Source organism: Dolichospermum sp. FACHB-1091, from assembly GCF_014697585.1.
Taxonomy (GTDB): Bacteria; Cyanobacteriota; Cyanobacteriia; order Cyanobacteriales; family Nostocaceae; genus Dolichospermum.
Map to the genome: position 1 here is coordinate 1 of NZ_JACJSB010000010.1, position 57,671 is coordinate 57,671.

At 38.1% G+C, this 57,671-nt stretch carries 42 protein-coding genes, 1 tRNA gene and 1 pseudogene (1 of these 44 running past the window's edge); 21 read left to right on the forward strand and 23 right to left on the reverse strand.

Features of this window, described 5'->3' with window-relative positions; translation table 11 throughout:
* Window positions 1-3,855: Calx-beta domain-containing protein (locus H6G25_RS08115; protein WP_190392045.1), on the forward strand; the 3,855-nt coding region annotated here is incomplete at its 5' end.
* A 465-nt stretch (window positions 3,856-4,320) separates the two neighbouring features.
* Here the strand turns inward: H6G25_RS08115 and H6G25_RS08120 are convergent.
* Complete coding sequence (locus tag H6G25_RS08120) at window positions 4,321-6,411, reverse strand: flotillin family protein (protein ID WP_190392046.1); 2,091 nt, start codon at window positions 6,409-6,411, stop codon at window positions 4,321-4,323.
* Between the two features lie 411 nt (window positions 6,412-6,822).
* Between H6G25_RS08120 and H6G25_RS08125 the strand changes: the two genes are divergently transcribed.
* Complete coding sequence (locus H6G25_RS08125; protein WP_190392047.1) at window positions 6,823-10,605, forward strand: TaqI-like C-terminal specificity domain-containing protein; 3,783 nt, start codon at window positions 6,823-6,825, stop codon at window positions 10,603-10,605.
* Window positions 10,606-10,917: 312 nt separating this feature from the next.
* Here the strand turns inward: H6G25_RS08125 and atpC are convergent, their stop codons facing one another.
* The 4 genes from atpC to H6G25_RS08145 all read right to left on the reverse strand — a co-directional run bounded on the left by atpC (window position 10,918) and on the right by H6G25_RS08145 (window position 15,468).
* Window positions 10,918-11,331: an ATP synthase F1 subunit epsilon gene (atpC, locus tag H6G25_RS08130; RefSeq protein ID WP_190392048.1), complete on the reverse strand. Its 414-nt coding sequence runs from the start codon at window positions 11,329-11,331 to the stop codon at window positions 10,918-10,920.
* 99 nt (window positions 11,332-11,430) lie between these two features.
* Window positions 11,431-12,879, reverse strand: coding sequence for a F0F1 ATP synthase subunit beta (gene atpD / locus H6G25_RS08135; protein ID WP_190392049.1), 1,449 nt, complete (start codon window positions 12,877-12,879; stop codon window positions 11,431-11,433).
* Window positions 12,880-13,270: 391 nt separating this feature from the next.
* Window positions 13,271-13,933, reverse strand: a complete 663-nt coding sequence (locus H6G25_RS08140; RefSeq protein WP_190392050.1) for a methyltransferase type 11 — start codon at window positions 13,931-13,933, stop codon at window positions 13,271-13,273.
* 95 nt (window positions 13,934-14,028) lie between these two features.
* Window positions 14,029-15,468 (reverse strand): GTP-binding protein, encoded by a 1,440-nt coding sequence (locus H6G25_RS08145; RefSeq protein WP_190392051.1) that lies wholly within the window; start codon window positions 15,466-15,468, stop codon window positions 14,029-14,031.
* A 92-nt stretch (window positions 15,469-15,560) separates the two neighbouring features.
* On the opposite strand from H6G25_RS08145, the pseudogene H6G25_RS08150 reads away from it, so the two are divergent.
* Window positions 15,561-15,671, forward strand: a pseudogene (locus tag H6G25_RS08150) (ATP-binding cassette domain-containing protein); the annotation flags it as partial.
* A 135-nt stretch (window positions 15,672-15,806) separates the two neighbouring features.
* Here the strand turns inward: H6G25_RS08150 and H6G25_RS08155 are convergent.
* Both H6G25_RS08155 and ccsB read right to left on the reverse strand, forming a co-directional pair.
* Window positions 15,807-16,571, reverse strand: coding sequence for an ABC transporter ATP-binding protein (locus tag H6G25_RS08155; protein WP_199319694.1), 765 nt, complete (start codon window positions 16,569-16,571; stop codon window positions 15,807-15,809).
* Window positions 16,572-16,842: 271 nt separating this feature from the next.
* Window positions 16,843-17,886 (reverse strand): c-type cytochrome biogenesis protein CcsB, encoded by a 1,044-nt coding sequence (gene ccsB / locus H6G25_RS08160; RefSeq protein WP_190392052.1) that lies wholly within the window; start codon window positions 17,884-17,886, stop codon window positions 16,843-16,845.
* Window positions 17,887-18,544: 658 nt separating this feature from the next.
* Here ccsB and H6G25_RS08165 point away from each other — a divergent pair.
* The 4 genes from H6G25_RS08165 (at window position 18,545) to H6G25_RS08180 (ending at window position 23,411) form a co-directional block, all read left to right on the forward strand.
* Window positions 18,545-19,093 carry a COP23 domain-containing protein gene (locus tag H6G25_RS08165; RefSeq protein WP_190392053.1) on the forward strand — a complete coding sequence of 183 codons (549 nt, stop codon included), beginning with the start codon at window positions 18,545-18,547 and terminating at the stop codon, window positions 19,091-19,093.
* Between the two features lie 6 nt (window positions 19,094-19,099).
* Window positions 19,100-19,966, forward strand: coding sequence for a serine protease (locus H6G25_RS08170; protein ID WP_190392054.1), 867 nt, complete (start codon window positions 19,100-19,102; stop codon window positions 19,964-19,966).
* A gap of 49 nt (window positions 19,967-20,015) precedes the next feature.
* Complete coding sequence (locus tag H6G25_RS08175) at window positions 20,016-22,265, forward strand: serine protease (RefSeq protein ID WP_190392055.1); 2,250 nt, start codon at window positions 20,016-20,018, stop codon at window positions 22,263-22,265.
* 813 nt (window positions 22,266-23,078) lie between these two features.
* The gene (locus tag H6G25_RS08180; RefSeq protein WP_190392056.1) at window positions 23,079-23,411 is read left to right on the forward strand and encodes a UPF0175 family protein; all 333 of its coding nucleotides are present in this window, start codon (window positions 23,079-23,081) and stop codon (window positions 23,409-23,411) included.
* Between the two features lie 69 nt (window positions 23,412-23,480).
* Here H6G25_RS08180 and H6G25_RS08185 read toward each other — a convergent pair whose 3' ends face one another.
* From H6G25_RS08185 to H6G25_RS08195, 3 genes are all read right to left on the reverse strand, one after another.
* Complete coding sequence (locus H6G25_RS08185; protein WP_190392057.1) at window positions 23,481-24,842, reverse strand: serine/threonine-protein kinase; 1,362 nt, start codon at window positions 24,840-24,842, stop codon at window positions 23,481-23,483.
* Window positions 24,843-24,990: 148 nt separating this feature from the next.
* The gene (locus H6G25_RS08190) at window positions 24,991-25,605 is read right to left on the reverse strand and encodes a chorismate lyase (protein WP_190392058.1); all 615 of its coding nucleotides are present in this window, start codon (window positions 25,603-25,605) and stop codon (window positions 24,991-24,993) included.
* 201 nt (window positions 25,606-25,806) lie between these two features.
* A tRNA-Leu gene (locus H6G25_RS08195) sits at window positions 25,807-25,889 on the reverse strand.
* A gap of 283 nt (window positions 25,890-26,172) precedes the next feature.
* On the opposite strand from H6G25_RS08195, the gene accC reads away from it, so the two are divergent.
* Window positions 26,173-27,519 (forward strand): acetyl-CoA carboxylase biotin carboxylase subunit, encoded by a 1,347-nt coding sequence (gene accC, locus H6G25_RS08200; protein WP_190392059.1) that lies wholly within the window; start codon window positions 26,173-26,175, stop codon window positions 27,517-27,519.
* 407 nt (window positions 27,520-27,926) lie between these two features.
* Here the strand turns inward: accC and H6G25_RS08205 are convergent, their stop codons facing one another.
* On the reverse strand, window positions 27,927-28,214 hold the full coding sequence (locus H6G25_RS08205; protein ID WP_028091365.1) for a YggT family protein: 288 nt from the start codon (window positions 28,212-28,214) through the stop codon (window positions 27,927-27,929).
* 252 nt (window positions 28,215-28,466) lie between these two features.
* On the opposite strand from H6G25_RS08205, the gene H6G25_RS08210 reads away from it, so the two are divergent.
* The 4 genes from H6G25_RS08210 (at window position 28,467) to H6G25_RS08225 (ending at window position 31,182) form a co-directional block, all read left to right on the forward strand.
* Entirely contained in the window at window positions 28,467-28,586 is a 120-nt protein-coding gene (locus H6G25_RS08210) for a photosystem II reaction center X protein (RefSeq protein WP_028083398.1), read from the forward strand.
* A 254-nt stretch (window positions 28,587-28,840) separates the two neighbouring features.
* On the forward strand, window positions 28,841-29,767 hold the full coding sequence (locus H6G25_RS08215) for a Ycf66 family protein (protein WP_190392060.1): 927 nt from the start codon (window positions 28,841-28,843) through the stop codon (window positions 29,765-29,767).
* A gap of 62 nt (window positions 29,768-29,829) precedes the next feature.
* Window positions 29,830-30,390, forward strand: a complete 561-nt coding sequence (locus tag H6G25_RS08220; RefSeq protein WP_190392061.1) for a PD40 domain-containing protein — start codon at window positions 29,830-29,832, stop codon at window positions 30,388-30,390.
* A 267-nt stretch (window positions 30,391-30,657) separates the two neighbouring features.
* Window positions 30,658-31,182 (forward strand): PD40 domain-containing protein, encoded by a 525-nt coding sequence (locus H6G25_RS08225; protein ID WP_190392062.1) that lies wholly within the window; start codon window positions 30,658-30,660, stop codon window positions 31,180-31,182.
* 68 nt (window positions 31,183-31,250) lie between these two features.
* Here the strand turns inward: H6G25_RS08225 and H6G25_RS08230 are convergent, their stop codons facing one another.
* Window positions 31,251-32,258 carry a succinate dehydrogenase/fumarate reductase iron-sulfur subunit gene (locus tag H6G25_RS08230; RefSeq protein ID WP_190392063.1) on the reverse strand — a complete coding sequence of 336 codons (1,008 nt, stop codon included), beginning with the start codon at window positions 32,256-32,258 and terminating at the stop codon, window positions 31,251-31,253.
* A 1,245-nt stretch (window positions 32,259-33,503) separates the two neighbouring features.
* Between H6G25_RS08230 and H6G25_RS08235 the strand changes: the two genes are divergently transcribed.
* Both H6G25_RS08235 and H6G25_RS08240 read left to right on the forward strand, forming a co-directional pair.
* The gene (locus tag H6G25_RS08235) at window positions 33,504-33,932 is read left to right on the forward strand and encodes an AbrB family transcriptional regulator (protein WP_190392064.1); all 429 of its coding nucleotides are present in this window, start codon (window positions 33,504-33,506) and stop codon (window positions 33,930-33,932) included.
* Window positions 33,933-34,798: 866 nt separating this feature from the next.
* A complete protein-coding gene (locus tag H6G25_RS08240) occupies window positions 34,799-35,956 on the forward strand; it encodes a HAMP domain-containing protein (protein WP_190392065.1) in 1,158 nt (385 codons plus the stop codon).
* A 133-nt stretch (window positions 35,957-36,089) separates the two neighbouring features.
* On the opposite strand, the gene pheA is transcribed toward H6G25_RS08240, so the two are convergent.
* The gene (gene pheA, locus H6G25_RS08245; RefSeq protein WP_190392066.1) at window positions 36,090-36,962 is read right to left on the reverse strand and encodes a prephenate dehydratase; all 873 of its coding nucleotides are present in this window, start codon (window positions 36,960-36,962) and stop codon (window positions 36,090-36,092) included.
* A gap of 115 nt (window positions 36,963-37,077) precedes the next feature.
* On the opposite strand from pheA, the gene H6G25_RS08250 reads away from it, so the two are divergent.
* On the forward strand, window positions 37,078-37,668 hold the full coding sequence (locus H6G25_RS08250; protein WP_190392067.1) for a DUF1997 domain-containing protein: 591 nt from the start codon (window positions 37,078-37,080) through the stop codon (window positions 37,666-37,668).
* 24 nt (window positions 37,669-37,692) lie between these two features.
* Here H6G25_RS08250 and H6G25_RS08255 read toward each other — a convergent pair whose 3' ends face one another.
* From H6G25_RS08255 to H6G25_RS08270, 4 genes are all read right to left on the reverse strand, one after another.
* Complete coding sequence (locus tag H6G25_RS08255; RefSeq protein WP_190392068.1) at window positions 37,693-38,337, reverse strand: ribonuclease HII; 645 nt, start codon at window positions 38,335-38,337, stop codon at window positions 37,693-37,695.
* A gap of 174 nt (window positions 38,338-38,511) precedes the next feature.
* A complete protein-coding gene (locus tag H6G25_RS08260; RefSeq protein ID WP_190392069.1) occupies window positions 38,512-40,638 on the reverse strand; it encodes an Rne/Rng family ribonuclease in 2,127 nt (708 codons plus the stop codon).
* Window positions 40,639-41,914: 1,276 nt separating this feature from the next.
* Complete coding sequence (locus H6G25_RS08265; protein ID WP_190392070.1) at window positions 41,915-43,639, reverse strand: ABC transporter ATP-binding protein; 1,725 nt, start codon at window positions 43,637-43,639, stop codon at window positions 41,915-41,917.
* Between the two features lie 80 nt (window positions 43,640-43,719).
* Window positions 43,720-44,325: a VTT domain-containing protein gene (locus tag H6G25_RS08270; RefSeq protein ID WP_190392071.1), complete on the reverse strand. Its 606-nt coding sequence runs from the start codon at window positions 44,323-44,325 to the stop codon at window positions 43,720-43,722.
* 138 nt (window positions 44,326-44,463) lie between these two features.
* Between H6G25_RS08270 and H6G25_RS08275 the strand changes: the two genes are divergently transcribed.
* Entirely contained in the window at window positions 44,464-45,246 is a 783-nt protein-coding gene (locus H6G25_RS08275) for an ABC transporter permease (RefSeq protein WP_190392072.1), read from the forward strand.
* A 322-nt stretch (window positions 45,247-45,568) separates the two neighbouring features.
* Here the strand turns inward: H6G25_RS08275 and H6G25_RS08280 are convergent, their stop codons facing one another.
* The 3 genes from H6G25_RS08280 to H6G25_RS08290 all read right to left on the reverse strand — a co-directional run bounded on the left by H6G25_RS08280 (window position 45,569) and on the right by H6G25_RS08290 (window position 48,952).
* Entirely contained in the window at window positions 45,569-46,372 is an 804-nt protein-coding gene (locus H6G25_RS08280) for a Uma2 family endonuclease (protein ID WP_190392073.1), read from the reverse strand.
* A 141-nt stretch (window positions 46,373-46,513) separates the two neighbouring features.
* A complete protein-coding gene (locus H6G25_RS08285) occupies window positions 46,514-47,269 on the reverse strand; it encodes a Uma2 family endonuclease (RefSeq protein ID WP_190392074.1) in 756 nt (251 codons plus the stop codon).
* A 375-nt stretch (window positions 47,270-47,644) separates the two neighbouring features.
* Window positions 47,645-48,952 carry an aminopeptidase P N-terminal domain-containing protein gene (locus tag H6G25_RS08290; RefSeq protein WP_190392075.1) on the reverse strand — a complete coding sequence of 436 codons (1,308 nt, stop codon included), beginning with the start codon at window positions 48,950-48,952 and terminating at the stop codon, window positions 47,645-47,647.
* Window positions 48,953-49,108: 156 nt separating this feature from the next.
* Here H6G25_RS08290 and H6G25_RS21105 point away from each other — a divergent pair, with 156 nt between their 5' ends.
* Both H6G25_RS21105 and H6G25_RS21630 read left to right on the forward strand, forming a co-directional pair.
* Window positions 49,109-49,252, forward strand: a complete 144-nt coding sequence (locus tag H6G25_RS21105; RefSeq protein WP_242034908.1) for a hypothetical protein — start codon at window positions 49,109-49,111, stop codon at window positions 49,250-49,252.
* A gap of 146 nt (window positions 49,253-49,398) precedes the next feature.
* Window positions 49,399-49,995: a DUF5331 domain-containing protein gene (locus tag H6G25_RS21630; RefSeq protein WP_190392076.1), complete on the forward strand. Its 597-nt coding sequence runs from the start codon at window positions 49,399-49,401 to the stop codon at window positions 49,993-49,995.
* An 86-nt stretch (window positions 49,996-50,081) separates the two neighbouring features.
* Here H6G25_RS21630 and H6G25_RS08305 read toward each other — a convergent pair whose 3' ends face one another.
* Both H6G25_RS08305 and H6G25_RS08310 read right to left on the reverse strand, forming a co-directional pair.
* On the reverse strand, window positions 50,082-51,074 hold the full coding sequence (locus H6G25_RS08305; protein WP_190392077.1) for a folate-binding protein YgfZ: 993 nt from the start codon (window positions 51,072-51,074) through the stop codon (window positions 50,082-50,084).
* A gap of 248 nt (window positions 51,075-51,322) precedes the next feature.
* Entirely contained in the window at window positions 51,323-54,490 is a 3,168-nt protein-coding gene (locus tag H6G25_RS08310) for an alpha-mannosidase (RefSeq protein WP_190392078.1), read from the reverse strand.
* Window positions 54,491-54,604: 114 nt separating this feature from the next.
* On the opposite strand from H6G25_RS08310, the gene H6G25_RS08315 reads away from it, so the two are divergent.
* Window positions 54,605-55,840, forward strand: a complete 1,236-nt coding sequence (locus H6G25_RS08315) for a hypothetical protein (RefSeq protein ID WP_190392079.1) — start codon at window positions 54,605-54,607, stop codon at window positions 55,838-55,840.
* A 260-nt stretch (window positions 55,841-56,100) separates the two neighbouring features.
* Here H6G25_RS08315 and xth read toward each other — a convergent pair whose 3' ends face one another.
* The gene (xth, locus tag H6G25_RS08320) at window positions 56,101-56,883 is read right to left on the reverse strand and encodes an exodeoxyribonuclease III (protein WP_028088806.1); all 783 of its coding nucleotides are present in this window, start codon (window positions 56,881-56,883) and stop codon (window positions 56,101-56,103) included.
* A gap of 365 nt (window positions 56,884-57,248) precedes the next feature.
* Between xth and H6G25_RS08325 the strand changes: the two genes are divergently transcribed.
* Together H6G25_RS08325 and H6G25_RS08330 are read left to right on the forward strand one after the other, a co-directional pair.
* Window positions 57,249-57,446 carry a hypothetical protein gene (locus H6G25_RS08325; protein WP_190392080.1) on the forward strand — a complete coding sequence of 66 codons (198 nt, stop codon included), beginning with the start codon at window positions 57,249-57,251 and terminating at the stop codon, window positions 57,444-57,446.
* A 56-nt stretch (window positions 57,447-57,502) separates the two neighbouring features.
* Window positions 57,503-57,671 carry the beginning of an alcohol dehydrogenase catalytic domain-containing protein gene (locus H6G25_RS08330; protein ID WP_190392081.1) on the forward strand. 854 nt of this gene lie beyond the right edge of the window, so only the first 169 of its 1,023 coding nucleotides appear in the window; it begins with the start codon at window positions 57,503-57,505; its stop codon lies off the right edge, out of view.

Genomic DNA, 57,671 nt, shown 5'->3' on the forward strand with positions numbered 1-57,671 from the left:
AATGACACAATTGATGGCGGTGCAGGTGATGACACAATTAATGGTGGTACTGGCAATGACACAATTGATGGTGGCGCTGGTGTTGATACCTTAACCTTGGACTTATCCACTCAAACTGGCAATCTTCTTATTAACAATGCCACTACTGGAATTAATTTAACTGGCATTGTCACAGCCACTAACTTTGAGAATTTTACTATCACGACAGGTAGTGGCAACGATACGATTACTCAATCAGGATTAGTTAATAATATTGTTGTTCGTGGCAATGACACTATTAACGGTGGGGCTGGTAACGACACGATAAACACTGGATTAGGTATTGACAGTGCCGATGGAGGAGCAGGAGATGATTTACTAATTGTTGATTACTCCATAGGTGATACTGGAAGTGGGATGGACTTATCTACCTACGCAGGTGCAGAAGGATTTTATGGTACAGCTTATCGAACTAATCTCTCCACTGGTCAATACTTAGACAGAGTTGATTTCTCTGGGATAAATCGGTTTCAGATTACTGGTACAAGTCAGAATGACACTATCACTACTGGCAGTGGTAATGACACCATTAATGGTGGGGCTGGTAATGACACTATCAATGGTGGTACTGGCAATGACACAATTGATGGTGTTAACGGAACACTCCTGACACCAGGATTAGGAGAAATAGATGTTCTCACAGGTGGTACTGGGAGCGATCGCTTTATCTTAGGAAATGCTACCAAGGTTTATTATGATGATGGCAATACTCTAACTAATGGTAGTAACGACTATGCCGACATTACCGACTTCAACATCGGAGATATTATTCAACTGCAAGGAACAAGCAGTAATTACCTCCTGGCTGTTGTCGGTGTGGACACTCAAATATTAATCAATAAACCCGGAACAGAACTAGATGAACTCATTGGTATAGTCCGAAATCAAACAGGCTTGAGTCTAACTAGCAGTAACTTTGCTTATGCAGCCTTACCCACCATTACCCTAGCAGTATCTCCTAGCAGTGTGACAGAAGACGGTACAACCAATTTGGTTTACACTTTTACTCGTACAGGAGCAACAACGAGTGCCTTAACAGTTAACTATGGCATCACTGGCACAGGTGACAGTATAGACTATACAGGTGCAACACCAGGAACAGGAAAAACCATCACCTTTGCAGCAGGTTCAGCCACAGCCACCCTCACAATAGACCCCACAGCAGATACCACCGTTGAAGCTAACGAAACTGTAGCCTTAACCCTAGCTGCTGGTACAGGTTACACCATTGGGACAACCACAGCAGTCACAGGAACTATTACCAATGATGATTTACCCACCATTACCCTAGCAGTATCACCCAGTAGCGTTCTAGAAGACGGTACAGCCAACCTAATTTACACTTTCACTCGTACAGGAAGCACTACCAGTGCCTTAACAGTCAACTATGGTATCACTGGCACAGCCGACAGTAGCGACTATACAGGAGCAACACCAGGAACAGGAAAAACCATCACCTTTGCTGCGGGTGCAAGTACAGCCACTTTAACCATAGACCCCACAGCCGATACCATTGTTGAAAGTAATGAAACTGTAGCCTTAACATTAGCAACAGGAACAGGTTACACCATTGGTACAACCACTGCTGTCACGGGAACTATTACTAATGATGATTTCCCCAGCGTCACCCTAGCAGTATCTCCTAGTAGCGTTCTAGAAGACGGTACAGCCAACCTAATTTACACTTTCACTCGTACAGGAAGCACCACCAGTGCCTTAACAGTCAACTATGGTATCACTGGCACAGCCGACAGTAGCGACTATACAGGAGCAACACCCGGAACAGGAAAAACCATCACCTTTGCAGCCGGTGCAAGTACAGCCACTTTAACCATTGACCCCACAGCCGATACAATTGTTGAAGCTGATGAAACTGTAGCCTTAACATTAGCTGCTGGTACAGGTTACACCATTGGGACAACCACAGCAGTCACGGGAACTATTACCAATGATGATTTCCCCACCATTACCCTAGCAGTATCTCCTAGCAGTGTGACAGAAGACGGTACAACCAATCTGGTTTACACTTTTACTCGTACAGGAGCAACAACGAGTGCCTTAACAGTCAACTATGGCATCACTGGCACAGGTGACAGTACAGACTATACAGGTGCAATACCAGGAACAGGAAAAACCATCACCTTTGCAGCCGGTGCAAGTACAGCCACTTTAACCATTGACCCCACAGCCGATACAATTGTTGAAGCTGATGAAACTGTAGCCTTAACATTAGCTGCTGGTACAGGTTACACCATTGGGACAACCACAGCAGTCACGGGAACTATTACCAATGATGATTTCCCCACCATTACCCTAGCAGCATCTCCTAGCAGTGTGACAGAAGACGGTACAACCAATCTGGTTTACACTTTTACTCGTACAGGAGCAACAACGAATGCCTTAACAGTCAACTATGGCATCACTGGCACAGGTGACAGTACAGACTATACAGGTGCAATACCAGGAACAGGAAAAACCATCACCTTTGCAGCAGGTTCAGCCACAGCCACCCTCACAATAGACCCCACAGCAGATACCACCTTTGAAGCTGATGAAACTGTAGCCTTAACATTAGCTGCTGGTACAGGTTACACAGTGGGAACAACCACAGCAGTCACGGGAACTATTACCAATGATGATTTAGTACCTAATATTAACCTCAGTGCTAACCAGACCATAGTTGAAGGTAATACCAACCCTCAAAACGTTACTTATAGCGTTACTCTTTCCAACACTAGCGCCCAAACTATTACCGTCCAATATGCGACTGCTAACGGGACAGCCATAGCAGGATCAGACTATACCAGCACCAGCGGAACTCTTACCTTTAACCCTGGTGTTACCAGTCAAGTGATCAATATTCCTATTCTCAATGATTCCATAAATGAAGCTAATGAAACCTTTAGCCTCACCCTTAATTCTCCCACTAATGCCAGCTTGGGTATAAGCCAAACTGTAACTACAACCATAACCGATACCCTCACTGCTTCTGTTACCACCACCTTACCAGCCAACGTAGAAAATCTGACTTTAACAGGAACAGCCGCAATCAACGGTACAGGTAACGCAGGTAATAACATCCTCACAGGTAACAGTGCCAATAACACCCTCTCAGGTCTTGATGGCAATGAAACTTATTCTTTTGTAGCTAATAGTGCTTTGGGAACTGACACAATTACAGAAACGGCAACAGGGGGAACTGATATTATTGATTTTACGGGAACAATTGCTGCTGTGAATGTAAATTTAGGTATCACTACATCACAAACCGTTAATAGCAATCTCAAACTCATCCTTTCTGCCAATAATGTCATTGAAAATGCTACAGGTGGCACGGCTAATGACCGTCTCACGGGTAATGCTCTAAATAATACCTTAAATGGCGGTAGTGGTAATGACCAACTGCAAGGGTTAGGAGGAGATGACATTTTGTGGGGAGGATTCGGTGATGATATTCTCAACGGTGGCACTGGTAATGATCAATATCGCTTCCAAGGTAATGGGGTATTTAGCAGCAGTTTAGGTGTTGATTATATTACTCAGTTTGATGCCGGACAGGACAAAATTGCTCTCAGTCTGGGAACTTTCAATGCCATTACTAACACTTTAGGACAGTCTTTAACTGATTTCGCAGTTGTTGATGATGATGAATTGGTCAACGCTAGTAATGCCCGGATTGTTTATAGTCAAAGCACCGGTAGTTTATTTTATAATCAGGATGGTAATATTTTGGGTACAGGAACGGTGTTTGAGTTTGCTCGTTTAGGGAATCTTGATATTACCCTTGCTAGTAGCGATTTTATTTTGATTGCTTAGTTTCCTGATTTGGGATACAGCAATGCTGTATCTCCCAACATATAGGGGTTTCCGCTCTTATGAGGTACTTCATTTGCCCCCTCCTCGCACCCCCCTCAACCCCCCCGCTGCGGGGGGAAGAAAAGGATAAACTTTTGATATTGGAGGGGGTTGGAGGTGGGGTTCTTGTACCTCATAACATCGGGAAGTGCTGTATAGCAAAATTCAAGCTATATTACAAGATGAAGTTCAGATGCCGTTAAGAAATCGCGTTTATGTCTGTCCTAACTGCGGTTTTGAGTATGATAGAGATTTATAGAGATTTACAGCGGGTTGCAATTTGAGTCAGGAAGCGGTCAGGTTGACCGTGGTGGAGACGTTCCATGAAACGTCTCTAAATAGTGCGGACAATTTCAGGAAGAAGCAAGAAGAAAAGCTGGTACTTGTTAGCATTTGTTAGCTTTTTTGTATCAGCTTAAATTAAACCTATATCTGACTGTTATGACTCGCTGGTTCAGGTTTAATAATAATGGGATTGGGAAGAGATGGTGGTTTAGATACCTTTGTTTCCGCTTGTGTTTGTCCTGTTTGATTCCAGAGAATCATTGAGAGTAAACCATCTACTAAACTGTTACTATTACCATTACCATTGCTGCTACTTACCGTAATGTCAGGGATAATACGGACATTGCGATCGCCTATAATTTGCATTAACTGCATCGCTGTATAACCTTGTTTTCCTAAAGCTTCCACACCGGCGAGGTAGGTTTCCGCTTTAGCGTTACCTGTGGCGCGAATACCTTCAGCCTCCGCGACAGCTTTCAGTTTAATGGCTTCCGCTTCACCGGTTGCTTGCTGAATTTGGGCGTTAGCTTGCAATTGGGCTATTGTCACACCTTGTTCTGATTGTACCAAATCTTGCTGAATATCAGCTAATGCTGTTTCCCTGACCAACATTTGTCGTTGGGTTTCGGCCATTTGCTGCACTTCGTAAGTTTTACGTTGTTCCTCCGCGATTTTCCGTTCTGTCAAAGTGTGCATTAGTTCGTCCGGGGGCGTAATTAAACCAATTAAAGAATCCACAGCTTGCACATCATAGGCACGCAAAGCAGATTTAACGTATTCAGAAGCTTCTATTTGGCGCTCGCTACGGGCAATTAAGAAATCCAAAATGGTATATTCTTGAGCGGAATTACGGAAATAATTGCCCACAATGGGACGTAAAACTTGGTCAATGACATTTTGCATCGAACCTAAGCGAGAAATCACTTTTGGCGCGTCTGAAGCCCCAATGTGGATAATTTGAAATATCTCTAAATCAAAGCTAAAACCATCAAACGACAGCAGTTTTAACGCCTTCAAATTAGTATCATATCCGTGCTGTCCCACAATTCTGTCAGTAAAGTTTAAAACGATATTTGTCGTCGGTACTAACTCAACTTTCATCACCTTAGTATTGAGCGGGTGTTTTCCTGGATACAATGGTTCAACCCAAACCCCCTTGTGTCCTTGATTGACTAAGTTTCCGTGAGTAAAAGCCGCACCACTGACATCTTCCTGATCTTCACCGACAAAAGAAATCACCACACCGACATAACCAATGGGAATTTCCGTCATCGGTACTTGTTCGATATTTACCAACCAAGGGTTGAGATTCCACGAACCCGATAATAATACCTGTTCTTGTAAACCCCGTTGTCCCCCAGCATCAATAAATTTTTGACCATTTTGGAAGTTATCATGGCCACCAATCAAACGTCCAGCAATTTCACCTGCTGCAATTGGTGAACCATCTAACGTGGTGACAATACCAACTTTGTCTGCTGCTACTTCATAAATACGCAATTGTTCTGGACGCATACCATGGGTAGTGGCATTTGCTGTGGTAATAACTTTAAACAGAGCAGTGTTAATCCGGTAAGTACCAGCGGTAATAAAAGCAATTTGTCGTCCTTTTTCGCCACCTTTGGTCAAAAATTTGCGAGCATCTTGAAAATTATCACATTCGACAATTTTGCCCAAAATTCGCTCTGGAGGGTTAGAAGCCCCATCAGCGGCGACAACCAGAGCGATTTCTCCTTGGGGGACAATGATTACCGGCTCTTTTTTGACAGCATACTGCCAAGGCCAATAACCCCAGTGCCAACCAGGGGCCAGGGTATCTGCTTGTAAACCAGCTTCACCATTTAAAGCGATTAATCTATTAGGGGGTAATACTTTACCAGAGAAGGTAAATTTTCTGACAACAATGCCCACCTCGCGCTCACCGATAACTACCAGTCCACCGAAGAAAATACAACCACCAATAATAATCACAGGAACAATGATCAAAGGTTCAATTCCCATCGTTTGATAAGGAATTTGGCGGGTTACAGACTGAGTAATTATTGGCTGAGTTTGACTAGTTGGGATTGATATTGATACAGAGTTTATTTCTTTTCTTGTTAGTGTTTCTCTGGAAGTGGCATGGGCAGCATTAATACCACCTATTAAAGATAGGGCAGCGATCGCAGATGTAGCCAATCTCACAAGTTTATTGTACTTACTCTTACCCAGGGAAAATGGAAAGCTTTTCATATATGTGTACCTCATTGGGGAAATAATTATCTAATTTGTGACTTCACTATGAATCAGCCTGTTTCCTTAAATCCTATCTAAATTTTTTACCAGATTGATTCATCCTTTTAAGAAGCGGTTATAAGCTGCTTTTTACAAAACTTATTTTATTTATGTAAGTATTTTGGGAAGTTAGTGGTAGAATAAAAACGGGATTAACGCCATACTCAATCGTAACATTACTTTAACTCTTTTCAAAATCACAAATTCCAAAAGGGGTATCTATTATGGCTAATAACTTCGTCTGGGTTAACGCAACTACCTTAAATGGCACTCTTTGGGATAATGGAACTCTATCATCGCTACAATAGGAAAAGAAATATTTATTAATAAAAAAATTATTATTTATTTTATAATTTTTGGTAATTCAATATGATTAACAATAAAATTCAACCTAGACAAGCATTAAACAAAGGATTTCTGAGAATTAAACCAATTAGAAATGAGTTTGAGATATTTAAAAGGAATCTGATTACACTAATTAATCAAATTGATGAAAATGAAAGAGAGGAATTTCATAAAAATATTCTTACTGATTTTTTGAAAAATACCTATTATGGTGCTGATTACTTAATCAATATTAAAGCAAGTAATGACCTAGTAATTTATAATGGCAAAGATACTAAAAGCAGTGTTGGTGTGATTTTAGAAGCTAAAAAGGTAAATAACAATGAAATGCTCAAGGTTGATAATTTAAATACTAAAGCATTACAACAATTAGTTTTATACTTTTTACGAGAACGGATTACAAATAAAAATCCAGAAATTAGATATTTAATTGCTACTAATATTTATGAATGGTTTGTTTTTGATGCGACAATTTTTGAAAATTTGTTTGCTCAGAATACACAATTAGTCAAGCAATTTAATGATTTTGAAGAAAAACGTCTATCTAATTCTCGTACTGATTTTTTTTATAAAGAAATTGCTCAACCCGCAATAGATGAAATTCAAAATCAATTAGTTTTTACACATTTTGATATTAGGGATTATCAACAGTATTTAATTAATCAAAATCCTGAAAATGATCAAAAACTGATTCCTTTATTTAAGCTGTTTTCACCACAGCATTTATTGAAACTACCTACTACTAATGATAGTAATAGTTTAAATAAAAACTTTTATAGTGAATTACTACACATTCTTGGTTTAACGGAAATTAAAGAAGGTAGTAAAAAATTAATTCAGCGTAAATCAATTCATGAAAGGGAACAGGGTTCATTAATTGAAAATACTATCACTCGGTTGCAAGAATTACGCAAGATTGATAGATTAGAAAATTCAGAACAATTTGGAGAAAATACTGAAGACAGACTTTTTAATGTTAGTTTAGAATTAGTTATTACTTGGATTAATCGCATTCTCTTTTTAAAATTATTAGAATCTCAATTAATCAACTATCATCAAGGTAATAAGTCTTTTGCATTTCTCAATTTAGCAAAAATTCAAGATTTTGGTAATCTCAACCGTTTATTTTTTGGTGTTTTATCTCATAAACCAGAGGAAAGAGAAAAACATATAAAAAATCTTGTTGCTAATATTCCTTATTTGAATAGTTCTTTATTTGAAGTATCAGAAATTGAACATCAAACAATAGTTATTAGTAATTTAGTCAATGATGAAAAACTTTCTATTTTTAATCAGACAGTTCTTAAAGATAATCATGATCATAAACGTACAGGAAAATTAAAAGCACTAGAATATATTTTTGAATTTCTTGATGCTTACGATTTTAGTAGTGAGGGTACAGAAGAAATCCAAGAAGAAAGTAAAACCTTGATTAATGCGTCTGTTTTAGGATTGATTTTTGAGAAAATTAACGGTTATAAAGATGGTTCTTTCTTCACTCCTGGCTTTATTACTATGTATATGTGTCGGGAAACTATCCGCAGAGCAGTTTTACAGAAGTTCAGGGAAATTAAAGGTTGGAACTGTAAAAATATTGATGAATTATATGATAGAATTACAGATAAAAAAGAAGCTAATCAGATTATTAATAGTTTAAAAATTTGTGATCCAGCAGTCGGTTCTGGACATTTTTTAGTTTCAGCTTTAAATGAAATTATTACTATTAAAAGTGAGTTGAAAATTTTACTTGATAAACAAGGTAGAACTTTAAGAGATTATCATCTAGAAATCGAAAATGATGAGTTAATTATTACAGATGATGACGGAAAATTTTTCACATATAATCCTAAAAATCCAGAAAGTAGACGCATACAAGAAACACTTTTTTATGAAAAACAGACAATTATTGAAAATTGTTTATTTGGTGTAGATATAAATCCTAACTCAGTAAAAATTTGTCGGTTACGTTTGTGGATTGAACTTTTAAAGAATGCTTATTATAAGACCTCACCCCTAACCCCTCTCCTACAAGGAGAGGGGAATTTAGGAGAACTACAAACTTTACCAAATATTGATATTAATATTAAAACTGGTAATTCTTTAATTAGTCGTTTTCCTTTAAATTGGGATTTACGGACGATTTTGAAAAAAAGCGATTGGAATATTGAAAGTTATAGAAATGCTATAAAAACCTATCTCCACCCTGATAATAAAGATCAAAAACAGGAAATGGAACGATTAATTAATGATATTAAGGGTAATATAAGCACAGAAATTAGTAGCAATGATCCGAACATAGAGAAACGAAATCAAAAAATTGCAGAACTTCGTCATTTACGAGATCAAAAGTCATTATTTGTAGAAAGTAAAGCAGAAGCAAAAAGTCGTCAAAAAAAGCAAGAAAAGTTAGAACAAGAAATTAATCAACTCAATGCTGAAATTGAAGATAAAAAAAGCGGTAAATTTTATCAAAATGCTTTTGAATGGCGGTTTGAATTTCCTGAAGTTTTGAATGATGAAGGTGATTTTATCGGTTTTGATGTCGTAATTGGAAATCCTCCTTATATTTCACTATCTAAAATTAAAGAAAAAAATCAAACGGCTTATTTTCAAAATAATTATCAAACTTATACAAAGGGTGCAGATATTTATTGCTTGTTTTACGAAAAAGGAAGTTGTTTATTAAGAAAAGAAGGATTTTTAACTTACATTACTTCTAATTCTTGGTTAAAAACTATTTATGGTGATTTACTGAAAAAGTATTTAATTGAAAATCTGCAACCTCAGACCTTATTAAATATTGAAGATATGCAAATTTTTGAGGAAGCTACTGTAGAATCAAATATTATCATCTTGAAAAAAGATCAAGTTAATGAATTTTTTGATGTTGCTAGTCTCAATAATAATTATCTTATCGGTTCTTCATTAGATGAGTATTTCGATAAAAATTGTTTTCAATTTATAATACCTAATACATCAGAATGGATTATAGGTAATCAAGAAACCGTAAGTTTGAAACAAAAAATAGAGCAATCCTCTAAACTTTTAAAAGAATTTGATATTAATATTAATAGAGGTTTGCTTACTGGACTAAATGCAGCTTTTATTATCAATGAGGAAACTAAAAATCAATTAATTGCTGAAAGTTCTAATTCTGCTGAAATAATTCAGCCAATTTTAAGAGGTAGAGACTTAAAAAAATATAGTTATGAATTTTCTGGATTTTATCTCATTAATACACATAACGGAGTTGCAAAAAATAATATTGAGAGAATTAAAGTTAAAGAAAATTATCCATTTATCTATAATTATCTGCTTTCTTTTCTTCCTGAAATAAAACAACGACAAGATCAGGGTCAGCATTGGACAAATCTTAGAAATTGCGCTTATTTAGAAGATTTTCATAAACCTAAAATTGTTTGGGGTGAAATTTCTGATCAACCCAAATTTGCTTTTGATGACTCTAACTATTATGCTGAAGCTACTACATTTTTAATGACTGGTGAAAAACTTAAATATTTGTTAGCAATTTTAAATTCAAAACTATCAGAATGGTATTTTAACCAGATTTCAACTACTACAGGAATGGGTACAAATAGATGGAAAAAGTATAAAATTGAAATGTTACCCATTAAAGAACCTACGGAAACTGAAGAATTGTTATTAGAAACAATAGTTAATCAAATCCTCGCTGCTAAAAAATCAGATCCAAAAGCAGATACAACTGCATTAGAAGCAGAAATAGATCAGTTAGTTTATCAACTTTATGAACTAACAGCAGAAGAGATAAAAATTATAGCAGGATAAACACCACAAATCTTATCTAAAAGATAAAGCAATTCCCGGTGTTACATACAGCACTTCCCGATGTTATAAGGTACAAGAACCCCACCCCCAACCCCCTCCCCGCAAGCGAGGAGGGGGCTTAAGATGTACCTTATAAGAGCGGAAACCCCTGTATTTAGCGGGCAAGATGCCCGCACCACAAGAGTTTCATGATTCAACTTTGTACCTCATCAGAACGGAAAACGCTGTAAAGCTATGAAATTAAAATAAAATACCAATAAAATAGGGTGGACAAAATCGCCCACCCTGAAAATCCAGCAGTTGTAATTAAATTTACACCAAACCACCAGCAGCTTGAAAACGAGCGCGGGCGCGTTTTAATGCTTTTGTAGCCTGGATTTGTGCTTGACGATCTTCTGGTTTAACTTGACTTAGAGTAGTTTGTGCTTTATTAAATGCAGTGCGAGCTTCTTCAAGTTTAATTGTGTCGCCCCGTTCCGCACCGTTGACTAGAATTGTCACTTCATCTTCATCAACTTCAGCAAAACCGCCTAAAAGAGCGATCGCTTGCCAGTTGGCATTTTTATTAGCCCGAACACGCATAACACCAATATCTAAAGCTGTTAACATGGGGGCGTGTCCACTCAGGACACCTAACTGACCAGTAGTGCTAGGTAAAACTACTTCATCAGCTTCAGCATCCCAAACGATTTTATCTGGGGAAATTACACGAACGGTCAGAGTCATATTCTTTAGTTTCTACTTATGGTTGGTAATTGGTAATTGGTAATTGGTAATTGGTAATTGGGAGGAACTTCTTACCCATTACCCATTACCCATTAGCCATTAGCCTTTGAGCTTTTCTGCTTTAGCTTTAGCTTCTTCGATATCACCTACCAAGTAGAAAGCTTGCTCAGGTAAAGCATCCAACTCACCAGAAAGAATTTGTTTAAATCCTTTAATGGTATCTTCCAACTTCACATACTTACCAGGAGAACCAGTAAATACCTCAGCGACAAAGAAAGGCTGAGACAAGAACCGTTCAACTTTCCGCGCCCGTGCGACAATCAGACGGTCTTCTTCAGACAATTCATCTAAACCAAGAATGGCGATAATGTCTTGTAATTCTTTGTAACGTTGCAGAGTAGATTGTACAGCCCGTGCAGTATCATAATGATCGCTACCAACGATGCCAGGTTGCAACATAGTAGAAGTAGAACCCAGAGGATCAACCGCAGGATAGATACCTTTAGAAGCCAAACTGCGAGATAATACAGTTGTTCCGTCTAAGTGAGCAAAGGTAGTTGCAGGAGCAGGATCGGTCAAGTCATCGGCAGGTACATATACAGCTTGAATAGAAGTAATAGAACCTTCTGTAGTAGAGGTAATCCGTTCTTGCAAAGCACCCACATCTGTACCCAAAGTAGGCTGATATCCTACAGCGGAGGGCATACGACCCAAAAGCGCCGATACTTCAGAACCAGCTTGGACAAAGCGGAAGATATTATCAACAAACAACAATACGTCTTGCTTGTTCACATCACGGAAATACTCAGCCATTGTCAAGCCAGATAAACCAACCCGCATTCTTGCTCCGGGTGGCTCATTCATTTGACCATAAACTAGAGCGATTTTGGATTCATTGAGATTATCCTTATTGATAACTCCAGATTCCATCATTTCGTTGTAAAGGTCATTACCTTCACGAGTGCGTTCACCCACACCAGCAAATACCGATACACCACCATGTTGAGTAGCGATATTATTGATCAATTCCATCATGATCACGGTTTTACCCACACCAGCACCGCCGAACAGACCGATTTTACCGCCGCGTCTGTAGGGTGTTAGCAAATCCACAACCTTAATACCGGTCTCAAATACAGAGGGAGTGGTTTCCAACTCTGTGAATTTAGGAGCGTCCCGGTGAATAGGTAGAGATGCTTCAGCGTTTACGGGACCTTGGTTGTCTACAGGTTCGCCCAAAACGTTGAAAATCCGTCCCAAGGTAGCTTTACCAACGGGTACACTGATAGGAGCGCCAGTATCAACAACTTCTAAACCACGGACTAAACCATCTGTGGTACTCATAGCTACAGCCCGGACTTGGTTATCGCCCAGGAGTTGCTGTACTTCAACGGTTAATTTCAGTTGTTGTCCAGCTTCGTTTGTGCCAGTGATAGTTAAAGCGTTGTAGATTTGGGGTAATTTACCGCCGGGGAATTTAACGTCTACAACTGGACCAATGATTTGGGTAATGTACCCAATGTTTGTTTTTTCTGCGGTGGTGACCATGCTGCGCCTAAATGATTGAAGCTGTTTTTCACAAGTGGGTTCTTTAAGACCCCAGATCAAGCGATATCATCTTTTAGGTTAGCACCTAACGACTCCACCTTTGCCTTAAATTCATTATTAAGAACAGATTTCCGATTTCTTACACAAGTTGAGTATCTCTGGTATCAAAAGCTATAAATTATGTTTCGCACCAAGACGCAAAGGCGCGAAGTTTGAGATTTTCAGTCATTCTGCAAAATAAATTACACATTTAGAACCGACTTTTTTATACTAATGCTACTAACCTCTGAAAGTTTCTTCATGGTTCATTATTCCCAGGTAGAACCTCTAGGACTGCATTCCCAGTCTGGAGACTGGGAACGAGAGATACCACGCGAGCTATCAGCAAACCCTAATTAACTTTTTTCAACACAATACAGGTAACAGAAATATCTTTGAATAGCCATAAAGCATATTTCAGAGAATCAAACCAACGCAATGGTTGGTAAATGGGTAACATAAGTCGAATCAACATCGCTAGTGTATACAATATGGGCGTAGTAGTAGTTGATTTTACTAAATAACCTCCTGGGAGAATTTCCCCATTGACAATTTTGAAATCGGGAAACAGGCTACTTAATTCCTGGATACTGGGTCGAAACATTGTATCAATAGGATCGCAGTGATAAGGATATTTATAGGGAACCGTCACGAAAAGATAGCCATTTTTAGGGACAATAGAGCTAATAATTTTACTTATTTCTTCTCTGTTATTGATGTGTTCCAATAGGTTAGAACAGATAACAGATTGAATATTCATTTCTGAAAGTTTCTTTAAAAAATCAAGGTTGCATAAGTCTCCGACGAGATCAACACCTATATCATTTTTTATGTCCGTATGAATTACTGAGTAGCCTTTTGTTCTGGCAGGTTTGAATAATAACTCATCAATCCAGGGTTGTTCTTCTTCTCTAAATTTTTTGTTAGAACTACCAATATTTAGCATAGGGAATACACTGTTAGGATTGAGAGAATAGATAATATTTGCTAACCACTTAGCTTCTTCTCTGAACATAATGATTTAATGTCATGTAATTTGACTATCTTAAACGAAAATCAGGATATTTTTTACTCATAAGATATATTCATAAATTTGAGATTAATTTGAGATTAATTTGAGATTTTTTTTCTCAGTTTAACTTTGATCAATAATTCATCTTTAATGCGGTTTAAAATCGAAGTTTCATTTAAAGTTGAGAGAATTTGATTAACTACTGCTTTTGGTCCATCTGGTCCCCAATTTGCACCATTTGCTAAATAAGCTTTAGTAACTTGTCCAATACCATAAGAAGAGACACCAGCTACTCCTGCTTGAGTAATAGCTATGGATAAATAGGGTCCAATTGTCATTCCTGCGGTTGCTGTTGTTGAGATTCCTAACAAAGTTTTTAAACCACTTAAACCAAGATTTGCGAATAGTTCACTAGCACCAATACCACCCATACTCACAGCGATTTTTTGGAGTAATTTGACAGCACCAGTTTCTGTCATAGGGATACCATAAAGTTTAGATAAACCTAAAATTAAGGAAATATCTATAATGACAGCACTTAATATATCAACTACTGTAACAGGATTGAGGGCGATGGCCAATGCCTTAGTAATTACTGCTTTCCAAATCAACTGATTAGCATTTTCTTCCCTAATTATTAATTTTCGTTCTATCAATTGCTCATTCACATGATCAGCATAAAGCATAGTATTTAAAGCCACTAAAGCCTTACCTTCACGGTGGAGAACTTCCAAAATTTTTAATTTTAGTTCTTCAACTTGCGACTTACCTTTTTTCAATTTTACACTTCTAGTACCATCAGAATTTTGTACTGCAATTCTCACCAATGGAGCAGCAGAAGCCATGACAATTTCTGCTGGTGAAAGTAATTCTCGTACCCTATCATCTCGAATTTTTTCGTAAATTGTAATTCTGTCAGTTTCAGGATATTGATCAACTTTATTAAAGACCAAAATTATCGGTTTACCTACTTCTCGTAATTGAGATAAAGCTAGTTGTTCAATTTTAGTCATATCTCCTGCAATCACAAACAGAATTAAATCAGCTTGTTTAGCGATTTGTTCAGCCAAAGCGGCGCGAGTTTCACCGTCTACTTCATCTAATCCGGGAGTATCAATTAATTCCACTTGAGATTGGCCGTTGCTAGGTAATGTAGCTTTCAAAGTTCCCAAAACTTCTTCACTAATACTCCAATTTACCATTTGAGCATCACGAGTCACACCATGTAAAGGACCAGTAACAAAGACCTCTTCCCCAACTAAAGCATTAAGAAGAGAAGATTTACCACGTCCTACCATCCCAAAAGCAGCAATTTGGACTACCATGCTTTCTAATTTATCTAGCATAGTTTCCAAATCGTGAATTTCAGCTTCTAAACCTAATTTTTCCCCAGGAGAAAGATCCAGATTATTCACTAAGTTTCGTAATGCGGTTTTGGCTTGTTTGTAATTAAGTTCCGCTTGGATATCGTCAAAGGTAAAAATGGCGCTGTCTAGTTCTTCTTCCCGGTTGGGGAAGGATTTAGGTATATTATTCATTTTTTTTAAGTTTTAATACTTAATTATTTCACCATTATTAAGAATAATTCTTGAAAAGGCTCATACTACATTGTGAAGTGTGGAATGTGGAATTTAAGGGAGAACAGGAACTTTCTCGGGGACAGTGGCAGAAAATTGCTTTGTCTTGTGCTTTTATGCGATCGCAGGCTGATATCTTGGTGTTAGATGAACCAACATCCGCAATATATCAGGACTTACGCAAAATATCTCTCAAACCCTCTCTTCTTCGTTCTCTTCGTTCCTATCCCTGACGGGACGCTCCGCGAACGTGGTTCATTATTCCGTGACTTGTGCGTAAGTCCTATATATAAGAAAACTTAAGATATAACAACTTGATGTAATTCATTGGGAGTAAGATGAGAATGAACAACTTCACCATCACGAAACCAAACAATGCGCTTAGTTTGACGCGCAACTTCTGATTCATGGGTGACGATAACAACAGTAATCCCACTACTATTAAGTTCACTAAATAAATCTAATACTTCTTGGGTAGTGTGAGAATCAAGTGCGCCGGTGGGTTCGTCAGCCAGGAGAACAACGGGACGGTTGACAATGGCGCGAGCGATCGCTACTCTTTGTTGTTGTCCCCCTGATAATTGGGTCGGTTTATTATTGAGGCGTTTTTCTAACCCGACTTTGATTAATGCTTCTGTGGCTCGTTCTTTTCTTTCCCCAGGTTTAACACCAGCATATACCATTGGTAACATGACATTTTCTAAGGCTGTTAATTGGTTTAATAAATGGAATTGTTGAAAGACAAACCCTAGTTTTTTATTACGAATATGCGCCAATTCTGTATCACTCATTTGCGCGACATTCAAATTATCTAAATAATAACTTCCCTGACTAGGACGATCTAAACAACCGATAATATTCATGGCTGTGGATTTCCCCGAACCAGAAGGTCCCATAATCGAACAATATTCACCTTTTTCAATTACCAAATTCACCTGATTAAGTGCTTTAACTTCTATATCTCCAATTCCATAAACTTTGAAAATATCCTCTAAACAAATAATTGCTGATTCTGATGCAGTCTGGAGAGTATTCGTATCACTTATTGTAATAGTTTTATCCATAAAGATTTATCCTCATGCGAACTACCATTGTAGCGTACAGATTGCTGTTTGTGTGAAGATTAATTAAAACCCAGCAATTCTCATTTTCAAAAAAATGGTTCCAGGATAGCAATAAAATTCAAGATGGTGAAGTGAGTAATTGGACTATATGTGGTATCTGAAGTTACATATCTCGGTGATCAAGCCTGCTATTGAAAAAAATGTTACTTAAAATATTAACTTGATTTTAATCCCCTCAACTCAAGAGTTAAGGGGTTATTGGGTAAGATGATTACAAAAACCAACCGTAGGAGTGTAAACCCTTACCCAAAAGATTTACACCCAGGTAACAAATCCAAACCACGACAAAACCAGCAGCGGCTAAAATTGCGGGTTTTCTACCTTGCCAACCGCGAGTTATTCTAGAATGCAGATAGGCCGCGAAAACTAACCAAGTAATTAGCGCCCAAGTTTCCTTGGGGTCCCAACTCCAGTAAGAACCCCAGGCTTCATTAGCCCAAACTCCACCAGCAATAATACCGATAGTTAAGAGGGGAAATCCTAAGCCAATAATGCGGTAACTAATATTATCCAGGGTTTCAGCTAAATTCAGGCGTTGAGGTGAAAGATTTTCAGTAGTTTTACTGGAAGTAGTTGTAACTAAATCTAAAACCGCTGTGCCATTTCCGTTGTTACTGCTTTCCATGCGTGAAAAGCCATTAGTTTCCGCAGTGTTTGCAGATGTGATTAACTCTAACTCATCTGCTTTGATTAATTTATAACCATTACTGCGATAACCGCCATTACCAACAGAACTACCTTGTAATTGGATATTTTTTCCGCCAGTGACAATTAAAAAAGCGATCGCTAACAATGCCCCTACCATTAAAGCAGAGTAACTTAACATCATAACACTAACGTGCATCATCAGCCAATTAGATTTCAAAGCCGGGACTAAAGGCTCTGAAACCTGCATATTTGCTGGTAGAGTCAGAGTAGCAAAAGCCGTAATTCCCATAGCTACTGGTGCGGTGACAACACCAACCAAGCGACTACGACTACTATTTTCAGCAATTAGATGTACAGCGGTAATTCCCCAAGTCAGGAAAAATAGAGACTCATAGAGATTACTAAGGGGAAAATAGCCAGCTTCTATCCATCTAGCCCCCAACAAAGTAGCCATACACAAATTAGCAATGGCCATTCCAGCCGTCCCCAAAGCCGCTGTCAGCGATAAACTCGGAAAAGCCGCCCCCACCCAGTACACCAACATTGTACAGAATAAGACAGCAAAAGAGGCGTTATCTAGCCAGTTCTGGAGTACAACCAGATTCATAAACAATTCTCTCCAGTGGATACTTGAAAAATCAATTGCGCTTACCTTGATCCTATCTGGTTTTGGGGATTAGTCATTGGCAAGATTAACCGTTGATTAACCTTGATAATTCATCTGACCCCGATATTTAGATCAAAATTTAGATAAAAACCGATAGCCCACCTGGGAATGAATTCCCAGTCTCATAGCAAAAGTCATCTCAAGATGACTAAATAAACCAGAAATTTTTCAGGAAACTAAAGTTTACTTTCGCTATTAGCCCTGATAGCGTAGCGTGGCGTAAGCCATAATGAATTTCAGAGCGGGTTTGAAAGCCCACCTGGGAATGAATTCCCAGTCTCATAGCAAAAGTCATCTAAAGATGACTAAATAAACCAGAAATTTTTGAGGAAACTAAAGTTTACTTTCGCTATTAGCCCTGATAGCGTAGCGTGGCGTAAGCCATAATGAATTTCAGAGCGGGTTTGAAAGCCAACAAATAAACTGTCTGTAGCCTCAGTTGACACTAATGAGCAGTGCTAAACCCTGACTAGAGAATCACACAATTAAGCAATTTTAAATACAACTCTGTCCATAACCTGACTAAACTTGTCTACATTTAGATATAATTTAGGAGAGCAAAAGTATTAAATTAATATTGCACAAATTACCTAAAGTTATGAAACAAAGGTTATTTAGTCAATGGTGCATAGGGTTGGCGCAAACCGTCACCCTAGCCTCCCTGACAGCATTAACAACCATTGCGACTACCAACCAACCCAGCCACGCTAAAGGTCAGACCTTTTACTGTGGTAAGAGTAAAGGTATACCTGTTACCTTTGTCCGTACTCAAGATGGTAGAAAAGTAACAATAGTTCGCTGGACTTCTAATACTTACTTTCCACCACCTTGGACAGCCCAACGCCGTTGTGAGGAAGTATCACGGAGATTTCAACGGAGTAATGACAACGGTAGTCTGAAAAATATCACCACTGGGACGCTGAGAGGTGAACCGGTTGTTTGTGCTGGTACTAGCCAAAATACTGCTTGTACAAGTAATAATTTATTATTTACTCTCAAACGTGGAGTTAATCCCAGTGCTACTCTTCGCAGACTCTTAGACCGTCGGGGTTTGGCTGCTGGTAATACACTCAATGAAAGTGCAGGTGACACAATTAATATTGATTTCCAGCTTTACCTCGATAATGCCACTGTTGAACCGGATTAAATTAACATGATTTGGCGGATATTAAAATTTGTCGCCTGTATTGGCGGTTTGTCAATGTTGCTTTCAAGTTCGGCAGCAAGTATCAGTATTTCTGCCAGACAAAGTAGCATTATACAATCGCCAATTCCATTATCAGCAGCACAGTTACAGGAAAAAGCAACTGCAATTACTGTCAAGATATTATCAACAGATTTTTTGGGTTCAGGAATATTACTAAATAAACAAAATTCAGTTTATACAGTATTAACAAATGCCCATGTTTTACGAGCAGATAACCCTCGTTATCGTATTCAAACACCAGATGGGGAAATCTATCAAGCAGATGTACCAAAAAATGTAAATTTCCACAATTATGATTTAGCAATATTGCAATTTTCGACTATTAAAAAATCTTATTCTGTTGCAAATTTAGGTACTGCTCCCAAAGTAGGAGATGAGGTATTTATTGCCGGGTTTCCTATGGAGGAAGAAAGCGAAAAAATCAGCTTTGTATTTATTGGTGGTAAAGTATCTTTGGTATTATCAAAAGCTTTAGAGGCTGGTTATCAGGTGGGATATACAAATCGTTTAGAAAAGGGGATGAGTGGCGGTGCTTTATTGAATAAACAGAGTGAGGTTGTGGGTGTAAATGGGATGCACGCTTATCCTTTATGGGATGCTCCCTCTGTGTTTGTTGATGGTTCGCAAGCAGAGGAAAAGTTACATCAGGAAATAGTGGGTTTGAGTTGGGCTATACCGATAGATATGGTTGTGCAAATGATGGGGAAAAGCCCCGGCGAATCAAATTCGCGGCTATACAAACAAAGTCCGCCTTCGCGGACTCATGAAAAATCAAAAATTTTAAACCCACGGAGGTGGGTTTTGCCTGTGTAGACGCGATTTCTAATCGCCCGTTAAAAAATATAAATTGGAGAAAAAATCAATGAATTATAAATACACATTTCCAGCAGCACTAATAGGGGTATCAATTGCACTGGTACAGCCGCAAATAGCCTTTGCCCTATCTTCTGGTGAAGTGGCAAAAATGGCTAAACAAATTACTGTTTTAATTGATAGTAAAAGTCCCGGTTCAGGGGTAATTGTTAAACGTTCAGGCAACACTTACACTGTTCTCACTGCTGCTCATGTTGTCGCTAGTAAAAATAAAGCTGAAATAGTCACTCCAGATGGTAAACGCTACCAACTCAACTACAGCACTGTTAAACCTCTACCAGGAGTAGATTTAGCTACTTTCCAATTTACTAGCAGCAATAATTACCCAGTTGCTAAAATCGGTAATTCTGATCAATCTCCAGAAGGAACAATCGCTTATGTAGCAGGATTCCCAAAAGCCAAAGCTTCCTCTATTTCCAGTTCAATTTACATTTTTACTGATGGGAAGATTAACGCAAATACTTCCAAACCACTTAAAGATGGCTATGCGTTGGCTTACAGCAATATTACCTTACCAGGGATGAGCGGTGGACCTGTGTTTAATGAGCAAGGGGAATTAATAGGAGTTCATGGGAGAAGTGATGAATCAGAAGTAGATATAGAAACCTCAAAGGTTAATCCTGAAGTTGCTTATATTAAATCAGGTTTTAATTTGGGGATTCCTATTAATACTTTTTTGCGACTATCAGCTAAATCTGGGATAGATGTGGGTGTAACTCCACCTCCAGAGAGAATAGTCACAGCACCGAAAGCTGACGACTTCTTTATTCAGGGTGTGGATAAGCAAAGGAAAGGAGATAATAGAGGGGCAATATTAGCTTACAACGAAGCGATTCAGATTAATCCTAACTTAGCCCAAGCCTATTACAACCGGGGAGTTGCTAAATCTGATTTAGGAGATAAGCAAGCAGCAATACAAGATTACAACCAAGCTCTCAAAATTAATCCTAACTTAGCCCAAGCCTACAACAACCGGGGAATTGCCCGTTCAGCATTAGGAGATAAGGAAGCAGCAATAGCAGATTTCAACCAAGCTCTCAAGATTAATCCTCAATTAGCCGAGCCTTACACTAATCGGGGAAATGCCCGTTCTGCATTGGGAGACAAGCAAGGATCTATAGCAGATTTCAACCAAGCTCTCAAGATTAATCCTCAATTAGCCGAGCCTTACATTAATCGGGGTGTTGCTCATTCTGCATTGGGAGATAAGCAAGCAGCAATAGCAGATTTCAACCAAGCTCTCAAGATTAATCCTAAATTAGCCGAACCCTACTACAACCGGGGAAATGCCCGTTTGGCATTGGGAGATAAGCAAGGGGCAATAGCAGATTATAACCAAGCTATCAAAATTAATCCTAACTATTTTGCAGCCTACAACAACCGGGGAGTTGTCCGTTCTGATTTAGGAGATAAGCAAGGAGCAATAGATGATTTCAACCAAGTGATCAGGATCAATCCTAACGATGCCCAAGCCTACAACAACCGGGGAAATGCCCGTTCTGATTTAGGAGATAAGCAAGGAGCAATAGATGATTTCAACCAAGTGATCAGGATCAATCCTAACGATGCCCAAGCCTACTACAACCGGGGAAATGCCCGTTCTGAATTGGGAGATAAGCAAGGAGCAATAGATGATTTCAACCAAGCCATCAAGATTAATCCTAAATTAGCCGAACCCTACTACAACCGGGGAAATGCCCGTTCGGCATTAGGAGATAAGCAAGGAGCAATAGCAGATTTCAATCAAGCTCTCAAGATTAATCCTAAGTATGTTGAAGCTTACATCAATCGGGGAAATGTCCGTTCGGCATTGGGAGATAAGCAAGGAGCAATAGCAGATTTCAATCAAGCTCTCAAAATTAATCCTAAATTAGCGGGAGCTTATAATAATCGGGGACTTGCTAGTTCTGATTTAGGAGATAACAAAAAAGCAATATCAGATTACAACCAAGCACTCAAGATTAATTCTAATTATGCTGAAGGTTACTACAACAGAGGAATTTCCCATTATAACTTGGGAGATAAGCAAGCAGCTATAGCAGATTTCAACCAAGCTATTAAGATTAATCCTAACTATGCTTTAGCCTACTATAACCGGGGAACTGTACGTTATAATTTAGGAGATAAGCAGCAAGCAATTAGTGACTTACAGCAAGCAGCAAACCTATTTCAGCAACAAGGAAATAGAGAAGCATATCAACAAATTTTGGGAGTTATTGGAGAAATTCAGCAGCAATGAAGCTTAATTAATTAATCATTATCTCAAGCAAAGGCGCAAAGAATGTCAGAATCAGAATATCCAGGATTAAAGGATTAACAGGATGTTTAATTGTAATTGAATGATGAGATTGTGGGAATTTTCTATTATTCTCACAGTTACTTTCTTCTTTGCATCTTTGCCCCTTTGCGACTTTGCGCGAAACATAACACACAGGGATACACGAAAAGAATGTTAATTTCATCCTGAAAATCCTTTAATCCTGGACATCCTGATTCAGACAATTAACATACAGGGATACACGAAGAGAATATTAATTTCATCCTGAAAATCCTTTAATCCTGGACATCCTGATTCAGACAATTAACATACAGGGATACACGAAGAGAATATTAATTTCATCCTGAAAATCCTTTAATCCTGGACATCCTGATTCAGACAATTAACATACAGGGATACACGAAGAGAATATTAATTTCATCCTGAAAATCCTTTAATCCTGGACATCCTGATTCAGACAATTAACATACAGGGATACACGAAGAGAATATTAATTTCATCCTGAAAATCCTTTAATCCTGGACATCCTGATTCAGACAATTAACATACAGGGATACACGAAGAGAATATTATTTTCATCCTGAAAATCCTTTAATCCTGGACATCCTGATTCAGACAATTAACATACAGGGATACACGAAGAGAATATTATTTTCATCCTGAAAATCCTCAAATCCTGTACTTCGACTTCGCTCAGTAACCGGAAATCCTGATTCAGACCAAAAATATCATGTATAATTAAACAAATCCTAATTCTGAAAAAAAGACAAAAATATGCAAATTACTATCGAAATTCCTGAAGATATTGGCAACCAACTACAACGAAACTGGCAAGACGTACCACAAAAACTCTTAGAAGCTTTAGCAGTAGAAGCTTATAAAAATAAAATCATGACCTCTGTGCAAATTCAACAATTACTAAAATTTGCTTCACTTCAAGAAACTGAACATTTTTTAAAACAATCTCAAATTTCTCTAGATTATCCTCAAGAAACTTTAGTCCAAGATAAACAAACAAAAACTTTAGCTGATGCTTTTAACGAACTTCAGCAAATTTGTATTGAAGAAGATTATTCTTTAGAAATTTCCTCTCGTCAAGACTTTTAGATCCCCTTGTATCAAATAAAAAATAACATCCTAAAAATCCTTAAATCCTGGATATCCTGATTCTGACAATTAATTAATTTCCAACGAATTAATCATCTTGTCTGCTGTTTCCACAAACTGATCATAATCATCTATTTTCGCAGTATAAGTAATCGTATAAGCCTGATCACCTTTTAAAGTCACAAACTGCATATTCTTTAAAATATCTTGACCATTTTTACCCGTAAAAACTAATTGACTAGCTTCTTTATTTGCCAAAGTCGTTACACTTTTATCAACAATCTTTGCACCCGATACAGTATTGTTAATTTCCTGAATACTGGATTTTTGCAAATCATCTAATCTGCCAGAAAACTTATCAATGCTAATTGTCACCTTTTCTTGAAAATTATCTGTATTACTTTGTTTAGGAGAGATAAAAGTCACAACTTCGGCTGTAATTGGGTTTTCTAAATCTTGTCTTTCCCAGGTTTTTGGATATTTTACCTTTATCCTATATTGAGAATTTTCATATACATTAAAATCATCTTTTTTAGTAATAAAGAAAATAGTTAAGCTGATAAATATTGTCATTCCTAATCCCACCAGCAACTTCCAATCTATAGGCTGTGGTAATAACTTTTTAACGGCTTGTAATGCTTCCTTTGCTGTAGGGTAACGGTTACGAAAATCATAACTTACCATTTTATCTAAAACTGCGGCTAGTTTGGGACTAACATTTGCATATTTACGCCAAATAATTTCCCCCGTCTTTACATCTTCTTCTAATTTATCAGGTAATAAACCAGTGATTGCTTGAATAGCAATTATTCCCACTGCATAAATATCACTACTCAATTGTGGTTTACCTCTTTGTTGCTCAAGTGGCATATAACCATCAGTACCAATAATTACAGTAGAAGTAATTTGTCCCTGTTTATTAACTACCTGTGTACGAACTTCTTTAACTGCACCAAAATCAATCAGGAAAATTGTATTATCTAAATGACGACGACGGATATTATCTGGTTTAATATCTCGGTGAATAACTTTGTATTTATGAACAAATTCTAATACTTCTAAAATTTCTATTAGGAGTTGAATAACATCAGATTCACTCATTTTTTGACCTGATGTTAATTCATCACTCAAATCATGACCATCTATATATTCCTGAACTATATAAAATTTATGATATTCTTCTATGTGTGCTAAAAGTTGGGGAATTTGGTCATGCTTGCTTAACATTTCTAGGGTTACGGCTTCTTGGTCAAAAAGCCTTTTAAGTATTGTTAAAGTAGCCGGATCTGTACTGGCTGGTGTAAACTGCTTAACAACACAAAGAGGATTTCCTGGTCGCTTGGTGTCTTTCGCTAAAAAGGTAGTCCCAAATCCACCTTGTCCTAGATTTTGAATAATGTGATAACGCCCGTCTATAATTGTTCCTATCATTAGACTCACCCTTTAGTCAAAAAGTCATTTTCCCCCCATTTAGGGTTGATTATGGCACAAATTTGACATTAAAAGTCTATTAATTTCCGCAACTGCTATAGATCTAACCTTGATCCTAACTGCTTTTGAGGATTAGTAATTGTCGAAATCAACCTTCCAAATTCATCGGACCTAAGTATTTAGTCAAAAAAGGCGAAAAAACCTCATAAATCAAAGTTAGCGGTTTTCCATGATGCCAAAATAAATAATGACGACCCCAGAAAGGTCCTTTTTCCTGAAAACCTGTCTCTAACGCTTCTGAGTTACCATAATAAATACCTTGTACATCTCTATATAATTCAGTCCGTAACCGCGCTAAACTTGCCCAAATGGGTAAAGACTTGTTTTGTAAATATTCATCTACATGACTTGCTTCCCACCAAGAAGCAGCATAATATAAACGTTGACCAGAAGCAGTTCGCACCCACACCTGTCTTCTAATTCTTGGACCTGGTAGCATTTGCATCATAGCAGGTGCTTGATCTGCACTCATGCCAATGGGTGACATATCAATCACATCTACCTCCGTTGGTTCACCCGTCAACAGTTGTACGTGCCGAGTCGGAGAACCATCACCTAAAAGCAGTAATTGCCACGCTGGGGCTAACTGGGTGTGAGGTAAACCTTGTTTAACAACTTCCTCCCCACCAGTCCAAATAGGAGTTAGACAATACCAAGGGTTAGGAAGGATTAAGTTATGTATCGGATTAAAAGTAGTAGTCAATTTTCTTTACAAAAGTTCATCTATCTATATACTATAGCTATCTAATTTGATTTATTCACACTTCTAATTCCTTTTCGCGCCTCCGCGCCTCTGCGTGAGACAAAAAATCCTTGATTTACCGGAAAATTGCCGTAAAACTTGGAAACCAACTCCTAATATCATTTCTCTGACATTAAGAGTAGGTAAATTGTAAGTTAAAAATGCGGATGGCGAGACTCGAACTCGCAAGGGCTAGGCCCACACGCACCTCAAGCGTGCGCGTATACCAATTCCGCCACATCCGCAGGATTTCAACACAGATTAGACTATAACATAAAAAATGCTCAAATACAATATTTTCCCAAAATTTTGCAAATATTTTTTGAATGGGTATGAGACTGACAGAAATATGGTGACAGCAAAGGTGATATTAAAAGGTCTAGTCAAGAAAGAGGCCACATTATCCAAATAGTCTGCTAAGAATTATGTTTGGGGATCTCTCGTCACGATTTACAGTAATGCAATAGCTTTATGTCAACAGGATGGGAGAAAATGTGAATCTACTGGTACTGATATCCTAACTAGAAAATGAAATTTGACAAAATATTAATTGCCAATCGAGGAGAAATCGCCCTTCGCATTCTCCGGGCTTGTGAAGAAATGGGAATTGCTACAGTTGCGGTTCATTCCACTGTTGACACAAACGCCCTCCACGTCCAACTTGCAGACGAAGCGGTTTGTATTGGCGAACCTGCCAGCAGTAAAAGTTATTTGAATATTCCCAATATTATTGCGGCTGCATTAACGCGTAACACCAGTGCTATTCATCCCGGATATGGTTTTTTATCGGAAAATGCCAAATTTGCAGAAATTTGTGCGGATCATCATATTGCCTTTATTGGTCCTAGTCCCGAAGCTATTCGACTAATGGGGGATAAGTCTACCGCTAAAGAAACTATGCAAAAAGCTGGTGTACCTACAGTTCCCGGTAGTGAAGGGTTAGTAGAATCAGAAGCGGAAGGACTAGCGATCGCCAAAAAAATTGGTTATCCTGTAATGATTAAAGCCACCGCTGGTGGTGGTGGTAGAGGAATGCGGCTTGTCCGCTCTGAAGATGAATTTGTTAGACTATTCTTAGCTGCTCAAGGGGAAGCAGGAGCAGCCTTTGGTAATTCAGGCGTTTATATAGAAAAATTTATTGAACGTCCTCGTCACATTGAATTTCAGATATTAGCGGATAACTACGGTAACGTGATCCATTTAGGAGAAAGGGATTGTTCAATTCAGCGTCGCAACCAAAAACTCCTAGAAGAAGCCCCCAGTCCGGCTCTTGACCCCGACTTACGCCAAAAAATGGGAAAGGCCGCCGTCAAAGCCGCCCAATTTATCCACTACACTGGTGCCGGAACTATCGAGTTTCTCCTGGATAAATTCGGTAAATTCTATTTCATGGAAATGAACACCCGGATACAAGTTGAGCATCCAGTTACAGAGATGATTACTGGTATAGACTTAGTAGTAGAACAAATTCGCATTGCTCAAGGGGAAAGACTCAAACTGACACAAAAAGACGTAGTTTTAAGGGGACATTCCATAGAATGTCGTATTAACGCCGAAGATCCAGATCATGATTTTCGCCCAGCCCCTGGTAAAATTAGTGGTTATCTTCCCCCCGGAGGACCTGGTGTACGTATAGATTCTCATGTATACACAGATTATCAAATTCCGCCTTATTATGACTCTCTGATTGGTAAATTAATTGTCTGGGGACCAGATAGATCCACCGCTATTACCCGTATGAGACGAGCATTGCGAGAATGTGCCATTACTGGAGTCCCTACAACTATTCCCTTCCACCAAAAAATTATGGAAAACTCCCAATTTTTACAAGGTAATATTTACACCAGCTTTGTTCAGGATATGAAAATGCAGTAATTAACTCAAGTTGCTAGTTATCTAGTTGAGACTGGTAATGGGTAATTGGTAATTGGTAATTGGTGATAAAATCCCTGTTTTCATCTTGTTTATCCTTTAACCTTGGACATTCTGATTCTAACACTGTGTCTAACTACCAACTTACGTTAATTATTGACATACCCGTCTTAGAAGGACGGGGCTTGTATCCGATTTTTTTCGGTCAGTGGTCAGTGCTTAGTTGCAAAAGAATATTTCTCTCCCCTGTCACCTGTCACCTGTCACCTATTCCCTGTTCCCTGTTCCCTGTTCCCTATTCCCTGTTCCCTATTCCCTATTCCCTGTTCCCTATTCCCTGTTCCCTGTTCCCTGTTCCCTGTTCCCTGTTCCCTGTTCCCTGTTCCCTGTTCCCTATTACCTATTACCTATTACCTATATAACATGGTCAGTAACCCCTGCTGACCTAGTAGAATTTCCCTGATAAAACTAAAAATACCCACCCAAATAATCGGGGTAATATCTACACCACCAATAGGTTGAATAAACTTCCGCAACGGGATTAAAAAGGGTTCGGTAGGCCAAGCGATTAGACTAAAAGGCAGACGATTGAGATGGACTTGGGGATACCATGTTAGAATAATGCGGAAAATAAATAAAAACGTCATTACTCCCAAAAATGGACCAAGAACCCAAGCAGTCAAGTTAACACCAGTCATGTTGTTTAGCTACTATCTGTGATAAAATCCAAAACTTGGGCGCAAGCTGAAAAACTTTAAGCTTTGTAACGGATTCTTGCTTTAATTTTAACCATAAGGTGTCATTTTCTTGTAAGAATACAAAAACAAAGTTATTGACTTGGGATCATCAATCAAGTAGATACTAAGTTAGATAAATAATCTCAGTCCACTTTTCAAGAAAGTGATCCAAGATTAAAATAAGAATAAACTGTGTAAAAAAGGTCGAAAACTATGACACCCTCTTTAGCAAATTTTCTTTGGAGCCTGGTTTGGGGTACTGCAATTGTCGTTATCCCTGCTACTGTTGGTTTAATTTTCATTAGCCAAAAAGATAAAATCCAACGTTTTTAATCCCTGGGGACTGGAAACTGGAGAATGGGGAAGAATTATCTCCTTTTTCCTCCTTTCTTCCAGACTCCTGAATTATTGCATAATATTGTGACTAGTTAAAGTAGTGATGGGCTGTTGAGCATTTAACTTAGGATAAGTAGAAAGTCTAACTCTTGTAAACTGAGTATCCTTGTTCGCACAAGTATCTAAATTAACTGGAATCTTGCTGACTAACTGGAACTCGTTAACATAGATTTAATTTTAGGAAAATAGTCATGATTAATTTTGGGCTAAACTCAGCCAGTGTTTTGGCTCAGGTAAATTTTGGAGCGAACTCAGCCAGTATTCTAGGAATTTTCTTGGCTGTAGCTGGAGCAGCACTATACTTTCTTCGTTCTGTTCGTCCTGAACTGTCAAGAGATCAAGATATCTTTTTTGCAGCAGTTGGTTTATTATGTGGTTTTATTCTCGTTTTCCAAGGATGGCGACTTGACCCGATTTTACAATTTGGTCAACTGCTTTTAGTCGGTTCGACGGTATTTTTTGCGGTCGAAAGTATTCGTCTACGTAGTATAGCAACACAACAAGCAAAACGTAATACTCCCATTGTAGATGATGAGCGAGAAGTCAGTAGAAAATACTCCTACTCAGAGCGACGAAATTATCAAGCGGAAATGGATGCTGATTTAGAACCCTTACCCTATGAAGAAGAGGAGGCTCCTCCACGTCCGAGAATTCGCGGTAGTCGAGATGAACGTTCTAGCCGTGATGACTATTATGATGAAGCACCGTCACGCAGTTCACAAAGCCCACGGAATAGGGAAAAACCAGATTCAGGCGAAAGAAAGCGTCGTCCTAATTCTGGCCGTTCTGTTAGCCCTTCTAGCCAGGGTTATGAAGATGAAAATTGGGGTTCTGCTCCCAAAAAAGTTGATGATTGGGAAAGTTCCAACTCCCAAGATGAGTTAAGAAAACCACCACGTCGCAATAATAGCAGTAATAATCGTCCCCAAGGTCCACAGAGTCGTGAAGATGATGTTACTCCCACTCCTAGACCAAGAAAACGTCGTCCACCTAGAGATTCCGTTCCCTCTAGAAGACAAGATGATGATGAGGCTATCCCAACTGAATATGTACCATACAATCCCATTAATAAGCCCAGTAATGAACCGGATAATTCCGATTTGGATGACGATATTTAATTTAATTAATTTAAAATTAAAATATTGGCAATATTTGGGGTGGAAGTCGGAAAAACACGAATGTGAAAACATTTACATCTAGTTCCTGGCTCCAAAAATCAATTTATTGGAGCCTAATTTTGGGAACTACAAATTTACTAGTATCTTGTAATGCTGCTGATATCCCTATGGGAGTGACTTCCCTCAATAGTCGCTATACTGAGGAACAACCTGCTATCAGTGGAAATGGACGTTTTTTGGCTTTGATCTCCAATCGCTCTCGTTATCAGCAGTTGTTGGTATATGATTTAGAAAATCAAAGTTTTATTCCCACACCGGGGTTAAATCGAGGATCAGTAATTGCAGAAAGTCCTAGTCTCAGTTATACGGGTCGCTACATTTGTTATCTCACCAGTGATCAGGGAAGGCCAGTAGTTGCACTTTATGATCGTGCTTCCCAACAATCACAAATTCTCACTCCTACTTTTCGTGGTTGGGTGAGAAATCCTAGTATTAGTCCTGACGGCCGTTATGTTGTCTTTGAATCTTCTACTCGTGGACAATGGGATATTGAGGTTCTTGATAGGGGTCCGACTATTGAGTTAGATATTCCTAATGGTACAACTGTTTCCATTGAAAATTAAAATTAAACAGGACTTACGCAAGCAAGTGTCACAAAAAATTATTATATCATTTGTTTGTAGTCAGGGCTTTAGCCCTGATCTGATTTTTTTAAGGTCTCCAAGAGAGAACTAAAGTTCTCACTACAATCTTGGTTATCATCTCTCAAAAGAGAGAACTAAAGTTCTCACTACAATTTAGGATATTATGGCAGTTGCGTAAGTCCTGTTAAAATTTAATTGAAAATTAAAATTAAAATTAAAAAATTTTTTTTGTCGCTTTGTGCTTCGATGAATTACAAAATATCAACTATTTTATTTTTCTGCTCAATTCTATTAACTGGATGTTTTGGCTATCCACGTTTACTCAGTTACCCCTTTGATTCTGGGGGAAGAAGTCTTAATAGTTTTGCATCGGAATTAAACCCGCAGATATCTGGCCGATATATTGTATTTACCAGCGATCGCAGAGGAAGTCAAGATGTGTATATGTTTGATACGTTAACTCGTAATTTAGTAGACTTACCTGGATTAAATTCGTTTGATACAATTGCTTCCCATCCTGCGGCTTCTGAAAATGGTAAATTTATAGTCTTTGCTGCGAGTCGTCAAGGACGAACACAAATTATGTTTTATGATCAAGATGTGCGTCAATTACGGAATTTAGCAGGTGATGTACAAGGAGAAGTCCGCAATCCCACAATTAGTGCTGATGGTAGTAGAATTGCCTTTGAGTATAGTAATAATGGACAATGGGATATTTTAGTTTATGACCGATTTGGACGAAAATTGAATATTCGTCAAGATCCAGGTTAAGGAAAAGCCAAAAAGGAGGAAGAAAATAAATTCTTCCCCATGAATAAATTACTAATCATCGCATATAATTAACTCTGATTTTGTCCAGAATTTTGTACAGATTCAATCAGAGAACGCACTTGTTGGGTTCCTTGGGAGGGTTCAAAAGAAAGGGGAAATTTACCCCTGACAAGCATTCGTAACCCCAAAGGTGCAATACTCAGTAATCCCTGAAGATCCCGGAAATAATTACCAACTACTTGGATTCCAAATTGACGTTCATCAATCCAACCACCTTGTTTTACTAAGTCTACTAAAACTCGACGGTGACGAATTGAACGACTGTCACTTTTGTGTTTACGCTCCAGAATTTCCTGTTTAATTTTGGTGATTTGCGCCAATGGAGCAACTTCCATGGGACAAACCGAATCACAGTAAAGACAACGAGTACAACCCCAAACTCCTTGATTTCCCGCGCTATATTTTTCTAATCGTTGTTCTGTATTGCTATCACGGGAATCTGCCACCATGCGGTATGCTTTAGCCAGAGCATGGGGACCGACAAAATCAGAATTGACTTCAACAGCATTACATTCAGAATAACAAGCTCCACACATAATACAATTGCCCGTTTGATCTAGGAGCGATCTTTCTTGTGGTGTTTGTAAAAACTCCCTTTCAGGAACTTGTCTACCGGCTGTACTGACATAAGGAGCAACCGTTTCCAAATTATGCCAAAAATTGCTCATATCCACAACTAGATCTTTAATTACAGGCATATTCCCCAAAGGTGCTACTGTAATTTCTGGAGTAGTTGGAGACTGATTGTGAGATGATGATATTTTTTCTAGTCTGGCCAGTTCACTCCCTACATTTTCCTTACAAGCCAAAGCAGAACGGCCATTAATCCTCACAGCACAACTACCACAAATTGTATTGCGACAATTTTTGCGAAATGCTAAAGTCCCATCTTGTTCCCACTTGATTTGATTCAGACAATCCAGGATAGTATTACCTGGTTCTACCTGCAAAAGGTAGGATTTGAAAACAGGGTGAGAATTTTCTTGTTGTCGAGCAATCTTAAAAATAACTTCCATAATGATCGGTCCAAATATTGGGATCAAATCTTTTCTCTTATGAGATATATCTCAAGAACCATCAGCACAGGTAAGGACGAAGTATGCAGCATGAAGTATAAAAATCGTTTTCTTTGATGCTGAAGTTAACCACAGGCTTTACTCCTTCACCCTTGATCCTTTACACTGAATAGGAATTTCGTCAAGCCCTAGTTATTAAAATTCTACATCTTTAAATATATAGAAGTGTTACAACCAGTGAAAATATTTGCTAGTGGCTATCAAATACCCCATAGATGTGGTAAATTTATTCTTCCCCTAGACAGACGTAGATAATCTCATGAGAGCTTGAAATTTAACGGTGATCAACAGCGAGGATTTTCTACCCCGCTTTTTGTCTTTGACCACTGATAGCTGCTGTGGTCAAGCCATAGAAATTCCCTTGATTTCACTCACTCTCTCAAGCCCAGCCAATCTGAATCAGATTAACTTTTATAAAAGTCCTGAGATTATCCTCTTGAGAGCATCAACCACAGCCAAAATCCCTCCTGCTTTTTACCCGCTCAACTTCAGGGATTTAGATGAAAATTTAGTGGCAATATAAATTTAAAATTTTCAAAATATTTTGCTATTATTATTTCATGCTACTATTTAATAGGAAATTACGAACTCACAAAATCAGGAACAATAACCGCATAAGCACGGCTAAAACTTCTGTGGTTTTCTCACAATCTAGAGACTAGAAAAATCATGTCTCTACTGGTAGAATTAAAGGGTGTATGTTCGTCAGACCACATACAAATACTATACTGTCTTCAGCTAAAAACGAGAATTAGGTGTCAGCCCATAACTCAAAAGCGGAAGAAGTCAGCATTAAATGTGAAAAACCTGTAATTTATTAGCTCTACAACTTTTTTGGAGTAGAACTAACCTGATTTGTAAAGGTGGCTGGAAGTTACACCGCACTCAGCAGCCCAAAGAGAAAATAATTTAATTTCTGATGGACAATCATGGTTAAAATCGCGGTAAAATTACTGGAATTAATGTCTGTGGCAGCCATGACTTAGACAGCTATTATAGATAACTATAATAGACTATTTTATTGCTTCCATATCAGCAGAAATTCATCCATCACCCTTCTATCTATCTGCTTCTGAAATCTGGTCCCTAGCTAAAAAGCTCAATACTAGATTCAGAGAAAATTTTTGCATGGCTAAGGCCACGCTACCCTATCGGTTTGAAGAGATTAAGGAAAATTAGAGCATAATGATTGAAACTGCAACTGCCCCATTAACAGGAAAAGCACTGCTGTCGAAAGTGAAAGAACTTTCAACTTTACCGCGTCGGGAAAGAGCAAAACAGTGTGGTTACTACACCGTTACTAAAAATAGCCAAGTTCGCGTTAATCTCACAGATTTTTATGATGCTTTACTGTCAGCTAGAGGCATTCCCCTCAGTCCAGAAGCACCTAAAGATGGCCGTGGCCGCGAACCGACATACCGGGTGAGTGTCCACCAAAATGGTCAAATCGTGATTGGCGCAACCTATACTAAAGCTATGGGTTTAAAGCCAGGTGATGAATTTGAAATTAGACTAGGTTACAAACACATTCACTTGATTCAGTTAAGCGAAAGTGAGAAACAATTAATCCAGCCTGATGATGATGATGCTGATGAATCAGATGCAGAAGAATAAATTCATTCACAAGAAATAACGAACGGCACGGAAGCCACTTGGCTTTAGACAGTGGAGGAAGTGCCAACGGCGAATTTATTCGCTGTGATATCCCTCTTCTGTCACTTTCCGGGAGGGCGCGAAAACCCTGATCTGCTTGCAGCAGCGCTTCGCTATCACTCAATCAATACAAGCTATACTATAGGAATAATATTTGATTGATGAAAAGATACTTAGGGTGCTTTACTACTGCATAAATTCTATCAATAAACAGATTTGTAATATCTGACGCACCCTACAATACCTAATTTTTTTCAAAAATAAAATACGAGTTCTATATTAGAAAAAATTGGTGTTCAATTTGTTATTAGAAAAAAGTCGTGTTATCGCTTGGTGGATCAAAGCTCTATAATTCACATTAGTCCTGTTTTTTATGTCCGTTCCACTGTCATTTCTAGAGCCATAATCCAATGTTTTGCTGGAGTTTATTCAAGATACACAAAGGTATTTGTTGAATTTACATTTCGTTACATATGTTGATTATTTAACGCCAACTTACTTAAGTGTTTTCAGTTTAGCTATAGTATTTTTGGGTCAAATTTATATTGGTTGGTGTTATTTAGAAAAATCTAAGCTCAAGTTAATACATCTAAGTTACCCACAATTTTCTTAGTGGGTTTATTTGTGGGGGGAATAATAGTTAGCCGCCTTGATCTTGATATATAATGTCTGATGCCACAAGATAACGTAATAGATCCTATGATTTCGTTTCTACGTGATAAATGGGTATTTGATACGCAGAAAGAAGAGAAGTGTTTATGACTACTAGAACAAGTGACAATTTTCCGAAGTACACCACAGAATAAACTAAACTTGGGAGAGAGGAAATGGCAAGACCTATAGATGATCAAGATCCAACTTATAAGAACGATATTATAGAAAACAATGGTCAAGAAAGCCTGGAAGATGATTTATTCCTAAGTGGTGGAGATAGTTCGGTGAAGGAGATATCCCATAGGGAAGGGTGGCCTATCGCTGGGGAAAGAGAAGTTTTCCAAGGGACAGAACTAAATCAGCATCAACCAGTATCCATATCTATATCCGTTACTAACAATTCTACACCGCAAAAACAGCAGTTGAATCTTCTTAATTACTCATCAGAAAAAAATAACTTTAATGATGATAGTTTTGATTTAGAAGCGTTTGAATCCGCTTTTGGTGAGGAAGATAAAGTAGACTTTGTTGCTGAAAATTTTATTTCTAATAGAGACAGGAATAAAAATAATATGGAGTTTTTAAGCGACTCCGATGAATTTGATAATCTCAGTGATATACCAATATTTGAACTTATTGAAGATGACATTTTTCATGATGGGGGAATGTTGTCAGAATCCCCAGACAGTCCTGGAAATTACTTAAATCAATTTGTTGGTAAGTCATTTGATCATCAAAGAATCTATGACGACGAAGAATTATTTACGATTAGTGCAGCCCAAGAGGTGGTTCCCGTCCTGACCAAATCAGAAGATGTCAAAATGAAATCTAATGTGATCTTGTTCAAAACCTTATTTGGGTTTTTTGAAACCGCTTCTTTGAAGAAGAAACAATGGTGGATAGCTGGAACTGTGGGGATTGCATCAGTCTTTGCTGTATTTGTTGTTAACGCGTTGGCAAATTTCACTTCGCCTGTGAAACAACGGGAATCAATCACAAATACAAACTGGTTAACTAATCTATTAATGCCTTTGAGCGTAGGTGCTACAGGTACAGCTACAACATGGTTTATGACTAATCTCATGGTCAACCAAATTAGGCGCAGCACTAAGGATTTACAAACCCAGTTTAATGCTATAGGTCAAGGTAATATGAATGTAGCAGCCACAGTTTATGCAAAAGATGAATTAGGACAGTTAGCCACTGACTTTAATAATATGGTGCGGGTAATTCTCGCAAGTACGGAGATAGGCCAAGGCCAAGCCATTGAACAAAAAGAAACTAAAGAAAATCAGGTAGTTCCCCTTGTAGATGAGGTAACAGGGGAGTAGAGGTAGTAAAAAATACCGTTGCTGGGATTCTGGAACTGCGGGAAACAGTAGCGAAAACCAGCCGAAAAGTCCAAAGAATCCGGCTTCCATTATTATGTGGCTTTTAGGTGAGTTGTTTCTGTTGTTTCCCCCTCTAACTCACATAAGGCGTAATCGGTAACACCCCATAGCTACCAAAAATTTTCAATATTTCTGTATAATTTTGTAACTCTTCTAATGCAGATTTCATAATCACTGTATTCACATCTGCTTCTATGTCCAAATAAAATAAATATTCTCCTAAAGAACGTTTTGTCGGCCGCGATTCAATGCGACTCAGATTAATACCTAAGCGGGCAAATACTTCTAGTGCTTTCACTAATGAACCTGGTAGATTGGCTGGCACGCTAAAAGCTAAAGATGTATGAGTACAATCAGAAGTATTATTTTCCTCCGTGCTAACTACCCAAAACCGAGTACAATTTTCTGGATAATCATTAATCCCCTCAGCAAGAATGGGTAAATTATACAGTTTTGCAGCCCGACTAGAGGAAATTGCTGCTGTTGTTACTTCCTGTTGTAATCTTTGTAGTGCTTCAGTAGTCGAGTTACTAGCAATCAAGTTGACATTTGGCAAAAACTGTGATAACCATCCTTGACATTGAGCTAAAGCTTGAGGATGAGAATAAACAGTTTTAATATTATCTAAGCTAGTACATCTGGACACTAATGTATGTTGAATGGGTAAAACTAAAGCTAATTGAATTTTTAAATTATCTAATTGCCATAAGCTATCTAGTGTCATGTTGACACTTCCTTCAATAGAGTTTTCCACCGGGATAACAGCTATTTCTGCTTTTCTGGCGATTACCGCTTGTAATGATTGAGCTATGGTAGGATAAGGACATAGTTCAAAACTTTTTTTAGCGGTAGTACCCTCATAAGTTTGCAACCAATTGAGATAAAAAAAGGCAGCTTGTTCAGCATAAGTTCCCGGTGGACCTAAATGTGAGATTTTCAGATTCATAATTTTAAATTTGACGATGTTGACTGATAATTAATTAGGAGGTTGATTTTTTAACAATTTAATCCAAATTGTTAAAATATATTACAATTAAAAAAACAGATGGTTGAATTTGCTTATGATTACCAAGTTTACTGCCTCTGAGTCCGTTGAAATTTCCGTTCCTAAGCATCCTATTCCTATTCAGCACTACTTACGTCAACCTCAACGGTTGGTGAAAACCTTGGCTGATAATACCAGAATTCAGCAGTTGTCGGCGGAAGTGTTTCGGTTAAAAATGCGTCCTCTCTCTTTTATGTCATTGAGTATTCAGCCAACGGTAGATATGAGAGTTTGGGCAGATACAAGCGGAACGATTTATTTACGATCGCTTGGTTGTGAAATTCTGGGCTTCGAGTATATTAACGAACGGTTTGATCTGAATTTAAAAGGTTATTTATCACCAATTGAACTCAATAGCGGCACTTACTTACAAGGGAAAGCAGAATTAGAAGTCTTAGTAGACATACCCCAACCATTCTCCCTGACACCCAAATCAATATTAGAAGCTACAGGTAATGCATTGCTCAAAAGCGTATTGTTAACTATTAAGCAAAGATTATTACATCATCTTCTCTCAGACTATCACCATTGGTGCAACCAAACCACAAAAGACCTAGAAACCGACCACCACAGCACCGATAGCAGTGGCGTAGTGCAAGCCTTATGAACAATCTTGAACATCACAAATAGTTTAGCGCTGAATTTGGCAAGGGCGGAAAGATTTACGATGCAAAGGTGAAGGTCCATATTCTTGGAGGGCTAGTAAATGACGCTGGCTTCCGTAACCTTTATTGCTTTCTAGGTCATACAGAGGGTACTTCAAAGCTAAACGCCGTAGCAAATCATCACGCCAAACCTTAGCCATAATACTAGCAGCCGCAATATTCAGCGATCGCTCATCACCTTTAACAACACTTGCTTGTGGTACTGGTAAATTTGTCACCAACTGATTACCATCAATTAAACACAGCGCAGGTTTCACCCGCAACTTGAGTATAGCACGCCGCATTGCTAATAAAGTTGCCTGTAAAATATTCAACTCATCTATTTCCGCCGTTGTCGCATAACCGATTCTCCAGTCTAAAGCCAGAGTCGTAATTTTTTCAGCCAGCTTAATTCTGCGGGAACTAGACAACTTTTTGCTGTCATTAATATTGTCTACCATTAGAATTGATAAAGCTTCTACTGGTAATATAACCGCCCCTGCAACCACCGGACCGAATAAAGCACCTCGTCCTACCTCATCAACACCTAAAACCGCACCCTGAATATCCGAGTAGCTAGAAAACTCTAACCACCTCGAATTATTCCCGGCTGCTGGTTTGATTTCTTGCATAAAAAAGTCAAAACTGTGGTTTTTGTGATTAATTAGTCATTCTTGACCGTTAACTGGTGACTGCTCCCTATTCCCTATTCCCTATTCCCTGTTCCCTAAAATCAGAGTCCAATTACAAAAGCTGATTTAAAAGAGAATACAATCTAAAATCCAAAATCCACAATGGTATTAACTTCAATCTTGGCTAAAACCATCTGTATCTATGGCTGATGAACGACGACGACGACGACGATTAGGTAAGGTAGTGGAGGTACTATTAATTTCAGTTTCAGCCTCGGTTTCCCGTGGAATTATGGTCAATTCTGGGAAGATGGCTAATGAAGATTCAATTTCTGGCTCAAGGGTTGATATTGGTAATTTAACAGGCTCCAGCACAGCTTTGCCATACCCGCCATCAGAAATTATCTTTTCACTAATAATTGATTCAGTTGATTCAGCGGGTTGAGGTGATTCAGTTGATTCAGTAGGTAATTGTCCTGGTTGAACAACATTAATAATTACCGATCTAGAGCTTTTCCCCTCACGATCTAACTTAAGTAAAGGAGAAATTCCCATTTCAGCATAAGTATCTTGTTCTTTTTCTGACATTTCCACAGTAATAACTTCTGGTGGTTCTACCTTAATCGGTTCTAGTTTTATTTTTACCCGTTCCGGCCTTTCTGTCCAACCCGATTTATTAATAGTAGGCGGGGAGATTTCTGGTATTGGTAATTCAACTTCTTCCAAGTCTAAATCTGAATCATTGACAAAAGCTAGGGGACTGGTAGCCAAACGGGGTTCATCTTTAGTGTTAGCTCCATTAACACCCGTTCTCGTGCGACGGGTACGAGTACGGCGCTTACTATCATTTAATTCCTGGTAACTAGGATGATTGATCAAATGTAGGGGATTAAATTCTGGTTCACCTTCAAATCCTTCTCCAAAGCCATCGTAGGTATCTCTTGATGGGGCTTGGGGCACGCTACCGCTATCAGGTATGCGGGTAGGTATACGTGGTTCCTTTGTCGGCATACTTCCAAACCGCTCTGGTATGTCTGTAGCCGGAATGGGTAAGCGGTTTTCCGTTTCTCCCGGTAATCTCACAGTATGTCCTAAACCGCCGCAGGTGGGACAGGGTTCGCCAAATAATTCATAAATGTTTTGGCCTTGACGCTTGCGAGTCAGTTCAACCAAACCTAATTCAGTTAATTGGGCAATTTGGGGACGAGCCTTATCAGCCTTGAGAGACTTGTTAAAGTGTTCTAATACTTGCATTTGATCACGTCGGGATTCCATATCAATGAAATCAACCACAATCACACCAGCAATATTCCGCAAACGTAACTGACGCGCTATTTCCGCCGATGCTTCGCAGTTTGTCCACAACACAGTTTCTCTAGCCGTAGCAGAACGAGTGAAAGAACCAGAGTTAACATCTACTACCGTTAAAGCTTCCGTCGGTTGGATGATAATATATCCACCTGAGGGTAAATCTACTCTAGGTCTAAGGGCTTCACGGATGGCCGCATTAATGCGGAAGTATTCTAAAATTGGAGAGCGATCGCGGTGATGATCAATCAGCAATCCCTGGGGCGTTTGTCCGCCACTCCAGTTTTGTAAATATTGTTTCACCCGTTTTAAGCCAGTGCTGGAATCAACGACGATGCGATTCACATCACCACCATACATATCTCTAAGTACGCGCTGAATAAAATCATCGTCACGATTAAGTAAAGCTGGCGCACGGGAGGATACAGCTTCTTGCTGAACAATTTCCCACTGCTTTTGCAGCACTTCTAGATCTTCAATGATGGCTTCCTCTGGTTTAGCTTCGGCTTCTGTGCGTACCAACAAACCCATACCTGCTGGTTTAACCAAAATTGCTAAAGCTCGGAGTCGGTTACGCTCACTTTCGCTCTTAATCCGTCTAGATAAATTTACACCTCGTCCATAAGGCATTAGCACCACATAACGGCCTGGTAGGGTGATGTTCCCTGTCAACCTGGGACCTTTTGATCCTGTTGGCTCTTTCATCACTTGTACTAAAGTTTTTTGCTGTGGAGTCAACAGTTCTGTAATCGCTGCTGCACTTCGTTTTAGCCTCAATGGACCTAAATCAGTCACATGAATAAAACCGTTGCGCTCCGGGTCGCCGATATTGACAAAAGCCGCATCTATCCCAGGTAATACGTTTTCTACTACACCTAAATAGATATCACCAATTTGGTGATGACCAGTAGCTACAACGAGTTCTTGTATTTGATCCTCAGAAAATACAGCAGCGATTTGATGCTGTTCCGCGATGATAATTTGTTTTGGCATTCAATTTCCTCAAAAACTGGTAGCGCTGGTGGGAATCACAAGAAAGTTCTCTGTTATCCCGCTTCTACAGTCACTACTACAAGGTGCTACTAGTAATAAAAATTTCCAATTTTAAGCTCTGCTTGAGTTGGAAGACCTAATGATACTATGATGGCATTTACACACTGGCTCATTCCTGAACAGCATATACTTTAAGAACTTGAATCAACCGCCCTTGGCCGATTTCCCATACTATACGCTGCTATCTAAACTTTGGATATCCGTAGATATATGTCCCAAAGTTAACGTTTCATTAGGTAAGGTTGACTGTACTTAAATGGCAGGCACTTTATAACTTTATAGAAACTTCCGTTAGACAAGGTATGTAACCGCTTTGACCATATGCTGACGGTGATAAATCACTGGACTCGCTATCCGTGTTTTCACTGAAAATATAGCTAAGTGCGGATAACCCACTGGGTCATCTTGACAAGAATTTTGGCAGCTTTTTAATCTCTGTCAATACTTACGTACTATTTTTTTACGATCAACCACTGTTGCCTCTTTAGCAATTGCATAAAAGCCCGCAATAAAAGCAAGTCTTATTTAAGGGATATAATCTACCAACCAATCGAGAAGCTGACAAAAGCTACTGTTAGTGATTGATTCCCAAGGCAACTAAAGATGGAGTGGTTTGTAATCAGCAGCAGAGTTTCTCCGGGATACAATCTTACTTAGAAGTTGCACTCTTATATCTTTGCCTTCGCGCCCGCGAGTATCACAGGTAGTGAATCAAGTCACTCAATGCAGCACCAGAAAATTTCTCCTAATCGCCATTGTAACGCAACTTTGCTAAAAAGCAATTCCCACAATGGACATCTGATGAAAAAGAAGATAAAAGTCTTGTACGGTCAGGGTCAATACCTCATTTGTGGAGATGTCTAATAGACATCTGATGAAAATTAAATGCACTTGATTTTAAACTCTTATAGACAAGTTCCTTATGTAGTGATTCTCGCATATACAATCTTTACCGACCTGCATCTGCTTAAAAACATTAATTTTCTGTTAGTCCCACTCAAAGAGGAATTTACTTATTTAGTCGTTAATTGTACGGGAAAATTTTCAGGCATCCCGAAGAAAGATGTCATTTTTCCCAAAAACAAAAAATAGGTGGACCTAAAGTCAAGTAAGTGAACGGAAAAACCCGAAATATGTAACAAAAAGTAAAGTTGCCCGAAACCTCTTTTCTGTTCCCTCCCCATAACGACAATTTTTAACGCCAACCCACTTAATATCAGGAAAACTGTTGAGCATAATACCGCGCATATCTTCCTTCTAATTCTAACAATTCCTCATGATTTCCCGATTCGACAATTTGCCCTTTTTCTAATACTAAAATGCGATCGCATTTCCTGACAGTTGACAATCTATGGGCAATAATTAATACAGTACGGTTTTTCATCAATCTCTCTAAAGCTTCTTGTACCAAAGCTTCTGACTCGGAATCTAAAGCAGACGTAGCTTCATCAAGTATCAAAATTTGCGGGTTAAGCAGGACTGCGCGAGCAATAGCTATTCTTTGTCTTTGTCCCCCCGATAAATTCACACCTCGCTCTCCCACCCAAGTATGATAACCTTCTGGTAATTGCTGAATAAATTGATGAGCATTGGCAATTTTTGCAGCTTCTTCAACAGCTTGAATATCAAAATCATTCTGTCCAAAAGCGATATTTTGGGCAATAGTTCCCGAAAACATAATTGTTTCTTGGGGAACGATGCCAATTTGTTTTCTTAAACTATTTAAAGTCACATCTCGGATATTGATATCATCTATAAAAATCTCTCCAAATTCCGCATCATAAAATCGAGGTAACAGGTTCACAAAAGTAGTTTTACCAGCACCAGAAGCACCAACTAAAGCAACAGCTTGACCGGGCATTATTAATAAGCTAATATTTTTTAAAACCGTTTCTCCCGATTGATAGGCAAAAGTAATATTGCGATATTCGACTTTACCATTAACAGCAGGTAAATTAATAGCATCAGGTTTTTCTAATACCGTTGGTTGAATTGCTAATAACTCAAAAACCCGATCAATTGATGCCTCACCTTGTTTAAATTCATTATAATTATTAGTAGTATGTCCAATTGGGTCAATTAACAAAGCTGCTGCTGTTAAATAACTAAAAAATTCACCGACGGTTAAATTACGTTGAGATATTTGCCAAGTTCCTACCATTAATAAAGATAAGGCACTAACAGCTTCTAAAAACCCGACAATGGGAATTTGAATAGCTTTTAATCTTTCTACAGAATATTTAGCTTTAAAACTGCGTTCTGCTTCAAAACTAAACCTATCAATTTCGTATTTTTCCGCTGCAAAAGCTTGAATTAAGCGAATACCGCTAAAAACCTCTGTTAAAATAGCAGATAAATCAGAAATACGACTTTGACTTTTGAGAGAATATTTTCGTAAACGTTCCCCAAACCAACCAATTAAAATTCCCATAATTGGGGCAACAATTACCGTGGCTAAAGTCAGTTGCCAGTTTAAATAAATCATGTAAATGGGAATAGCAATTAACTGTAAAGCACAGGGAGTAAAATCATGGAAAAGCTTATTAATCACTTCTCCAACGCGGTCAATATCTTCCGTGAGACGATAAGATAAATCTCCAGCTTTAGCAGTTTCAAAATAGCTGAGATTGAGTTTTTGTAAATGGGTATAAACTTGTTGCCGGAGATAAAAAGCCACCCTTAAAGCTGCCTTGGCCATGTACAAATCTTGTACAGACTGAAAAAAGCCTCTAACAAGAAAGATAGCAGCACTGATTCCGGCTAATTTAGCAATCGCTAATACATTACCATTCCCAAAGGGAACTGCTAACTTCCCTGCGACATTAATTAGGGTTAATGTTGCCAGTACATAGCCTAAAATGCCCACAAAACCCTTAATAATAGTTGTCCACTGGGTGCGGATATAGGGTAGAAGTTGCCAATAATTAGAACGTGTTTTCAAGTTGTAACATCCACAAAAAAATATTTTCCTTTGTTTGACAATAGCAGTTTTCGGTTACTATTGGGAATAAACAAAGTATTTTATCCTTTATTGGCTCTATTTTCCTTAATTACATGAATAATTGAAGGTAATAAAGAAACAACCACAATTAAGCCAATTATTGGTAATAGATATTTATCTAATTGTTCCGCTGGTAAAGATTTTCCTAAGAAGAAACCTAATAAGGTAATACCAAAGGTCCATACAAAACCACCAAATAAATTGTAAGACATAAAAGAACGATAGTGCATAGCCCCAATTCCTGCGACAATTGGGGCAAAAGTCCTGATAATTGGTACAAATCTCGCTAAAACAATAGTTTTTTTACCGTGCTTTTCATAAAAATCTTGAGTTTTTACAATATGTTTTTTACGAAGTAACCAAGAATCTTCTTTATCAAATAATTTTCTACCAAATTTATGTCCAGTAAAATATCCGATATTATCACCCAATACAGCACAAACAAACGCGCCAAAAATCAGCACCCAAATATTCAGTAAGTTTTGAGAGGCGACAAATCCTGCTGTAAATAATAAACTATCACCAGGCAGAAAAAAACCAATCAATAAACCAGATTCAGCAAAAATAATTCCCCATACGCCAAAGTAACCAAGTGATTTAACTAATTCTGGTAAATCAAAGTGCATAAAATCCCACTTGTTTAAGACATTTTACTCAACATTTTAACGGTTATAAATTTATAGAAATAAAAAGTAATATTAAATTTAGATAAATTTATTTTATGTTTAATTTATGTTTAATGGATATTGGGGTCAAGGCGAAAAATGCAAAGATATTTAAAAGTGCTGAGATTATTTTGGACTGCGGCGATCGCTGCGGAAATGGAATATCGTATTAATTTTATCATTGCTGCTCTTAGTAGTTTAGGTAATTTAGTCGGTAGTATCTTTGGTTTGTTCCTATTTTACCGCACAGGCTACACTTTTACAGGTTGGTCATGGGAAGCAGCTTTAGTAGTTTTAGGAGTTTTCACCTTATTACAAGGCTTTAGTGCTACCTTTCTCTCTCCCAATTTAAATCGCATTGTGCGCCATGTCCAGGAAGGGACTTTAGACTTTGTATTATTAAAACCTGTTCGCAGTCAGTTTTGGTTATCTTGTCACACCTTTTCCCTCTGGGGAATACCAGATTTAATCTTTGGGTTACTGATAATTGGCTATGCTGGTACTAAACTTAGCTTAGGAATTGACAGATATCTATTTACCCTCTGGCCATTATTTTGTGGTTTAGTTATTCTTTACAGTTTGTGGTTTATACTAGGAGCAACCAGCATTTGGTTTGTTAAAATATACAATATTACAGAAGTATTAAAAGGGTTTTTAGAAGCGGGAAGATATCCAATTACTGGCTATCCTGCGGTTTATCGCTTTTTCTTTACCTTTGTATTACCAGTATCCTTTTTAACTACTATTCCCGCCCAATCCATGTTAGGAGAAATTGAATTTACCTCGTTGCTAAGTGCAGGATTATTAGCTTTTGTATTATTTTTCATTTCTACTCAGTTTTGGCGATTTGCTCTCCGTTTTTATACTAGTGCTTCCAGTTAGGTGATAGGTGACAGGTGACAGGACATACTGAAATCCTTCTTCCCTGTTCCCTGTTCCCTGTTCCCTGTTCCCTGTTCCCTAACTCAACCGAAAATTCACAGAATCAAACCGGATTCCTATATTACAGCAGTTTTCATGTATTTGTACCACACGCTAATTTTTCTATTCCTTTCTTCCTTTGCGTCTTTGCGCCTTTGCGTGAGATATAAAATGTGGTTCATTTACCCGAAAATCGCTGTAATCATAATTTCATAATGTGTTGTCAATGTAGGCTGACCCTAAAAAACCCAACCCACATTTAAGCCAGACAAAACAAAAGAAATTACAACATATCTGGATTTTCACCCAACTCTCGTAATCTAGCAGCTAACCTAGTCGCTTTTGCTTTAGCAGCTTCCTCTCGTGATTTAGCTTCCTCCTCTCGTGATTTAGCTTCTTTTTCTCGTGCTTTAGCAACTTCTGCTTGTGATTTAGCGGCTTGGGCTTGTAATTTAGCAGCCTCCTCTGGTAACAAAACTAGATTACCAGCAACATCATAAAACCGCGCCCAAATTGCGGTTTCTCTGTCTATAGTTCCTTCCCAAGTTCCCAACCATAAACCTAAACGTCTACACCATAGCCAACCATTTTCATTTGGTGTCAAAGGTTGATACTGTTGTTCATGATCTAAATGCCATCCTTGTAAAGAATTGGCATCAAATGGGTCATAGACAAAGTAATCTGAAGTATGGAAAGTTTGTTCGTACAAGTCTTTTTTAATTCCCTTATCTATCCCTGCTGTAGACCGTGACATTAATTCTACAATCACATCAGGATAGCGACCATTTTCTTCCCAAACTACCCAACCTTGTCGAGGATTGCTACCATCAACATTGAGAACCACAAAGAAATCAGGACCGCGAAAATCACGATGGCGAATTTGGCTACTGCTGTAGTATATAAACATATTGCCCCCAGTAAAATAATCATTGCGGTCAGACCAAATCTGCTGCAACGAACGAATGAGGACATTCATAGCAATACGGTGACGATTTGATTCCAAGACTTCACCATCATCAAATATTAAATCTGTTGGTGGGTTATGGGCTTCCCAGTCCACAACGGCTAGATTGTTGTCGGTAGTCATGTAATTATTACCTTTTTCACCAAGCCCTAAACTCCTATGATAATTTGATCAATATCAAAGGCGATACAAATTAGCAAAGCAGTAGATTAATTCAGGGTGTGCTATCAATATATAAAAACTGCTGTAACTGATGGAACAACATCACAATATATCTGGATTTTCACCCAATTCTCTTAATCTCGCAGCTAATTTCGCCGCTTTAGCTTTAGCATTTTCCGCTTGAATTTTAAACTTTTCCGCTTCTACTTTAACTTTTTCTACTTGTGCTTTGTCAGCCTCCTGTGGTAACAAAACTAAATTACCAGAAATATCATAAAAGCGCAACCAAGTTGCAGTTTCCCTATCTATAGTTCCTTCCCAAGTTCCTAACCACAAACCTAAATGTCTACACCAAAACCAACCATTTTCATTAGGTGTTAAAGACCGATATTCTTGGTTATCATCTAAATGCCATCCTTGGAAAGAATTAGGGTCAAAGGGGTTGTAAAGAAAATAATCTGAGGTGCGGAAAATCTGATTTTTAAGGTGGTTTTTGACACTATCTATTTCTGTTGTAGCTGGTGACATTAATTCCACAATCATATCAAGATAGCGACCATTTTCTTCCCAAACTACCCAACCTTCCTTAGAATTATTACTATCAACATTGAGAACAGCAAAGAGGTCAGAACCGCGAAAATTACGGTTTTTAACTTGGCTACTGCTGTAGTAAATAAACATATTACCCTGAGTAAGATAATCATTGCGGTCAGACCAAAGCTGCTGTAATGACCGAATGAGGACATTCATAGCAATTTGGTAACGATTTGATCTCAATGGTTTATGATCATCAAATATTAAATCCCTATGTCGGTTATAGGGTTTCCAGTTCACAATGGCTAGATCGTTGATACTCATAAGTAACTATCACCTTTTTCATCAAGCCTCAAACTTCTATGATAATCTATTTGGGACTTTTTAACGGTATTTTTGTATGGTGGTAATTACTGAAAATTTATCAGCTAATCTCAAGTAGCACAACTAGGGCAGACAAGATACTCACCCACCAAGAGTCTAATAAAACATTAATGTGCAAATATATGTCTTTGAGCTTACCAATTATCTATAATAGACCTGTCCGCTTAAATTTGCGTTTTCTAGAAACCTTGTAGAGACGTGACCTGGGTAGGGATTCTCGGCTCTACATTCTTTTCAGGAATGGAACGTCTCTAGCATGATTACGTAATTATGTTGTCTAAAAAAACACAAATTACTAGTAAATCTGTCTTGATTCTATCTTTCTAAATCCTTAATTTCCTTGGGAACTTTGGCTGTTAATACCTCATTTCCCTCAGAAGTAACTAATACATCATCTTCAATTCTAATCCCAATTCCAAGCCAACGCGGGTCAATTTCCGGTTGGTCTTCTGCTGGTTTGGTGTCAGGGACTATATACAGTCCCGGTTCTATTGTCAGCACTTGGCCAGGTTGTAAGATTTGCGGGTTTTCTCCATGTTGATAAATTCCCACATCATGCACATCTAAACCTAACCAATGGCTGGTACGGTGCATATAAAAGGCTTTATATTTTTCCTCCTCTATTAATTTATCAATTTCCCCTTTGAGTAAACCCAGTTCCACTAATCCCTCTGTTAATATCCGCACCGCTGCATTATGAGGTGCATAGAAAGAATTACCTGGTTTTACTTCTGCTATCGCTTGTTTTTGTGCTGCTAATACAACTTCATATAATGCTTTTTGTTCTGGTGTGAATTTACCACTAACGGGAAATGTGCGGGTAATATCTGAATTGTAATAACCGTAAGCGCAACCAGCATCAATCAACAGTAAATCATTTTCTTGTATTTGACAGTTATTTTCAATGTAATGCAGTACGCAAGCATTCGCACCAGATGCAACAATAGAAGGATAAGCAGGACCCATTCCCCCCCGTAACCGGAAAATATGCTCTATTTCGGCTTGAATTTCATATTCATAACGTCCCGGCGCGGCGTTTTTTAAAGCATAGTCATGAGCTTCTACTGCAATTTGTACAGCTTGACGCATTAGGTCTAGTTCTGTTTTGCTTTTATAGAGTCTCATATTGTGCAGAAGAATACTAGGATCTGCGATCGCAACTGGTCCTGTACCTCGTTTAGGGTAAGTTCGCAGTAAACTTTGGTAATGTTGGATGATTTTATCATTAAAATTGCGATCGCGTCCCAAATGATAATAAATGCGGTCCGCTTTTTCTAAATATTGCGGTAACTTCTCGTCTAACTCTGTAATGGGGTAAGCTATATCTGCACCATAAAATTCTTTTGCTCCTTCTACTCCACAACGATAACCATTCCAAACTTCCTTTTCTGGATCTTTCGGTTGCACAAATAATATAAAGCGATGCTCTGGGTGATGAGGTGCTAATACTACTACTGCTTGCGCTTCATTAAACCCGCTTAGGTAAAAGAAATCACTATCTTGACGGTAAACATACTCAACGTCATTGTGCATGACTGCTGTGGGCGCACTTCTGAAAATCGCTGTACCGCTGCCTATTTTCGTCATTAATTCCTGACGACGTTGCTGATATTCTGTTTGCATAGCTGATTTATTAATAGTGTTGTTTTTGGCTTTAACAATTATAGACTACGGAGAACGTTGTCGGGAAAATTGCTAATTTTACTTATTTTAGCCAATTTCCCCCTGAATGGATGAATTAATCTCAAATCTCTCAACTCAAGAACAACCTCTACCGATTTGTGTACAAGTATATCAGGTGCAAAGAGAATTTTAGCAGCTTTACAAGCCTTATCTATACTGAATATGACAGTTACAGCTAGCGGCTATTTAGGTGAATGTGGTAATGGTTCAATGGTGTTAGTATTACCGGAGATGGTTTAGTATTGTCGGGTTTTACCTCTCGAACAACACTTATAATCTGGTAAAAAAGGTAAAAATGCTTTATCATCGGTTTAATCCCCAAGGATAAAGATCACTGAAAATATATAAATTCTGTAATTTGGTGCAAATTAGAAGTGAGGGAATGAATGGATATTCAGCATCTACGTCAATCATTAAAAATGAACTGGCTGAGTTATTATGAACAAAATCGTTCTTGGCTAGTTAAAATGCGAATTTGGAAAGATTATGATGGTATACGCCGTCCTTCTTCTGGTTACATAATCGCAACTTTATCTACTTTAGAATCAGAGTTTAAAAAAATTCTCCCTTTTATTTTGGATTTAAATAATAATCCTGATCAAATAATTACGGCTTTAGGTTTACACTTCAATCCTGAACAGGAATTAAATAGCTTGAAATCTCAGCATTCTACAGCGAAAAATGAGATTGTTAGCACCTCTCCTATTCGCATACCATTGACAAATTCATCTATAACCAAAGAGCGTAAACAGGTATTATTGAAAATGACTACTGGTGCTTCAGTATTTGCAGTGGCCAAGCCAGTTTATCATCATTCTTTAGTTAGGCTACCTGTTCCGTTTCTCCGGGAACAAATAGCTAAGAAATCACTGGCTATAACTACTCAAATCTCCAGCCAAAATATTCTCTTTGCTTCATCTCATTCTAGCAGTAGTTTACCTTCTTGGATAGATGAATTTTGTCGAGGTAGAGGAAATGGATGAAGCTGTATAATATCTTATGATTAATTCACCTCAGATATACGCAGATGAATTAATTGATTTTTTTAATTTGGGATTAAGTTGGTAAATTACCCGTTATTCAAGGGATATTCGTGATTTACAAAGGAAATAGCAACTATTTCTCCCTCTGTTTCCCCAATTTGCACTTTTAAACCGACTCCACCGGCTTTACTTCTGATGTAACCTAGTCCAAAATGACCATTAGGGGTGGTTGTATAGCTGGTGAGTTTACCTACTTTTTCTTCCCCAATGGTAATGATTGTTCCTGGTTCAGCAGCACCATTGAGATGAATACCCCAAAGGTATTGTTTTACACCTTGATATGTGTTCAGTCTGGCAATGGTTTCTTGACCGATATAACAACCTTTGTTAAAGGAAATTGTCTGCCATAAACCAACTTCTAAGGGGTTATAATCATCCGTAAGTTCTGCATCTGGGGCGGGACGGCCTTGTAATATTCGCAACATTTCCCAGGTGCGATCGCTCAATTCTCCAGCACCATAACTCAGAATTTTATTCCACAATATTTCTTTATTTGTGACTGGTAAAATTAGAGTATATCCCGGTGTAGCTAATCCGCTACCCACTGCAACTATCACCCCATCAACTAAAATATGATTACCATAAGGTTGACCAATTAAATCACCAGCACCCAATTGTTCGACAATACCATGGCTTTGGAGTCCAATAAGGCTAAAAGTCGCCGTTTCTGTGGTAATATCAGTCAATTTGACCTTATCTGCAAAGAAGATATAACGATCTAACCATTGCATGAGTAGCTGACGACGGTTAGGGGAAACTAAGAGTAAAACAGCATCATCTAATACATAACTAGTGACTAAATCAATCGTCCGGGCTGTAGATGTCACCATGACAGTATCACAGCCCTGACCGGGTTTGAGGACTTGAAAATTATTTGTGCTTTGATTGTGTAAAAAACGTAGTCTGTCATCATCATAAACACGGATACGACCCCAATGAGAGTGATCGCTTATAAATACACCTTCTTTGATTAATTGGATAGGATTTGCATTTTGGTCATTAATTGCAGATGTTAACATAATTTTGTAAGTCTAGTTTAGTTGAAAGTTTGTTCTTCAGCATGGATTTGTGTTAGAATCGGGGGGAATATCATTGAGTAGGGGTAATCCCCGCTATTTCCAATCTTTAAATTTGCAACTGAATCTAATTTACGACAAAATTCCTGCCAAGAACTAATCAATAGTTATCATAAATTTTTAGGAAATTCTTGTCATGAAAATAAATTAATCGAATAACACATTTGCTTATTCAAACCTCCCTTGAGATTCTATATTTTTGCTACAACCTCAAAAGTAACAATTTTCCCAGGTTGAATATTCACAGCCCCTTGACATATTTCCTCAAACTTGATATACTGTTCTAGTAAGTCCAATGGTTGACCTAAAGTGAGAAAATCACTTCGCAAAAATAACTCGGCTGTTGTTCCATGACATTCATAACAGCGAAGAATGTATTTTTCAGGATGATCTTCACTGGGTTTAAGTGCCATAATAATTAAATTATCCGCTGATAAGTCTAAAAAACTTTGACTTTGGCAAGCATTTTTGTTAAATTTCCGCTTTGGCGGATTTGCTAATATTTCCAAGGGTACATTTAATTCATAACCTCGTTTAACTGTATCCCCTTCTTCCCAACTCCCTAGATGAGAATACAAGCCATAAGTAAATTGATGTATACCTGTATCAGCTTGATTGTCTGGCCATTGGGAACTTCTCAGCAGAGTTAAACGCAGTTGATTAGGTTTAGCATCGTAACCATATTTACAATCATTAAGAAGACTAACTCCGTATTTTCCGGTTTGCGTATCTGCGGTTATATCTGACCACCGTAAAGCGGGTACTTCCCATTTTGCTTTATCTGCGGGGGTTTGGGGATTTGTGGGACGACGGATAACACCGCAGGGGATTTCATAAGTGACAAATTCCGCTGCGAAATTCAGGGGAAAAGCTGTTTTTACTAATACCTGATTTTCCAGCCAATTTACAGTATTAGCTATTTTCAAAAGTGGTGAACCAAGCTGTAAAATGTAATCTTGACAAAATTCCGATTTTCCCAGTTGACGCACTACCCGCAAGCGTTGTTGAATTTCTCCATATTCTTGCCACTGAATTGATTTTAATTTTGTTGGCGGTAGAGGTTTTGTGTTATAATCGGGGTCAATATTCCAAGCGTCCCAATATTGGCCGCTGTCGCTAAAAGCTTGGAGTTGGTTTCCCGCACCATTTAAAATTTCTCGTTGTTGGGTTTTATCAAAGACACTATCCAAGTCTCCAGTTTCTGGGTTAACCTGGATTTGTAGATATTCATTTTCTAAAATCCAATTTTTCGGAAATATTTGGGGTTGTGTGGGGGAAGATGGAGACAGCCAGAAAATGCTATAACCTAGAGATGGGACTGTTGGGAGAAATAATAAAGTTGAATTTTCGCAAGGTTGGGAAGAAATTTCTTTTCCTTGAATATCGAAAATTCCATAATTCTCTCCAGAATTTTCATATTCTTCTTGGTCTGCTATGATGATTTTCGATAAGTCAACGCTGACAACTTCCCGACGTTCCCAGTTGAGAGGGTTGAAAATTATGATGGGGATGGCATTATGATCAGGTGGTTGTGGTAAACTAATTTGGGATGCTATATCTATTAATGAGTTTGCTAAGATATTTTTCCCGACTTTTTCCACTGCTTCCCATGCTGGTAAAGCGTCTTGGTAAACTTGAGTAATGGAAGAACCAGGTAAAATATCGTGAAACTGATTAAATAAAACTTTTTTCCAAGCTGTTTCTATTTCTGTGTGGGGGAATTTTGTACCGCAGAGGATATTTGCTAAAGTTGCGAACAACTCAGCACTATATAATAGATGTTCAGATTTGCGATTCCAGCGTTTTTGGTCTCCGTGGGTAGTATAACATCCCCGGTGAAATTCTAAATAAAGTTCGTTTTCCCAAGTTGGTAAATTTTGACTTGGTAAATTTTGACTTTGGGATTTTATTTTCTGGAGATATTTTTGAGCAGTTGTAAATTTCAACTTGGGGAAAATTGGAGAATGTTCCCAACGTCTCGCAACTTCTAACATATCACGAGTTGGACCTCCACCATGATCACCAACACCAGGAAGCCAAAGACTAGTTTGTAAACCTGTTTGGGTTTTCCACTCACAAGCATACCTGGCCATCTTAACAGGTTCAACGGTTTCGCCCATGGGTGGGGACATAAAACTTAATATTTGACTACCATCAGGCGATCGCCACCAAAATAAGTCATAATTAAATTTAGTTGTATCATTCCAGCGAAGTTTTTGAGTAACAAAGAACTCAATTCCCGCATTTGCGAGAAATTGGGGTAAGGTCGCACAAAAACCGAAAGTGTCAAGAACCCAAACCACAGGAGATATTTTTCCAAACTTGTGGAGAAAATACCGCTGTCCATATAATAACTGACGAACTATAGACTCCCCAGCAATTAAATTCAAATCTGGTTCTACCCAAAAACCTCCCAAAATTTCCCATTTTCCCTTTTCAACTTGATTTTGAATTTCTCGAAATAGGTCAGGACGATTTTCTTCTACCCAAGCGTACAAAGCTGGTGTAGTATGACAGAAAATCAATTCGGGAAAATCCTGTTGAAGTTTTAAAACTGACTCAAAGGTATTTTGTGCTGCTTTCCAAGTTTCCGCGACCACCCATAACCATGCTAAATCTAAATGTGCATGACCCAATAAATGAATTTCCGGTTTTTGTTCACAGATAAAATCAGATAAACCCAAATAAGTTTGTCGTAAATTCAGTAAATAGGTTTTCCAGTCTTGGTTTTCGGTGTTTTTGAGATTTGTAACTCTTTCAACTGCTGCTGATAAAGCTGGTAATTTTTCGGGTGCGAAGTTTTCTAGAAGAATTTCCACAATGGCTAATTCATCAGCGATAAAACCAGCATCATCATGATTATAGATCATTGTTTCATAAATTGCCAGCGATCGCATCAAAGCCCCATCACAATGTCCCGGACTAACTAACCGCAAAATTATGGTAAAATTTTCTCCAGGACTTACTTGAGGACTAATTAAAACTCGTGGTGAAGCATCAAACAAGTCTCCAGTTAATACTAACTTACCATTAACGTATACTTCTACATTTTCAGCCCACCAAACCAAAGCCAAGCGCAAAGACAGACCGCTTAAAGGAAAATCCTGTAAACTGTGGGGAATAGAGAAATTTTGTCCTAACCATAATACCTGTTTTCCGCCTTTCCAGGAAATATGGCCTTTTTCATTAACTTCAACTGGTTGCCAATCAATTATACTAAATGGGATAAAATCAGTAACTACTGCGTCAGTTTCGTGATATTTCCAGGTTGACTGGATATCAACCTGACAACAAGCACGTAAATTTTCAATAGCCGTGGATATAGATTTGGTATTTAATGATGGTAAAGGAAGAGTCATATTTCCAGTAAAATAATCCAGTAAAATAATTCAGTAAAATAATCAGGTTGATAATTAAGAATTTTTGATTCTCGAATTAAGATCATCCAAGGTTACAACTTCAACATTATCATTATGTCTTCCGGTTCTTCAAATCGCTATCAAAGTAAACTGTTTAATTTTGTCTACCAGCAGACTCAACGGTTGACCCAAACATGGGAAAACATTTTCAAAAATCTACAAGTTGCGACTCAGGTGGGTGTAGGTTCTCTACTTTATCCACTTTACCAGTTATTGCCACAAAAAGAATGGTCCGAAAAAAAAATACAGCCGATAATTCCTCCAGAAACGGACGCAGCAATTCAACATATATTAGATATAGTTAAAAATCTTCCTGCTGAGGGTGGTAATTTAGAGATTTCCCAAAAAACAAATTCTTTAACTCCTTTAACTTTTATAGGATCTTTGTGGGAGAGATTTTTTCCTAAACAAAGTTCCTCAAGGTCGGAAAACACTCTTCAAAAGCATATACCTAAAGTCCAGGGAATTGCGACGGAATTAAAAACTGGGAATTTGGTGTTAGTTGGTACTGATAATCGCATTTTTGATATTTTCACAACCCAGGAAAACTCCCAGCTAAAAGATAGAATTAATAGAGAATTGATTCATTATGAGTATCCTGCTTCGCAAAAACAAATATTACCAAAAATTGATTTACTCCTAAATAAACTAACTGATAAAAAACCGACCCAAGTTTTTGGGTTTCTAGATAAATTAGTTGCTAATTTGGAAATTACAGCTTTAGTCTCCATAGGAAAAAGTGGTCAAAAAATTCTTGATAACTTAGTAGTTAACAATGATGATTCAAAAACCGAAAAAGCGGATATTGCTAATCTAATTACCGCAGCGATAAATTACTTCTTAGGAGGAAGAAATATTTATCAAATTCAATCAAATGCTGCTGCTGAAAAAGCAGAAATTAAATCAGACCTTCAAAACAGTTTACCGCTAAATCATGGAGATGCTTGGTTGACATGGGATGATCTGTTTGGTAATCCCAGTACCAATATATCCGATTATAGTGGTTTTAACCCCCTAAAGCCAGCAAATTCGAGATTATTGAATAACCGGGAGAAAATCGCCCAAAAAACACCTGAATCTGAAAATCAGGAATGGGAGGAAAAAGACAGTCAAACCAACCAAGGATTTAATTTTAAGCCCGACTGGATTGATATTTCTGCGACCTCTTTAGGCTACGAAAAACACCCACTAGAACAAATTTTACACTGGCTAGATCAGTTAATATCATGGATAGAACAGATACTAACAAACACGGTTTATTTTTTCCGAGGCTTATTATTAGGGAGATAAATAGGGCTTGCTGATAGCGTAGCGTGGCGTTAGCCATATAAACCTAAAACCATTTATTAACAAAGGGTTTCGCGGATTTTTACCACAAAAAAGTGCTAGGTTTTGGCTAATGGTGTCTCAAAATAAGTGCATTTTTCTTTGTTGGATTTGGAAAATTGAGGATATCCAGACAGTTAAAACTATTCCCTGTTCCCTGTTCCCTGTTCCCTATTCCCTCCCCTCACAGACAACTTTTTCAGCAAGCCCTAAATAGGATAAAATCAAAATTCTACAATAACTGGTGTATGGTCACTGGGTTGATTTAACTTTCGTGGTTCAACATCAATAATGCAACTTTGAGCGCGTTCATACAAATCCGGTGTCAGATAATGATGATCTATACGCCAACCCAGGTTTCGCTTAAACGCAGCAGTACGATAATCCCACCAAGTATAGTTTTCTCCTTTATGATTAAATTTACGAAAAGCATCTGCGAAACCTAAACTCAGAATATCTCGTAAAGCTTGACGTTCCGGTACAGAAGCCATAATGTGATTATCTATCTTCACTTTATCATTAATATCTATATTTTCCAAAGCAATATTAAAATCACCACAGATAGAAATAGGAGAACTTGTTAATAATAATACCTGTAAATATTCCTTGAGTAATTTTAACCAACCCAACTTATACTCATACTTTTCGCTACCTATAGATGAACCATTAGGAACATAAAGATTAACAATTCTGATTCCTGAAAATACACCTGTAATTACTCTTTTTTGTGTGTCCCATTCCGAATCCACATTTGGTAAAATAGCCGTAAAACCCGTACTAACATCTGTTAAAGATTGACGACTAATCAAAGCTACTCCATTATAAGACTTTTGTCCTGATATATATAAATAATAACCTAATTTTTCAAAATCGAGACGGGGAAAATCCTGATCTATAACCTTAGTTTCTTGTAAACATAAAACATCAACCGGATTTTCGCTTAACCAATTGATCACCTGTTCCAACCGTGTTCGTACAGAATTAACATTCCAAGTAGCAATTTTCATGGTTTAGTCATCAAAGTAAATGCAAAATAAAAGTCAGGTGTAAAGTAATTGTCCCATAAAAATTTAGCTATTGATGATCTTGGTCATAGATGAACCAAATTCATATTTGTAATATGATCCCCGCGATAGATGAACAAAGTCTATACTAACTTGTAGGTTAATAATGTTTTCATAAATTTTTCATTTTGATAAATATCTTTTTGGGAAAAAACCATAAAATACCGTTAATTTAGCATTTGTTGATAGTTTTCACCACTAAATTCTCTCAGTTCTCTGAATATCTGACCTTATTCTAGGTCAGATAAATACATACCTCAACCATAATACTACTGACTTATCGTAATTTTTGTCAAGGAGGATTTAGCATGAGTATTATAGTTAACACCTGTCCCTGTTGTGGTGGTTCAGTTTTGCGTCATGTTCGTTACCATGGAGTTTATTGGTTTTGTCTTTCCTGTAAACAAGAAGTACCAGTCTTGAATATAAATATTGTATCTGATACAATATCACATTTAGAACCCCATAATCAAGAGATTTTACCTCAAAGTGCGTTGAGTTCTTAAATTTTTCTTTTTTTTCTCCCAATTTTTCCCAACTTCTATTTTAGGGATTAACCACCTTGTTAGCAGCATTACTCTACGGACAAGAAGATTTACGTCTAGAACAAGTTCCCGAACCCACTCCCGCAGCGGGGGAGGTAGTAATTCAAGTCGAAGCGGCCACCACCTGCGGTACAGATTTAAAAGTATGGCGACGCGGTGGCCATGCTAAAATGTTAACACCCCCAA

Excerpts from the sequence above, each read along its gene's own strand:
- H6G25_RS08120 (WP_190392046.1), bottom strand. The coding sequence starts at position 6,411 with ATGAAAAGCTTTCCATTTTCCCTGGGTAAGAGTAAGTACAATAAACTT.
- H6G25_RS08125 (WP_190392047.1), top strand. The coding sequence starts at position 6,823 with ATGATTAACAATAAAATTCAACCTAGACAAGCATTAAACAAAGGATTT.
- atpC (WP_190392048.1), bottom strand. The coding sequence starts at position 11,331 with ATGACTCTGACCGTTCGTGTAATTTCCCCAGATAAAATCGTTTGGGAT.
- atpD (WP_190392049.1), bottom strand. The coding sequence starts at position 12,879 with ATGGTCACCACCGCAGAAAAAACAAACATTGGGTACATTACCCAAATC.
- H6G25_RS08140 (WP_190392050.1), bottom strand. The coding sequence starts at position 13,933 with ATGTTCAGAGAAGAAGCTAAGTGGTTAGCAAATATTATCTATTCTCTC.
- H6G25_RS08145 (WP_190392051.1), bottom strand. The coding sequence starts at position 15,468 with ATGAATAATATACCTAAATCCTTCCCCAACCGGGAAGAAGAACTAGAC.
- H6G25_RS08155 (WP_199319694.1), bottom strand. The coding sequence starts at position 16,571 with ATGGATAAAACTATTACAATAAGTGATACGAATACTCTCCAGACTGCA.
- ccsB (WP_190392052.1), bottom strand. The coding sequence starts at position 17,886 with ATGAATCTGGTTGTACTCCAGAACTGGCTAGATAACGCCTCTTTTGCT.
- H6G25_RS08165 (WP_190392053.1), top strand. The coding sequence starts at position 18,545 with ATGAAACAAAGGTTATTTAGTCAATGGTGCATAGGGTTGGCGCAAACC.
- H6G25_RS08170 (WP_190392054.1), top strand. The coding sequence starts at position 19,100 with ATGATTTGGCGGATATTAAAATTTGTCGCCTGTATTGGCGGTTTGTCA.
- H6G25_RS08175 (WP_190392055.1), top strand. The coding sequence starts at position 20,016 with ATGAATTATAAATACACATTTCCAGCAGCACTAATAGGGGTATCAATT.
- H6G25_RS08180 (WP_190392056.1), top strand. The coding sequence starts at position 23,079 with ATGCAAATTACTATCGAAATTCCTGAAGATATTGGCAACCAACTACAA.
- H6G25_RS08185 (WP_190392057.1), bottom strand. The coding sequence starts at position 24,842 with ATGATAGGAACAATTATAGACGGGCGTTATCACATTATTCAAAATCTA.
- accC (WP_190392059.1), top strand. The coding sequence starts at position 26,173 with ATGAAATTTGACAAAATATTAATTGCCAATCGAGGAGAAATCGCCCTT.
- H6G25_RS08205 (WP_028091365.1), bottom strand. The coding sequence starts at position 28,214 with ATGACTGGTGTTAACTTGACTGCTTGGGTTCTTGGTCCATTTTTGGGA.
- H6G25_RS08210 (WP_028083398.1), top strand. The coding sequence starts at position 28,467 with ATGACACCCTCTTTAGCAAATTTTCTTTGGAGCCTGGTTTGGGGTACT.
- H6G25_RS08215 (WP_190392060.1), top strand. The coding sequence starts at position 28,841 with ATGATTAATTTTGGGCTAAACTCAGCCAGTGTTTTGGCTCAGGTAAAT.
- H6G25_RS08225 (WP_190392062.1), top strand. The coding sequence starts at position 30,658 with ATGAATTACAAAATATCAACTATTTTATTTTTCTGCTCAATTCTATTA.
- H6G25_RS08230 (WP_190392063.1), bottom strand. The coding sequence starts at position 32,258 with ATGGAAGTTATTTTTAAGATTGCTCGACAACAAGAAAATTCTCACCCT.
- H6G25_RS08235 (WP_190392064.1), top strand. The coding sequence starts at position 33,504 with ATGATTGAAACTGCAACTGCCCCATTAACAGGAAAAGCACTGCTGTCG.
- H6G25_RS08240 (WP_190392065.1), top strand. The coding sequence starts at position 34,799 with ATGGCAAGACCTATAGATGATCAAGATCCAACTTATAAGAACGATATT.
- pheA (WP_190392066.1), bottom strand. The coding sequence starts at position 36,962 with ATGAATCTGAAAATCTCACATTTAGGTCCACCGGGAACTTATGCTGAA.
- H6G25_RS08250 (WP_190392067.1), top strand. The coding sequence starts at position 37,078 with ATGATTACCAAGTTTACTGCCTCTGAGTCCGTTGAAATTTCCGTTCCT.
- H6G25_RS08255 (WP_190392068.1), bottom strand. The coding sequence starts at position 38,337 with ATGCAAGAAATCAAACCAGCAGCCGGGAATAATTCGAGGTGGTTAGAG.
- H6G25_RS08260 (WP_190392069.1), bottom strand. The coding sequence starts at position 40,638 with ATGCCAAAACAAATTATCATCGCGGAACAGCATCAAATCGCTGCTGTA.
- H6G25_RS08270 (WP_190392071.1), bottom strand. The coding sequence starts at position 44,325 with ATGCACTTTGATTTACCAGAATTAGTTAAATCACTTGGTTACTTTGGC.
- H6G25_RS08275 (WP_190392072.1), top strand. The coding sequence starts at position 44,464 with ATGCAAAGATATTTAAAAGTGCTGAGATTATTTTGGACTGCGGCGATC.
- H6G25_RS08280 (WP_190392073.1), bottom strand. The coding sequence starts at position 46,372 with ATGACTACCGACAACAATCTAGCCGTTGTGGACTGGGAAGCCCATAAC.
- H6G25_RS08285 (WP_190392074.1), bottom strand. The coding sequence starts at position 47,269 with ATGAGTATCAACGATCTAGCCATTGTGAACTGGAAACCCTATAACCGA.
- H6G25_RS08290 (WP_190392075.1), bottom strand. The coding sequence starts at position 48,952 with ATGCAAACAGAATATCAGCAACGTCGTCAGGAATTAATGACGAAAATA.
- H6G25_RS21630 (WP_190392076.1), top strand. The coding sequence starts at position 49,399 with ATGGATATTCAGCATCTACGTCAATCATTAAAAATGAACTGGCTGAGT.
- H6G25_RS08305 (WP_190392077.1), bottom strand. The coding sequence starts at position 51,074 with ATGTTAACATCTGCAATTAATGACCAAAATGCAAATCCTATCCAATTA.
- H6G25_RS08310 (WP_190392078.1), bottom strand. The coding sequence starts at position 54,490 with ATGACTCTTCCTTTACCATCATTAAATACCAAATCTATATCCACGGCT.
- H6G25_RS08315 (WP_190392079.1), top strand. The coding sequence starts at position 54,605 with ATGTCTTCCGGTTCTTCAAATCGCTATCAAAGTAAACTGTTTAATTTT.
- xth (WP_028088806.1), bottom strand. The coding sequence starts at position 56,883 with ATGAAAATTGCTACTTGGAATGTTAATTCTGTACGAACACGGTTGGAA.
- H6G25_RS08325 (WP_190392080.1), top strand. The coding sequence starts at position 57,249 with ATGAGTATTATAGTTAACACCTGTCCCTGTTGTGGTGGTTCAGTTTTG.